Origin of the sequence: Lentibacillus saliphilus, assembly GCF_019093865.1 — a bacterium.
Classification (GTDB): Bacteria; Bacillota; Bacilli; order Bacillales; family Amphibacillaceae; genus Lentibacillus_B; species Lentibacillus_B saliphilus.
The window spans coordinates 1-57,671 of record NZ_JABJXD010000005.1 but is presented as its reverse complement, the minus strand read 5'-3'; the positions used below and the strand labels follow the sequence as shown (position 1 = coordinate 57,671).

The following is a 57,671-nucleotide window of genomic DNA, read 5'->3' as shown; positions in this document are numbered from 1 at the left end:
GTTCCATTCGTACACCCCCTTATAGCGTCTTTCACGACTATAATCGAAAGAAGCAGTTGGTTTGGGGCGCTTTCGGTTGAATTTGTTTTAGGAATTTTTGATTTCGACATGAATAGACATCGTTCGGGGCGTGCCAGGCACCGTATCTTCTAAAAAGGACTTTTGATTGAATGTGTTGTATATAATGTTTAGAGTAGAACATAATTAGTGGTTTAAAAAGGTATGGGTGACAGAGGTACGACCTGAGACCCGTGGGCTTTGGCAATTGGGGTATTTAGTTGAATACCGAACTGATTTAGGCATGAGGAATGGCTTAGGAGATCATAATTTGAACGTACGCGGTAAGGATGATGTTATGGGAGCAAAGAAACCCCCGTTTGTTATTGCAATTGCTGGTGTTTCTGGTGGAGGAAAAACAACGGTTACAAAACACTTAATTGAGGAATTAAATCATTCAAAAGCACTTTATTTTGATGACTACAATTTTGATGGACCTGATGACATTATAAATTGGGTAGAGAATGGTTCTGATTATAATTTATGGGATTTAACACCACTCATCATGGATTTAAAAGAGCTATGCAATGAACAACTCAGTTATATTGTCTTGGATTTTCCCTTCGCCTATAAACATTTTAAAATTCGTGAACTGATTGATTGCGCTGTATTTATTGACACCCCATTGGACATTGCACTTGTTCGACGCGTTACAAGAGATTTTAAAGCGGCTTCCGTCAAAGATATCTTGTCAGATATGGAAAATTACATATCCAAAGGTAGAAAAGGTTACATTGAAATGTTAAAAAGCATTAAACCAAACTCGGACATCACCATTGATGGAACACAGCCCGTATCAGAAATTGTAAATCGCATATGTGAACGGCTAGAAGAACGCGATAAACAATAAACACCTTCAATAAACTGGGGCGACTGTGGGCAACGTCCAATCCTGTAAAAATTGTATGACAAAAGCTATGGCTCAGGAAGTGCTAGGCACCTAAAATGCTTAAAAAAAGGGGCTTTGGTCTTATCCATTAGATTCCTTGCCAATATATATAACAATAATGTGGTCCAACCTGATTGAGCATATATATGTAATCAAGGAGGGAACTCAAATGAGGGATTATAACCAGTCAAAAAAACGCAAAACAAGTTTGAAAACATATATCTTGTTAATGGTTGTTTTAGCACTTAACACTTTAAGGTATGGCGGTTATCTTTTGGAAGATTCCACAAGCATTTATAACTGGATATTATTTGTTTTGAATCTTGCTTCGCTGCTAGTGGTGTTATTTTTAAGTACAAAAAAAGACGTAGATGCCCAGAGTGGTTGATCAAATACTTGATTTGGTGGATTATTTTTTCTAAGAATATCTTTAAAAAGTGGCTTTCATTTGGTTTTTTTCACTTGTTTTACATGGTCGGCTTTTCGTGGTCTTAATACCTTTTGTAAATGGGGAAAATTCGTTTTAAGTAAAGTATCACTATATGCATCGTTTTATTCAATACGATGTATAAGGGAGTGTTTTTTTGCTGAAAATTTCACGTTATGGTTTTGCGGCAATAGGTCTGGTATTTGCTCTATTTGGACTCATTACGAAAAACATTGAGTTTTATCCATATGTGATGTTGTTCTTAGGTCTAACGATCTTGGTTATGGGATTAGAAGAATTTCAAAAAGGCCGAAAAGCATATAGCTTGTTATTTGTTGTTGTCTTTTTATTGTCTTTATTTGTATCGATTGAAGGATTTTTATTATGATGGCAGTAAAACAATATCCAAAAATAAATCATCCATCCATGGGATGTCACTTTTTACGGAATTATTGATCAGTCCCTTTATGACTTGGCGTGGAAGGAAGCAAACCATCTTACTGAATTAATAGCTAATAAAAAACTGACATTACTACATTTATCGATTGAACATAAGCAAATCTTAGTAGATCAACTAAAGTAACTGTTGAAAGTGAGTTAGTCCGAGGTTAAAGCGGCTATCCGTACGAGCTTCCACCTCTAAAGAGACTGATCAGAATTGTGAAGAAGAAAAAACATTGAGCACTATATCATAGAGGAGTTTATGTAATGAATATTGGTATTTCGTATGCTGCTGTTGCTTTACTTGCTATATTTTTTTCTTATATTTTGATGAAGGAAGTAAGTTATCTTTTTAAGGTACACAAAAACAAAGAAGTTATTTCGAAACGGTTGTTAGCAGCTAGATATATAGCGACTTTTTCAATTGCAGGGTTCTTGATTTCGTTTATATTAAATATAGCAATATATTTTCAAATATTTAATTCAGATATACTTACAAGCAATATTACCGCTATCGCTTGTTTCTTATTTGTTTTAGTTATTCTCATTTTAGAATATGGGGTTATACCTAAAATAAATAAGACAAATCAAATTTAAAGATGTTTATTAAAAGAAATTCACATATGTGTTGCTTTTTTGATCAAGATAAACTGAATGACAGGGGTTGAAGTGAATCACCCGACATGATTATCGAATTCCTTTCACCTTCATCTGTTAAATTAGACCGCTGGAAGAAATATCAACTTTATGAAGTCGCAGGAGTAAAAGAATACTGGCTTGTTGATCCAGTGAACGAATCTGCATAAATACATCTTTTGAATGGTGAGCACTATGCATTTCAAGGTGTCTTTACAAAAGAAGATACCATTTCTGTTAATACGTTAACAGGAATGGTATTAGGGCTAAATCATATATTTGTGTAGCAGTGGTCAATGGTGACAGTGTATAACTGATTTATACAATGGAGGCTAGATCGTTAGATATCCAGGCTTTAGTTTACGGTACCAGCTTCAAAGGCTCAGTTCATTGTAGAATGCTTACCAGGCTTCACCCTTTTTTGATTGCAATAGAACTCCGCAGTACACCCCGGTTCACCTTACGTGTTATTAGTAAAACAACTTTTATGCTTAGTTTGAAATGTGAGGTAAAACTTTCTGAAAACAAGGTATTACCTCACATTTTAACGTCCCTGTTATGTCCCCTTTTTGTCCCAGCAGTCTTCTTTAACCCAGTTTGAACGATTGCGTTTAACTAAATTATTCAATCCCCCAATTGAACGTACTTACTTTCATTGACCTCAATAGTTGAAATTTGCTTAAGACGCTTCTCTAAATTTCTTGTGATTTTAATCGGGTTTTCTTGTCCATCAAGGCCTGTCCCGTAAACGGTAAAACTCCAACTTCCCTTTTCTAGCTTTACGGACACACGACGATTTGGTGTTAGATAATCTACTCCAATGCATTTACGTATATCTTCATAAGTTAAAAAGGCAATTTCACTGTCTTTCAGTTCTTCCAATCCACATACAAACGCAAAAATATACTCCTCTACTCTTTTACCGTCTTGGAAGCTTAACAATTCATCAGGACTAAACCAAAAATCCCACCTCTTTGTTTCGGCTCTATCCCCGTGTGGTTTAGAAGCGTACTTGGCATAAACTGTATAATCACCAAAATCATTAGCCAATGAATATATACGTCGTTTTTCACCCTCTTCAATTATTGCAGGAGCAAACCCACTTTTCACCAACCTTGATAATAATGCCCCAAAATAAAAGTCTGCTTTTGCTAAAGACATCTCCTATCTTCCCCTTTATCCAATTATACCGATTGTATTAAGAAAATTTCACGCGCCTCAAATACATAGACTCAATTACCGCTAATATAGCAAACTTACATACCCGAAGCAAAAATCTGTCATCTACCCTCAAATCATTTTGCCCTAGACCAATAAAAGTGGGGTTTGCGGCGTGTACGAATTATCTGCATTCAAGGATAATATCCTTGAAAAGAGGGATTAGTGTGGATGAGGTTGTGTTTAAGAAGCAATTAGGAGAACTTCTGCGGAGATATAGAAAACAAAAATTAATGACAATAGAAGAAGTAGCGAATAAAATTAATATTGATGATAAACATCTCGGGAGAATTGAAAGAGGTCAATACAATATATCAGCCTACTCACTTTTCAAATTAATTCATGTTCTTGAGATTCATGATGATGTTTTCCACTTGATAAAACATTAATTCGCAAAACTAATTACCCGCCTCCTATATAAACCCCTTGCTCACTACTAATAACACCCTTGTTTATAACGTCTTTCATCCCTTAGAATTATCCTCTCTTTTAATATTCTATAAAGGAGATCCCAATGACGAATAATTTTTCCTTTCAAGATGTTTACGAGCAAAACAGAAAGCGCTTTCACTTTAACGTCCACGCATTTTACTTTTATGACCCTAACAAAAAATGTTTTCAAGAAGGTCTTGTTACATTATGGAACCCTTATCTCATGCATAAGCCTGACACAGGACCTATGGCTACTTACTTCAACTACACAATTAGATACCGTCTCATCGACTGCATTAGAAAACAACAAAAACAGCTCGTCCTCCAACATCACACTCGATTGAACGTACCACAAACTATTCGGGTTTGTTCCCCACCTTATCATCATGATGCTTTAAAACACCCTTTTGATAAGAGATCCAATCAAACATTGATTCCAAACACAAAAAAGCACCTAGCCATTAAACAATAGACATTTCACACGCAAATAACTAAAAAAACTTCTAGCAACTCTAAATAAATGGTGAAGTTAACTGTATTCTGAGGAGGGGTTTTATGCGTATTCACTGCGGTGTTTGTGAAATTGAACTTAATTATGACGACTATGTTTTCTTAGATGAAATCAACACTTTGACACACCAAAATTGCTACAGCCTAGAGACTAACTTTCCGATTAAGGACTTAGGTACATATGAGCAATTGACGAAGGTCTATTGTTTTATTAAGTGATGAGGTAGTTGAAATAGTTAGTTCTATAAATTATTTCATATCCAATTGTAGTTTAAATAGATATCAGCAAGATATGCGGCCTCACTTAATAAGCACTCCAAAAGTTACTTATAACTTTTGGAGTGCTACACAAAATATAATGGAAAGTACCATAAACCGTTAAGCATTAAGACGACAAAATACTTACCAGTTACTTAAGGATAAATCCAGCAACAGTTTTGTACTTTTTTGATGGAATTTATTATTTGTATAAACACACTCAACTTTGCACTTCCTGTGAATATACTTCCTCTTTCATCTCATTCATAAGTAAGTATGCTATCCCCCGAAAGCTTATCTTTGGTCTAGTTGTATTTGCTTTTTTAAATACTCAACCCTTTAAAAGCCCTTCCAAGTGCAATATCACCAATTTGTCTAATTGTTCCTCTTCCATCATTCATCGTATAGAATTTAACCCCTTTTATTTTTACATCTTCTATTTCATCTTCAAATATAATCTCAGCTTCATGTTCATTAATATAGGTTAATAAATCTTCTTTCCACTGTTCTTCTTCCATATTCCGTCCTTTAGGTTCAATAAATATCTGAATGAAATAATCACTGTTTTGTAAATAAAGAATAAAGTCGGGCTGGAATCCTGCCAAATTCACTTCATCATGTCCACTACCAAACTGATGCAACTTTAATTTATTATTTTTTGTTGATTCACGATGCATATTTTCATCCATACGTAGTAAATACACATCAGAATATTCCTCTTTTAACTCCGCAACTCTTTCTGCAATTCGATCGATTAATTGCTTTTCGGTTAAGTTAATAATAGCGGAATCATAAACAAAGTAATCTTCTTTTATTTCATAACGATCCACTGTCTGCGGAATATCCTGCATAAACGTTTTACCCGTGTCATAATTTGGTACACGTTTTCGGTAGTTTGCAATATACTCTTTAATTGGGTAACCGATAAATTTACCGGTTCCACGTTGTTTACTGTAACCTGATTTTATTTGTTTGGCGACATAGGAAAAGTAACGCTCTAGAATGTTTAACTTTTCAGTAGCCGTTAGCACACTACTATCCATTGTTTGTGGAATTGTAACATAGATCGTTCGATTATAAATATTTAACCATTTCTCTTGTAAAAACTCTTCTCTCGAATTTAGTAGCGGAATATACTTTTTCAAGTTAGAGAAATGATAGAACGACAAACGATTCATAATTTTATTGAGATAACGCTTATCAAAAGTAACCGCAACGTTATAAGCGTTTGTATAGTCTTCTTGAACTTTAGTATCTTTATAACTTACTTCTTTTAATGCAGATATATATGGAATGACAACATCATTTTTTGTATCAACACCATATTTCTCTAATGAATCATAGTAGTCATCCGTTACTTCAATGGTTTCATTGTAATATATTTTTCCATATTTCCATATGTCCGTCCGTTTAAAGGTAGACTTCACCTTAACATCAATTAATGGATTTTTTTTATCTTCACCAGTCGGTAAATTCATTTCGTCTAAAGCACTTACTAAGTTCTTCAAGTATTGAGGCTCATTGATTGTATGATAATGAATCGTCTCTAAAATCAAGCTATCTTCACTATCATCATTAAATCTACGTGTATATGATCGTTCACCATCTAGTAAAAATGGGTAATACCTTGCACCACGTCCAATTAATTGTGCTTCTGACATAGTCGTTGCTTTCGTTCCTTTAACTTTTGGATCATCACTTAATCGCACAATGTCATAAAGGTTTAATACATCCCACCCCTCTGTAAGTCTAGCCACAGCAAAAATCACTCGATATAAATTCATTGGACTTTCTAAGCTATTTAAAGCCTCATAGTGACCTTTTTCTAAGATGCCCGATTGACTCGTGTCATTGGCATTAATAATTCGGCTTGGAGCAAGTTCCCGTTTTATATCTCTGACTATTTCACTTAAATCGTCCTTACGTTCACGATAATAGTTATGTGCCAATGCCAATGTTTCACTATCGTCTTCAGAAGTAATTTGCGCTTGTCTATGAAGAAAAGCTTTCAAAGATTCAACGGTCAATGTATCGATTAACTCGTTAAATTGTTCGTGGGCTTCATTGGAAGCATCAATTCGCTGTGATTTAAACATAATAACAGGCTTTATATATGCACCATTCTCTTCCAGTGCATATCTTCTTCTATATTCACTTAATAAGACTACATTCATCATGTTGTCCACGTCTGTATTACTCGACTGAATTCGCTTTACATTTTTAGAATATTTATCTTGAATGAAGCGGTCGAGTGCATAGCGATACAATACTTTATCTTTGTATTTTTCATAAACATTTTTATTCTCCAAGTCAATTGTAGCGGTAAATTCAAGTAAGCGATTATCTTCATTTGCATTTAAAATAGTGGAAATTGCTTTTTCCCATGATTGTTCCGTTTCTTTTTCCGTCTTGGTAGAAGCAGAGAAATGATGTGCTTCATCTCCTAATATAACGACTTTATTTCTTGCATAATCTTCTTTACCCATTGCATTTTCCTTTTGTGTATAAATATCAGCCGCAACACGTTGGACAGTTGCCAATTTTAAATAGATCGTATTCTTACTTTGAATTTTCGGGAAAGTTTGAACTTGCTTCATTTCTATTCGTTCCCCATCTATTTCAATTTGTTGTTCATATAAATACTTGTCCGATGCCATATTTGTCAGGTTATCAATTGTTTTATTTAATACACCATTTGTATTTACTAGGAATAAAAAGTTTTGATAACCTCGTTCTTGATAGAGGTATAAAATAAGCCCTGCCATTAAGTCTGTTTTTCCACTTCCTGTTGCCATGTTGAATAATACATGCTTCACATTCCTAAAACGAAACTCCCTTGCTGCTTGTGAATAATGAAAAAAGCGTAAAGCTGCATCTTGATAATACCTAAACGTATGTACCATGTTCTGTTTAATGTAATCAGGTGTTTCCCATGCACCCTCTTCGTTAAATAAACTTTCATTTAGTTCTCTTACCTCATCGTATAAAGGTAATGGCAGCTGTTTCTTTTTCTTTGCCACAGTTATTCACCACCTTTATCATAGAAGTTTTTATTAAATGTATAGTCATTATCAGAAATTAAATCACGAACGTTTTCATCATCAATTTCAGAGTAATTATAGTAAAGTTGATTTTTATCGATGATTTTAATAAGTGTTTTCTTTTGCTCCTCAAATGAAAGCTCATATAATGTATCTTTAACCGCTTCTAAATCAACACGGAAATCAATTTCCGCTTCTTTTAACATGAAATCAAATACATCATGAAGTTCTATTTGTGTTTCTGCATTACGTATGGATTTTAAGAATCCACGATTTTTCTCCATTAATTCAATATAAATGAAACTTCCTCCGCCTTGCCATTCGACCTCTTTAGAAATGCCGCCCTGCTCACCTTCGATGACTTTTTGAAGTCGTGGAACAGATACTGTATTAATGTAATCCATCTGTTCAATACCTATATAACGACGGTTCATTTTGTGTGCAACAGCTTGAGTAGTTGAAGAACCCATGAAAAAATCGAGTACAATATCATTTTCTTTAGAGCCTATATGAATTATTCGCTGAAGTAATTTCTCCGGTTTTGGTGTAGTGAAAACAGTATCGCCAAATATCTTATTTAGATTTTGAATAGCATCTTGATTATGTCCAACTTCACTATAATCCCAAATCGTCTGTGGAGTAACTGTTTGCTTTACTTCAGTGAGAAATTTTTTTACGGAGGGAACATTATCCCCTTTTTCACCAAACCAAATTCTATTATCTTCAATATATTTTTCAAAAGTTGTTTTTGATAATCCCCAACTCCGTCCTGATGGTGGGTACACAATTCTTCCGCTAGGGGTAGTTATAGGATATCTATCTTTTTCAGTGACTCTGCGTACTGATAAATCAGCAGATTTCCAAACTCCCCGCGGATCATTATCTCTATTAGTATATCTACTATCCATTTCAGGATTTCTATCAAGCCCATTTATTTCGAATTTTTCCTTATCCCTTGCATAAACAAATATATGATCATGCATATCAGAGAAGTATTTTGCATCATTTTGTGGAGAATATTTCTTTTTCCATATGATGTTACTTAGGAAATTTTCCCTTCCAAATACCTCATCAATTAATACCTTTAGGTAATGTGCCTCATCATCATCTATATTAATCCATAAAGAACCATCATCAGATAACAAATTTCTAGCTATTTCTAAGCGGTTTTTCATAAAAGTAAGCCAAGTAGAATGATTAAATTGATCATTATAGATGAAGCTATCACCTCCTGTATTGTAAGGTGGATCAATATAAATCAATTTCACTTTCCCTGCATATTTTTCTTTTAATGTATGTAACGCTAGTAAGTTATTCCCTTTCATTATCAAGTTGTCATCTTCACTAAAACTGTCTACCTCATGTTCGCCGTTTTCATCATACTTTTTAGCGCTCACTAAGATTTTCTTTTCTAATAAAACATCCATTTCCTCTTTTGCAATTACTTCGTTTAAAAACGGCTCATATGGGCGTAGATCATCTTTATCTGTATCTTCTTTACTCATGCTTGCTTTTAATACCGTATCTTTATAAGGAAAATCTAATACAACATCTGTCAATTCACCGATAAATTTCCCGCCAACTGTTAATCCAATTTTCTTTGAGTATTTTGTATACGAGTCTTGCCAGTATTCGTCGGTTTCAAATAGTTCGATAATTCTATTTATTTGTATGACTATATTCCCTGCAATATCAATTGTAAAGTTACTTTTTAGTGTTTCATTCGAAATAAATGCTTCAAGCAAATCTTTATCATACGTATCTAAATCTTGAATGACTTTATTTTTATTTAATACTTCTCCTATAAAATACTTTTGGTCAAAATGCTGTAAAACCTGTTTAATTGCTTCATTAATTTTAGTTTTCATGTCAAAATCCGTCCTTTTAATAATTTAATCTATCTAATAGATTCTTATTAATCCCTAGTTACATACTATCATATAAAGTATTTGTTCATATATCTTGAAGAATAAAAGGAATGGTTTCTCCCTTTTAAAATATAACCTCTTTCTTTTAAGACAGTAAAGCTGTTATCACTATTTACTACTAGGTGATTAAGAACTTCGTCTCCTAGTAATTTTCCACCTTCACTAATCTCTTTCTAACGTTAATATCTTCCATCGGTTGTTTATGTCACCACTTAGATGCAGATCTGTCACAATGACACCTGATGCATTATTATGTATTACTGATACAATTCGGCATGACCGAAATAGAATCCTTGTCTAAACTAGTAGATCATTTCTATTGCTTGTTAACGAATGCTCCAAAGGAAGAAGTCAACCTTCTTCACATCGCTCAGTCTAGTGTATTTTGGGAGATTACGGTCAAACGCAGCAATGCACTTTTTTGCGTCATCTGTACTGAGAAATTCGCTGTACCATTCCTCGATAGCTGCATACAAAGCGATTGCATTTTCGAGCTGCTCATGCTTGCTTTTTCCCGTGAGTTTCAAGTTTAAGTTCTGGACTACATAGCGATCCCAGATAGGTTTGTTGGGATTTAAGGTTGCCAACATTTTACTTGAAAAAGACGCCTCAATGTTTCCGGTTTTTTCAAACAATGTTTTAATGATTATAGCAAAGGTGGCTCGCTCCGCTTTCATAGTTTCGAATACCTCATAGTATATTTTTCTCCAAGCAGCATTCCTGCGAACTTTGTAAAATCCATTAAACTGCCTTTGGAAATCCTCATCTCTTGAAACATTGATAGAGTTTACTCGGCTCATTATATCTGCGTACCTATCAAGACCCATACTCCCAGCAAGCCGTTCTTCAATAATTTTATTTACATCTATCTTCATATGATTGCTCCTTACAACATATTCGGTCATTTATATTTCACATTGTATGACGTATTGATTTTTCTGAGTAATTCAAGCTCAACTTCAAAGAAGGAAGAAATAACCGCGGTTACTTCTTCCTAGTGAAACTTTATGGCTATCTTTTGGGTACAGTATTGTTTGAGTTAATAGCTTTTCTTTAGGCCAATCATCACAGTATACTAAAGCCTACTCACTCTTCCTCACTAACAATTCCAACAGCCTCTCTCTTATCATGTTTTCACGTTCAGTGAAAAACGCTTCAAAGTTTTCTATGCTTAATTCAACATTTGGAATCATATGGGTCTTCATATATGCATCTTTTTCTTCTGAAGTACGACAAATCAGGTTCATCCAATCTTCAAAGGGTTTATCCGACTTTTCCATGTTAGGAACGCCTTCGATAAGCTGAAGATTGCCAATATAATTATGGTTTTCAAGACAGAAATCAATCGTTTCTTGATCTAACCCTTGCTTTCTAAGTTTTGCACGGGATCGTAACAAGCTTTTTGGAAATATGTGATCTTGGTGGAATGTATTTTTATAATCGATATGCGGGTAAAGTAAAGATAACACTGGAAACGCATATCTGTTTCCATATTGTGTCCACAGTAAATCTTCTACCTCTTCTTGAGAGAATCGTAGTGTCTTATTAGTTATTCTCAGCTTTTCTTTTAGAGTTTCAAACGAAAAGCCATCGCTAACCATGTTATTCTTGATAATTTCTCGCATCGGCTTCAATACGTTATCTGGCTGGCCACCGAATACCCTCTTTAATAAAGAAATGGTAATAAATCTTTTAAGTTCTTTTCTATCATCTATAAATTTATAAGAGTCTACAAAGCTCTGTGGATTTCCTTTTTTATACAGATAGTATGCAATTGGAATGATTGCATAGTTTGCTGTTAATGTTTTATAGTTAAATCCAAAACTTGATACGAGCTCAACCGCCAGACGGATAGATTGGGCAATTCCATCCCATTCTTGTTCAATCTGCTTCATCGTGTCTGCATCAAAATTATCCACTTTAAATGCGATATCGTTAAAATCGCATAAAACCAAGCAGGTTTTCAAAATCATATCTTTGTTAAAATTAAATCCATCACCTATATTATTAATTTCATCAACAAAAGTCGTTATTGTCTTTCGTGCATCTTTGTATTCCCATTGGGCTGTAGCAATTGAGAGTAATAAATCTGAATAGCTTAAAGGCGTACCACCACTGTTTACTCGAATAAATATATTAAGAACCTTATCGAGTTCCTGTGATTTTTCTAAGTAATAATTAATACAGAGTGATTCATGTATCGAATAATGTAATCTAAATAACGTTTTATTGGCAAATTTAGCTTTTTCTTTATCCACCAGATTCAAATCGTTTTCATATAAGTAATCATTAATTTCGTAGGTTTCCTTGAATTTCAGGATATCCCCTACTTTGAACCAATAAGTAGAATCGTCTTTTTGCGTTGCTTCCTCTTCTGTAAGAAATTTAAAATCATAAGTCATATCAGCCTCTGAGGACTCCTGTAGCAAGTTCAAGTACAATTGGCGCTCAGGATAAGCCAGATCATTATCTACTCTCTTCCTTGGTAATTTATAGGCATAAGAACCTTTTAATCCGACATATAATGAAGTTAAACGCTGTTGTCCATCTAGTATAGCTACAATATCCTCTTCTCCACTTATATTAGCTTCAAGGTTATGAGTGTGATCGCGTTCATGATACTCTCGTAGGAACTCATAGAATTTAAATTTGTGGATATTTTCCTTATTCACATGCCAAAACAAAAAAGCTCCTACCGGATAACCTTTAAGAATAGAATCAAACAACGTTTCAATTTGCTCGGTATCCCACACAAATTCTCTTTGTATTGCTGGAAGTAAATACTTCTTTCTATGTACATCATTAATGACTTCGTTAATCGTAAGTGGTCTTTCAAATGCCATTGTTATCCCCCTTAATTAATCCCTTTTATACAGCCTTTACTTACAAGCGCATTTACAACATCCATCTGATGGTTATGAAAAAGTCCACTATTGTTTGTAACACGCTCCCAAAGCTCAGTAATATCATCAAGAAGTTCTGGCTATTCTTTTAGTCTAAATAGGCAAGCTTCTCTACCATATACACGATCATATATAACTAATCTAGCGATACATTTTCTGATATATATTATTATATCAGAGAATACACTTAAAAATATGAAGAAGTAAAGCCACCGATCATCACACCCCAGCTATCACCCTTAACTCCCGAAGCAAACCCTTAAATTCCTCATTATATTTAAGAATGTATTCATTGAAGTCCTTTTTAAAATCATTAGAATATAGATCCTCCACATCATAATCATTTATTAACATATTGAGGTCTTTGCTGGCCTCTGCAAGTTGATCACTTACTTTATCGAAAGATTCTTTGCTCCAATTTTCTTCCCGATGCATTACCTCCAAAACTCGCGAGAAATGCGGCAATCTAAACCCGTAATTGGTTGGCCTAACCTCTTTGTGATACTTCCAAATGTTAGTCCTAACATGATTGAAAGAGTTGAAATGAAGACCTAACGATTTTTTGAGCAGTTCACGTTCGACATCTGAAAGTTGATCAGGATTTACATCAAGTGTTTCTCCAAACTTCTTCATCGAGTAGTAAAGCTGCCCTAGTTCACCCGCATAATCATCGGCTTTGATTTTTCTTCTTTATATTTGTTAATCACTGACGTTACAATTGACGATACAAGCAGCAATGCTAAGATCACAACTAAATATTTCATTTTTCTGTTATCTAACATTAGAGTAACCCCTTTATTTTTACTAAACACTAAGAAAACCGTTCCTCCAACAACCCTACGCCTTCTTCACACTAGACATTCATTCAAAATGACATTCTTGGATATGGGACAAGAGCGACTAACGTTCATGCTTAATTGGGAAAATAGCTTCAGAATATGTGATGCACATAAGTTGTTTCTGTTCAACTTCTAATTTCGGCTTGAATATCGGAATATCCTTAATACGTCTATAGTGTCTTCTGATGTTAGATATAGGTGATGTTCTATATGTGAATAGTCTGGGGCTGTATGTTTCAAACGGGGAAACACGATCATAATCAAATATTTGTTATCCCATACCCTACCATTGCTTGCGTGATACTGCAATGATGGATTGCTGTCATGTGCTGATTTTGTTTAGAACGTTATTTTTTTACATTTTTGGTCCAACAACCTACACATAAAAATCCTTATTTCAACGGTATAACCCGCTCCTCGACTAGAATATTTTCTATCATTGAAACCAACACACAAACTAAACGTCTAATTCACAAAGGGGTGAGCACATGAAGCAGCTTACGATCGGTGTTGTGTTATTGGTGGTCGGAATATTAACAGGGTGTCAGCTCATCGGAGGTGGGGATTCGCCATTGTCCGGTAATCAGCCACCTGAAGTCTATGTTAAGATTAGTAATGAAAAGCATCCAACAATGCTTGGTACATACTGCTGGAGTGGTGAGTGTGTGGATACGGTTGGACCAGTTGAATTATTGAAAGGACAGGCGCCTTTGCCCGTTCAGCCTGGAGAGCCGATTACATTAGGGATGAACTTTTCGCCAAAGCCCAATGAGCTACATCTGCTGCAGATAAAAGATGGCAAGGAAACTGAAGTCGATATAGCTAATAACCGTTTTACCGCACCGACCGAACCTGGTGTTTATTATTACTCGTACGGCGTGTGGTGGATGGATGCAGAAGAGGAAAATGTGGCGCACGGCGACGCGTTTTATGCGTTTGCCGTCGAGGTCGAGTGATCAGGTAAATCGCTGTTCGGTCATTTTGACTTACAATTCCATGCTCTATGTGCTAAACTATTCCTTGTCCCTAAATCGGGCACATCTCCCTCTAAGGTGATATGTCGTGATTGAGAACCCAACTGTCTCTCTCTAAAGCGAGGCTTTTTTGTCCTAGATAAAAGTGATCTGGAGTGTCCTGGCATAGTCAGCCATTTTCCAAAACCCATAAATACAGGTGCTTGTCCCCCGATGTGCTACAACACTACCGTAACGGGGAACAGGCACCTTTTTAGCACTGAACAAATAGGCATTAGACACTCGCTCGAAACATATTCACTGTGACCCAACACATACTAAGACAACACACGTTGACATCAGGATCATCAACAGAAAGAAGTGAACACTCATCAAGGTGAACAAACAATTAATTAAATCCAACACAATCTTATTCGTTTTGATTGTCGCTTTTATAATGGCATTTACCTTTGTTTTTGGTAATGACAATATATTAATCGGCGTGACAACCATTACAGCGATGCTCATGCTGATGGAAAGAGACTTAACGATACATCCGATCGGCAACACCGCACGATTGATCGTGTTGAACCTATTAATAGGCGTAGCTGGTTTTCTAGCAGATTTCAATATGTGGCTCGCGATTCCGATTAATTTCATCACGATGTTTGGATTAAGCTATTCTCTTTTGTATAACTTAAAAAATCCGTTATATTTGCCGTTCTCGCTGCAATATTTATTCATTCTCGCTGCACCTGTCGCACTTGACCAAATGCCGCTCCGACTCGCTTCTCTCGTGTTTGGTGCTTTAGCGATTATGGGTCTGCAAATGCTCTTTAACAGAAATAGAATATCGAAAAGCGGCGACAAGAAGATAGAAGCGATTTGTACGGCATTAATCGCAAGAGTGAAGCAGATTAAAGAGAAATCTGAAACGGAAAACTTAAATGAGACGATAACAGCCGATATAAACAGCCTTCGAAATATGATTTATGACAAAAGAGAACGAGATTACTACTTGACCGAGGAAGGGCAAGTAAAATTAAATATTTCTGCTTCTCTTGAAAAAATAAACATGCTGCTGAACACAGCAACAGAAGAAGACTTAACGTCAGATATACTGGATGATCTCATTCGGTGCTTGGAATTGGTGCCCGCTCATTTAAAACCGAGCGGGACAGGAGATGATTTTCAGAAGGCGTTCGCTCATATTTTAGATAAATATACGAATGAAGAGACGCACGATCTATTTGTGCTAAGTATGTTAAACCATATTGATTTCCTCAAAGACAACTTAGCCGAATTAAGCACGTTAGAGAAAGAACACTATCACCGTTCTAAGAAAAAAGAACACATACCAGCGTCTTTTCAAAAACCAAAGGAGATACCTAAGCATACAAAAGCCATCAAGCTTTCGTACGCTATTCGAATGGCTGTCGGGATTACCATTGGTGGCTTCATTGTCGACTTTTTTGACATTAGTGAAGGACGCTGGATGATGTTCACGATTCTGTCAGTCGTTATTCCGATCTATGAACACGCCCAGCAAAAATCAAGGGACCGAATTTTTGCGACGATTGCAGGAGCTATTTTAGTCACCATTCTCTTTTCCATCTTTCAAGGAAATACAGCTAGAACGGTACTCATCATGCTCTCTGGCTACGTGATGAACTATATAAAAGCCTATCGCTACAGCACCATTCTCGTCACATTTACAGGGATCGGTTCAGCTGCCCTGATCACAGGCGCGACTGGACTTTTAACACTCAACCGCATCGCACTTGTAGTGGCCGGCGTTGGGATTGCGATCATCGTTAATAAATTCGTCATGCCTTATACTCGGAAGGATGCGAACACAGATCTGAACCACATGTATCTCGATACGATCTATGAAATGCTGAAGGAGCTCGCAGAAAAGGTAAAAGGCGCCGGTAGCCATCACGGCATCAAAAATTTGTTACTCGTTACAAACTTGATTGAAGACCGCAAAAAGCTCCTCAACCAAGAGTCAAAGGTGTCACGGGAGGAATGGCTCAAGCATCAGCGATTAGCCGCATCGACCATCTATGAATTATTCGTGTGGATCGACAAGCTTGGTGTTCGTCAGGAGGTTGCTGCAACAGCATCGAATTACCTTCAAGTCATCCTAAACAGCTTCGAAACAGAAGCTTCACTAGAAGGACCGATTTCAACGATCAAAGACCAAATTGCGGTTATGCATAATATCGAAAACCGCATGGTATTAAATATGATTTTACAGACGATGGAAGAATTAGAGGCTGCAAAACCTGCTTATAAAGGCATGATTGCTTAAGTATTTGTCTTATAGTAAACGAAGCCCCTGAAATATAACTAAAAGTTTAACTTAAAAGACGAACAATGCTCTACATTAGCTCCGGAAATACACGCAGACTCCAGCGGGAGGAGAGGCCTAGGCGAGACCCCGCAGTGCGAGGGGAAGGAAGACTAAGACCGCGACGTCATGTCGCAACGCTTTCATGACCTACGTCCTGTTGGCCTAAGGCTCACCGAGGGGATGGTCGACTAAATTCGGCGCGTCCTGCGCCAACGCCGACACTAAACCATCCTGGTTGTCGGTCGCGAAGTGTATTTCGGGAGCGGTCGTATTATTCCGTAATGATTCCTCTTCATTTTTTATAATGTATTCCCCACTTCAATCATGGAAACAATGATCGTGCCGGTATATCTACATAACTAAACGATTCGTATATAGAAAGTGGGGCGGTCATGATTGAATTTATGAAGGAAACTTTCCTAATCCTCGGGAGAATCGTTACGATTTTGCCTTTGCTATTATTCATCACGCTCTCTATGGGCAAGCGTGCTATTGGCGAATTACCTGTGTTTGATTTTTTAATTATCATCACATTGGGAGCTGTTGCTGGTGCTGATATTGCAGACCCTAGCATTCACCACCTGCCTACAGCCGTAGCAATCGTTGGGATCGGCATCCTCCAAAAGATTGTTGCAAAATGGAAGATTTCTAACCGGAAAGTCGGTCGATTATTGACATTTGAACCAACTGTTATTATTCAAAATGGAAAGTTCCTCAATAAAAATCTGAAAGAAATCCGCTATTCCATTGATAATATACTTCAAATGCTCAGAGAGAAGGATGTTTTTGATATAAGTGAGGTTGAAACAGCAATTGTCGAAGCGAATGGCGCGTTAAGCGTGTTAAAAAAGCCACAAAACAATGCCGTGACGTTAGAAGATATGAAGATTGTAACGACAGCCTCTAAGATTACCTTTCCAGTCATTATAGAAGGATCGATTTATTCAAATGTCCTAAAGGATTTAGGTGTTCATGAAGCATGGATCAAACAGCAATTATCCAATCAAGGAATCGCTACAAAAGATGTGTTTTTTGCTTCAATCAATCAAAAGCTCGAGCTGCAAGTGTCATTAAATGACGATGAAACAATCGCCATTCCACCTATTCAACACTAACTCCCTTTTAACATGAACGTTAGAAAATCGGTCACTCACAAGTTAATCCATCCCCCTAATGCGCGCACTAAAAAAGGCTTCACCTATGACCAGGGAAGCCTCTCTCTTACTCTTTGATTGTATTCTTCGTCATCGTCTCCAATACGTGCTTAAACGTTTGCAGATCTTCCTCAGAAATGCCTTGAACCGTGTGTTTTTTAAAATTCTCAGCAATGGGAAGTAGTTCGTGATAAACATTTACACCTTTAGAGCTCAACTGTAATTGTTTAATCCGCTTATCCTCAAGTGTTTCTGAGCGGTGTAAAAGGCCACTTAACTCTAACTTTTGAATAAGCCGCACGACACTCGGTTCTTTGATCCCCATTTTATCGGCCAGCTCTTTCTGAGTCAAAGCGTCATAATTGAAAATAAAAAACATCGCAATCCACTGGCTTCTCGTTATTTGATAAGGCCTAAATTCATTCTCTAGGGCTTCTGCCAATAGCTTTGAGCGTTTGTTTGTAATAAAAGCAAGACAGTCATCCAAATTAAACAATTAAAGCACCAACCATTCTTAACTCATGCGTCCGGAGTTATTTTCCATTTTACTATTATAGCAAATTATTGGGGTAGATGGTGCGTTATGATTAATTTTGAATCAGCAGCTTGATGACTTTAACGACTCTTGTCCCTTAGCTCGGGATAGGATATCGCGCTCTGCAGATCGAACGATATCTCACGCTTCGTGCAGTGCGCCGATACTTAACCCTAATGCCGCTTCGTGAATCACTTCAGCAGTCGTTGGATGTGCAAAAATCGTTTGTGTGATCTGTTGTTCGGTCAGCTTGTTTGAAATCGCGATTGTCAGGCTACTAATCAAAGAAGACGCATCTGGGCCGATGATTGCCCCTCCGATAATCTGACCGGATTGATTGTCTTTAATGAGTTTAATAAAACCAGCTGGCTCATTCATTGTGAGTGCCTTACCGTTACTGGCAAATGAGACCTTACTCACTTGATAATCGATGCCCTGCGCCTCACACTCATATTCCTGCAAGCCTACGTTAGCAATCTCCGGAGACGTGAAGATCACATTCGGTACAGCTGTATAATCCATTTCCGACTGTGCGCCAAGTATTGCATCAACAGCGTGAATGCCTTGGTGTGATGCGACATGGGCAAGCTGCATAATGTTCGTGACGTCACCAATTGCATAGATATGCTCAACATTCGTTCGCATCTGTTTGTCAACGGCAATCCCTTTTCCATCCTCAACGAGCTGAACGCCTGCCTGATCAAGGCCCAATCCATCAATATTCGGTTCACGCCCAATTGCAACAAGAACCTTTTCACTTACCAAAAGCTCTTCGCCACTCGCTGTTTCATAGGTCACGATCGCTTCTCCGTTATGAGCCTTTTGAATTTTAGACACTTTGGCTCCGGTATGAACGTGGATACCTGCCTGCTCTGCTTCCTGTTCAAGCTCATCCGTTAGGTCGCTATCCAACATGCTCAAGAGACGATCCATAAATTCCACAACATGCACGTCAACGCCTAGATTACGGTAAATGAAGGCAAACTCCATACCGATAACGCCACCACCGATGATCGTGATACTCTTTGGCAATTCTGTGCAAGACAAAGCATCTGTGCTATTCATGACAAACGGGAGATCAATACCTGGGATATTCACCTTAGAAATTTTTGATCCTGTTGCGATGATGATATCCTTGGCCGTAATGTCGTATCTATTTTTCCCCGTCACAAGGACCTTATTTTCGGAAAGGAAGGATGCATCCCCATGGATGACTGGAATGTCGTTTTTCTCCATCAAGAAGGATATACCAGACACGAGCTGATCGACGACGTCTTCCTTACGACGTATCATTTGCTTCATATTAACCTGAAGACTTGAGTCTGTTTCAATTCCAAACAACCCGCTATTTTTAACGCTGTGGCAAACCTCTGACGATTTAACAAGCGACTTTGTCGGTATGCAGCCGACATTTAAGCATGTGCCACCTAATGTCTTCTCTTTTTCGACTAGGGTAACACGAAGCCCTTTTTTCGCTGCATATATCGCAGCAACATATCCACCTGGGCCAGCACCAATAATGAGTAAGTCCGTGTCTATGTCTTCAGTTGGCATTTCCTCATTCAATGCGTGCTGATCGCCTTTAGCTTCGATACCATTCGATTGCATCGGCTCCATCTCAACAAGCACGTCATTAGAAGACACTTCACTGCCTTCTTCAACGAGTATACGACTGATGATGCCACTTTCTTCAGCCGTAATTTCGAGATTTCCTTTACTAATCTCAACTTCCATTAATGTATCACCAGCGGACACCTGACTACCAAGAGAAACATGGATTTCTCCAACTATCCCTGTGTTGCCGCCAGGAATGATTGACATTTTAATTTGCATCTTTATTCTCCTCATATTTATGAAAAGGGGCTCTAGGCCCCTTTTCATAAATGAATTAATATCTAACTACCCCTGATTGTACTAATTTCACACCGTTTGCTAGACAGTCACCTACTGGGCATGTCTTCTCAATAAATTCTGCAAAGGCTTCTGCTTTTTCTTGGGATTCATCTGTTTTGAAATGCATTGTAAAGCGAATTTCTTGAAAACCAGTTCTGACATCAGCAAGTCCCATAAAGCCATCTGGATCTAAATCACCTTCAAGCTCAACATGAAATTCTTCATATGAGAAATTATGAGCCTGAGCAAATGCACTCGCAACAATCGATTGGCAAGCACCTAGCGCACATAATACGATTTCAACAGGATTCATGGCCTTATCTGTGCCACCCAATTCCTTTGGTTCATCTGCAAGAATTTTAAAGCCTCTAGAATTACATTCGACTTGAAGACCCTCTGGTAATTTTTTAGTAACTGCCTTAAATGTCGTCAACATAATTTTTGCCTCCCAAAAAGTTTGTGAAATGTTTAACATACTTAAATTCTAGCACAGCGCTTTTGCAATATCAATAGTTAGCTAAGTAAGTTTTTTAGTCTTATAGGATCTTGTTGAAAATATGTCAATAATAGGCGAAGGCTGATAAAAGAAAAAAGAGCTAACCACAGCACAAAGACTTGGTATTCCAGATGTTTGAACTAAATATGATCTATTTTCGGTCAACCCTTTTTAATAATGTAAACTATGGTAAAATATCACAAACAAAGGGGTGAATTACGATGATCATTAGACCAATTGCAGTAAGTGACGCAAAACAATTTTTAGAGTTAAGTAAGAAAATAGATGCGTCTGGATTTATGTTGTATGAGCCGGGGGAACGAGAAACGACTGTTGAACAGCAAAGAAAATCGATAGAAAGAATTCTATCTGAAAAGAAATCTATCTTCTTTGTAGCTGAGGTTGAAGGGGAGATTGTGGGTTTTATTGCAGCGCTAGGTGGCACTCTAAAACGAAACCAACATTCTGCATATCTTGTCTTAGGTATCCTTGAAGCATATCAAGGCCGAGGCATAGCAACTCAACTATTCCACCAGGTATTCGAATGGGCAAAGGAAATTGATATTTCAAGATTAGAGCTTACCGTTATCAAAGATAATATAAAAGCACTCAACTTATATCGAAAAATGGGTTTTATAATAGAAGGCGAAAAAGTGCATTCATTAATCATAAACGGAAAGCCCGTTAATGAATATTATTTATATAAGTTGTTATAAATCAATGGAGGCTTGGTTCCTTAAATCCAAGCCCCTATTTGACAACGCACTATTTAGCCAGAGGCGTACACAAATCTTTACTGTCCAATTTTAAGGGGCTTGACCACTGGCGAAATTGTGTACTTCTATTAGTACGAATACGATATTTTTCCATCTTTCGCAGTTGTCAAGCAAAACTTGACAACTAAACTCTCATTGAATTCCTCTTCTTCAAAGATATTTTTTACACGAAGGCTAATGTTCTGCTTAGTTGTCTGATAAAATTCAGCAATTGCCTTTTTGTGTTTATGGCACACTAGAAATGTAGGAAACGGCAGTTAATTTATGTACCTATAAAAAAAAGCCACTTGCCAACACCCAAAAAATTACATGCACTCCTGTTTGGGCAATTACTTTACAGGAGGTAGTATAAGAGATGTTAGCATGGGCTGAGGGAGTGTAATATTAACTGTGTAAGTGAAAGAACGTACAACTCGTAGTTAATATTACACTCCCCGTCCATTGGTTAATTAACAATTTCTACTTTATCATCCACACGTAAATACCTGATAAAACTCTCATTATCAGGAGATACTCCAGAAGCTTTGAAGATCCCAACAAATCTATATCTATTAAAACCAAGGTTATCTTTGTACTTTGCAAATACTGCTCTTTCACGGGCAGATTCAACTTCTTCCTTATAGTTTCCGCTTCTTTCTTTGACAATCCCCCCATCTTGGTGAGATTCATCAATGTATGACCAATCTTCTGCTAATAAATTCAGCCAACCTCCAGCTACTGATTTAGTATCACCGTTTTCTGTAATTGAGAGTTTTGGACACCACAACCACATTTTATCTTTCACCCTAAAATAACTACGTTGATACCGTTTAGCATTTTTCCCGAATACAGTATTTGCAATATCTTTTATATCCACGAATGACATATCATCGTAAATGGTTAGATATTCTTGTTGTTTCAATTGCTTTAATTCTTCTTCATATGTATTCCACTTTAGATCTGTTTTTGAAGCCCTGTCCTTAATAACTGATACGATCTCATTGATGCTATCATTTATTTCGTCTAATGATCTGGTAGCATCAATTCTAAACCATTGAAAATCCGTGATAGAGTCCTCATTAACAGCAGAGATAATATCATCCATGCGAAGTTTGTCTTCTTTTTGATTATCTTGATGGTACGCTTCATCCACTTCTATCCCAATGTGTAGCTGCGGGAAATACAGATCCATCAACGCATGCGTACCATTTTGACGTTTAACATACTGTTGGCTCACAGGTTTGATGTCCATGTTGTCTAATTTATGCCAGATAGCCGTTAAAATATAATTCTCGTAATCCTTCCTTTTGGTTCGCGAAAAGGTCTTTACTAAGTAATCACGTTTATTCATTTCTACACACCCTGTATAACATATTAAGGCATTGCCTTTAGGCCTATTTAGTGTGAAAACTATTTAAGCATGAAAAGGATTCCGCCTGAAGAAATATATTTTTTTATCTGCTCTATTACTTGTAGTAATTACACATGATCTGCTTCAACATAAACTTCCTCAAAATCAACATCTATAATGTCAGGGAAGTTCTGTTTCATCACTTTAATTCAATAAAAAAACTATATGCTTAAAGCGCCTTACATGATTGTTCCATTCTATTAGTAATGGCTTCTTTGAATGCATTCACTTTATTTGATCAATCAGCTTCATGTATTGTATATCCCCATAGCCTATTGTTGGGAAAACCTTGAATAAACGCTTAAGCAACTCCGATGTGGGAAGATGTTTATGTTTTAAAATGTATTTTATGACCCTATTGTTGTCTGTCTGCATTTCTAAAAATAAATCTATAGCGTGATTCATCACTGAAGGTACTTCATGTGATGGTTTCCTATGATTGACTAATACTTCCTCATAGACGGAATAATAGTCACCTAAAGTAAGCTCCGTTTGACTGACTTTAAATTCATCTTCTCTAAAACAATTTAAGAAAACGTTACCTTTATACTGTGACTGTTCAAGATAGGCAAGGATCGTTAGAAGATTCATCTGACAAAACATATCTTCCCCAAACCATAAAACAATGGCAGCATAGCTTTGCTCGAACAGACTTTTTAAGGGGGCTATAACTTTGGTTCTATAATTATCTTCAGAGTCACCATGTCCTGCCGCTCTTGTTTGGATGAACGTATGATCGAATATTGATGTCGTCGTCGCATTGACACACATCGCTTCATTGAAAGGTACATAATCAGAATCTCCCATAAGCTTTTTACTTTTAAATTCCTCGTACATGACCTGACCGTTTAATACGTGTAGTACATTTTGATCAAATAATTCTCTTTTCCTATTCTTTAATCGTTCAACCTCAATTTCTCTAGCTACCGTCATTCTCCAACCATCCTCCCTCTGATTAATTCCATTTAATCATAAATAAGTCATTTATATAAAGACAAGCCTGTTCAATATAAATCGTTTCATAAATCATTGTCACATACACTCACCCTTCATCGTCTTGAGTTATGAAAAAAACAAATGGAGGTTATCGTATGGGACAAAAATGGGATGTTGTTATTATCGGTGGTGGCTTAGCTGGTTTGGTGGCAGCTAATTATTTGGCGAAAAACGATTTATCCATATTAGTACTCGAAAAGGGAAAAACGGTTGGTGGAAGGGCTAGAACGAATCAGATATATCAACAATACTTTAATTTAGGGCCACATGCGCTATCTAAAAAAGGAAAAGCTAAGTCGATTCTCGAAGAATTAAATATACACATTATTGGAAAGTCACCTAAATTAGGAGGCACTTTAGTTAAAGATAATCTGGAATATACGGCACCATTTACGCCTTTAAACCTTTTTACTACAAATCTTTTAAATTTGAAGGAACGTATGGAATGGGCTAAAGTTTTGATGAAGTTAACTTCAATTAATACGGAAAAGCTCGCACAACACACATTTGAACAGTGGGTTCAGCAAACGACTGATTCCGCAAATGTTCAGTCACTACTCTTTTTACTAGGCAGACTTGCGACGTATTGCCATACTCCTAATAAGGCCAGTGCAAAAGTGATTGTCTCACATATGAAAACGGTCTTAAGTGGGGTACTTTATCTAGATAACGGCTGGCAAACAATCATAGACCAACTCAACAATAGGGCGGTGATCTCTGGCGTACAGATTCAAACCGATCAGGTCGTCAAACACCTTGATCCCATTGATCACGACCATTTTAAGTTAGTTCTATCGAATGGTGAGGAACTTTTGTCTAAGTATGTAGTATGTACAACAGGTCCTCATGAGCTCCATCACATGTTAGGAGAACAGTCTAGCTTCTCCAAGATTAGACCTGTAAAGGGCGCCACACTCGATGTTGCTTTAACCGAGCTGCCGAATCCGAAAAAATTGTTCGCTATGGGCATAACGGATCCGCTCTATTTTTCCGTACATTCAAACTATGCCCGACTCTCTGTAGATGGAAAAAGCACCGTTCTACATGTGTTTAAATATCACACTCCCGATGAACATATAGATGGGAAAAAAGTAAAAAAAGAGCTTGAGCAATTCCTAGAAAAGCTACAGCCAGGATCGAAAGACTATGAAATTACAAGTCGTTTTCTCCCGCAAATTACAGTTAACCAGCGTTTGCCGCAAATAGGGGATAAGGTAAGCAGTGGATATCACACTGCTTTTTCTTTGTCTTAACTCTACTCTTATTTTTAACATTAACCTTTATCAATATTAAGTTCATACCTTAATAATCCTATAATTCTTTCACCTTTTGCAAGAAGCGGGTCAAATGTAATAATTGTAATAGAATTTAGTCTACTATTTAAAACATATAATGCTCTGTGTTTTCTTTATCCTAATTATTAGCATCTAATTACAATAGTTGCTTTAGGGTGATCCCTTATACCTCTAGCTACTTCTTGGATTACATCTAAACACCTATGACTTTGCCCTATAACTTTAGATCTCTGAAGAGTTACCATCACCATGCCTATATATTTTTGAAGTTTGATAACCTGTTTATAAACCCCTTTGATTTTTCATTTCTTCTATAATCTCACCTCTTATACTTCGTAACGTTGAATATCGTAAACATCTTTTATAAATGTTAATCCTACTTGTGATAATGATCGACTCCTTTTCACCCTGCTTAAAAGTATCGCACAGAAGAATAGTTGCAATTTCGAACGAGCAGGAGAGGAGTGTCAGACTATATGCTGAAAACTAGTTGGCGCTATAATTTCTAACTATTATTAATTTTTTAATTAATAATAACTTATATTATTAAAACTAAACTGAATAAATAATTATTATAATTGTAAAAATTTATCAACATTTGATGATGAAACACTATGTGAATAAATAATTAGTTCTTTTCCTTTTCCCGAATTAGCAAGACTATAATTAAGGTAATAAGTATAGTATTCATAATCTAAATAAAGAGCCTTTATATCTTCAGACATATCATACGTTAAAATCCACTTTTTATTTTTCATGGTATTACTAATACTATCCCTTAAATCCACATGATCAACATGTTCATAGAAATTTGTATATAGTTCTCTCCCTTTTAAATAATACGGTGGATCAAAAAACGTTAGTGAGTTTTTAGTTTTAGAAATATTTTCACTGATAAAATCAAGAGCATCTTTGTTATATAGATTTATCTTAGAAGTCAAACTTGAAATAAGGTCTATCTTTCTAATCAAAATTTCTTTATTAAATCTACAATCCATTTTGTAATTGCCATCTTGCTTTTTACCACCAATAGGTCCTGCATTAATTATACCCGACCTATTAGTTCTATTTAAAAATAAAGTAGAGTAGCCAAGTTCTATTAAAGACGCATTGTGTTTATTTTTCTGAATGTTCTTTTGGGCAATCCACTCATCCATATTAAATTTAGCATTGTATACTCTTTGTTTCATTTCATCTGGATTATTCAATATCGAATGCCACAAAGAGTATATTGATTTATCATAATCATTTATCATAATTTTTTTTACATCTTGATTAATTAATAGCTTTAGCGCTATTGCTGCTCCACCACAATAAGGTTCTATATAAGTACTAACATCATTTTCTGCTATAATGTACTTTAAGTATGAATATAATTTATTCTTTCCTCCCGGATACCTTAGAGGACTATAATTATCAATTTTTTTGTTCATAGTATTTATTCCTTTAACTAGCTGATATTAAAGCGATTTTATAATGGATTCCACAAAAGGTTTATACTTCTTAAATATTCTAATGAAATCCTGATTTGTAAGTACTGTCTTATAATCATGTACTATGCCATTAATTAGTTCCAGGTCATCTTGGTTTTTTATTGACTTTTTTTGTTCCAAGTTAAACGATAATTGATTTTTATTATACATATCCTCACTTACCATCTTAATCTTACTCCCTAAATTATCTGAACTATTGTTCTTTTTATTTACCTCTGGGTGTCTATCAATGTAAGCTTTAGAGAGATATTCCAAAAGTGCTCGTATTAAGAAAGAAACTATTAATACATCGTGTGTTTTAATCTTTGAAAGATTTTTGTATAAAGATAATGAGTAAATTACATCCCTTATTTTATGATAATCTATCTGTTCGTCCAATTTTGATACCATCCTAATACGCCATTCATCATCAAATAGTAAATCCTGGCTAGGTCGTGCATTAGACTGTTCTTGTTCTATTATCAAATTGAAGCTAACACTTTGATTTTCGTAGCTTGCAGTGACTTTGTATAGTTTAGGTTTTGAATTCTCTAGAACATAATTATCTTTAATTAATATGTCATCATTTGCTTGCGTAGTAAAGCTTACATTGTTGTATATGGAGCTCTTTTTTGTGATTTCGTTTGAAGTGTCGTCATATAAACACACGGCATCTATAAGATTGAATAAGACACCATTTATAGGTTTTCTAACAACGTTATGCTTACTTATTACAAACAACCTATATTTTCTTTCTTGACTCATTACAGGTTTATTTGACCTTTTCTCTTGATTAGAATTGTCATCAGAGCTTTTTACTGGATTTTCATTTTCAAGTTTGGATTCGTTATTTCCACCTTTATCAGTCGGCACTATTTTGGGAGATTGGTCATCATATAAATATTTATTAATTAATAACTTTAGACCTGGTATAATTTGATCTTCATTTATTATTTTATCCCAATCCTTTTGCACACTAAATGTTCTAGTATTTAACCTGATTTCTTTATCTTCATCCCAAGCCGCAGAACCTATAGCTAGAAGAATACACTTATATACTTCCTCTTTTCCTTCTTTGGGTATTAATTCAAAATCAGTGTTCTCTTTTAGGTTAAGTGTTTTCTTAAGAGAAGAATATACTCTGCTTATTAATACATCATTATTCAACAGACTCAAAGGTTTAAGTTTAGGTTTTTTAATCTTTACTTGTGCATGAATAGATAAAAGATACTTATAGAATCGGATTGACTTTTTAATCTCGCTTTCTTTATCTGGGGTAGTTTCTTTAATATAAGCAATTGCGTTTGAGGTATTCATTTGCTCTCGAAGTCTATTGAACATATTTTCATAGTAAACATGTTTATCAATTGATCTCCACTTTTGAATACTTGCTATATGCTTAGCAGCTATCTTAAAATCTGCTTCTTCTCTACTCTTTATTACATCGCCATTAATCCAAAAGTCTTCAAGTTTAAGATTAGATACTTTTGTTCTGTAGCTCGCTTTCAGTAAGTTCTGGTATATAAACATACTTTTTAAGGCCGCGATTCTTCGATTTCCTTCTAAAACTGTATAAGTTTTATTATCATTTAATAAAATTAGTCTTTCACCTAAAGTGTTGTAACCATGAATGATAAAAGAATCAATTAAGTAGTATAGATTCTCGTATTGGATTAAGTGTCGTATAACCTCCTCTTCATTGTTAAAATTAAATAATGAAAGTCTTGGGTTAAATAAATCTAATCGAATCTCTAAAGGATTTAATTTCATTTGTCTGTTTAAACACTCCTATAGGGAATTATAGTTATCTATATTGTATCAGAAATTGATTAATTGTTAACTATTCTAGTAATTTTATCCATAATTGAACTAGGGGACAAAATAGCATTTACTTATGATACGGTTCTCCCCTATTAATCCGAAACGCCCGATAAACCTGCTCCAACAAGACCAACCTCATTAACTGATGCGGAAATGTCATTTTTGAAAATGACAGGGCGTAGTCGCTGCGTTGCTGTATGGCTTCACTTAATCCTAGGGACCCGCCGATTACAAAGGCGATTTTACTTTTGCCGTAGGTGGCGAGGGTGTCGAGCTTTTGGGCGAGCTGTTCGGATGTTGGCATCGCGCCCTTGATTTCTAGGGTGATGACGTATGTGTCGGGCTGGATGTGGCCCATGATGCGTGTGCCTTCTTTGTCCTTGATGGCTGTTGCCTGGGCGTCTGATAGGTTTTCGGGTGCTTTCTCGTCGGGGACTTCGATGATGTCGACTTTGGCATAGGTGCTGAGCCGCTTCATGTATTCTTGGATGCCTTGCTTTAAATATTTTTCCTTCAGTTTTCCGACGGTGATGAGTTGTATTTTCATGAATGATCGTCCTTTATGCTGGATTGGCTATTATTGCTCTGTGCCGTATTGTCTTTTTGCTATGTGTCTTTTTCTTATGTCTTTGGCTTGTGTGTTTCGCTTGTGTATTTGACTTACGTCTATCGGTTATGTCTTTTTCTAATATGTCTTCTGAGTATGTATCGTTTGGTTCTGTATCCTTAAATTCTGTGTCCTGTGATGATGTTTGTTTTAGTTATGTGATTCGGTTTGCCCGATGGTGATAAGCAGTGATTGCAATGGTCCCTTTTTAACACTCAACCCACTCATACACCGCTCTGCTCCCACATAACATCTACACCCAAATCAAGCCCCTCTCCCCTACGCCCGCGTCCGCCATTTCCACTTCAGCGCTTCTCGTTCAATCTCTTTAACAAAGTCGTTTTTCCCGGCGATATAGGCCTCTCTGTCGTTTGAATGCTGGGCGACGAGCTGGGCTTTTAATGTGCCGTATTCGATGCGTTTGTCCGGGTGCTGGCGTAAAAAGTCTCTAAAGGCGACGTGGCGTTCGATGTCGGTAACGTTGTCATATTGAAAGGCGTGCACATGGTGTGTTCGGTCGGTGGCGCCTTTGCGGAAAAACCGTCTGCCCGCGATACCAAATTCGCCCATAACCTCGTAGCCAAGCGCCTCGAATGACGCTGTCCATGCATCGAGCCGATCAATCTGTTCGACGACGAGTAGGATGTCGATGATCGGTTTGGCGTTTAATCCGGGGACTGAGGTGCTGCCGATATGGAAGCTGGCGACGAGCTCGTCCTGGAGGATCGCTGCGATGGCGTCTCTTTCTCGTTCGTATTGTTCGGGCCATGTTGGGTCGTAGTTAACGATTTGTACCTTCATATGTCACATCCTATTGTTTGGCGTGGTGTTTTACGGTATGCCTATCGTTGTTTTCTGCTTGAGCAGGCTATTTTCGATCAGTCACCAAATCGGCCGCTTACACGCTCTTCTTTATTCTTCTTTTCATATCCATTATAACGGTTTGAATGCGTTTCCTCAAAAAACGGTGCTACCTTGAAATGATATGGGTAAATCATGGTACGGTTGACTTTGTTTGGCGGGCGAATACGGGGTTCGCTCAATTGTGCAGGCGCTTGTATTATGTTATATTTAGGAGAAGGCACAAACAGGAATTCGGGTATTTTTAAATGCTATGACACATGATAAAAGGTGAAGCCAATGGACGTTGATCAGCAAATTATTGAAGAAGGAAAAAAGCTAATTGAGCTTAAAGGATTCCGTAAATTCACGATGGATGAATTGGCGCGGAATTTGCGAATTAGCAAAAAAACGATTTACATACATTTCTCGAGTAAAGATGAATTAATTGGTGCGATTATTGACTCGATTATTGCGACAGATCTTTTAGAAATGAAAAAGTTAATTGATGAAAAAGAAGATTATGTTGAAAAGATGCAGGCTGTGTTCTTTTTATACAATATTAAGATGCTCCGAAAGCAGTATATGAATGAGTTAAGGCAGTACTTGCCGCATGAATGGGAGAAGTTTAAGACGTTCAGTGAGAATCGGCAGGAGTATGTACGGCGGATTTATGATGAAGGTGTGGCACAGGGTGTCTTTATTAAGAAGATCCCGAACATCCCGAATACGCCGATGCAGCTGCGTGAGGCGCATACGGTCGATTTATTAATTTTCCTACTGAGGGCGATTATCGACCAGGCGATTGAAACGGACTTGACCGATTATGAATTCGATATTAACACTGTCCTGATTCATTCGTATAAATTAATCATTCAAATGTTTCTTGTTGATCAGGAGAGGACGGTTGATTTTCCGAACCTCCTTCATCTGTTTGAAACGGATTGAGTGCGTCATTTAAAATCAAACAATAAAAGCGGCTACAGTCTCATGATGAGGCGGTAGCCGCTTTTATCGTTTTGGGTATTTGCAAGTGCCGATTAGGCGTCTTCTTCAACAGCATGTGGATCCATGTGTAGCAGTGCTGCACTGATCCCAGCGAGCAACAAGCATACGGCCATTGTAATAAAGGCGAGCTTGAAGGAACCGCCGGAAACGGTAATGAGATTGCCGATGATGAGTGGTGAGACAATCCCGCCGATAAATGCGCCGATGTTGATGGCGGCATAAGACGATCCGATAATCGCGGATGGGACAATTTTATATGGAACCGTTAAAAAAGCTGTAAAGACGAACATCGAAAAGATCGTAATGACAAATAACAATGCAATGGCGGCGATGATATGGGTTGAATATATAAATGCAACCAAGCCTATTGCGCCGACTGTGCTAAATATCGTGATAAACTGTTTTTCCCGGTTGGCAAAAAATTTCATAATGACAAAGCCAGCGGTCATCGTTGCGGCAGCCATAACGATTGCATTAATCGTTAAATATTGTCCGAGCTCTGTATCCCCTACAGCGAAGTTTGCTTTCAGGACTGCTGGGAGCCACGACATCATGCCGACGGTGACCAAATTAGTGAAAAACATGCCCATTGAGATGATTAGGACGCTTTTATTTTTCCAGGCGATAAATATCGACGTGCGGCCTAATTCGATGTCTCGTTTTTCTGGTTTTTTATCAGGAACAAAGATGATCAGACAAATTAAAGCGATCACTGCCAATATCGCTAACAGCCAATATGCCGAGCGCCAGTTGAAGCCGACGATTTGGATGCCAACTGTATAAGCGATGAGTCCGCCAATTCCTGAGGTGGCGAGAATTTTTGATTGCAAGGCTGTTCGTTGCTTGCCTCCATAATTTTCGCTTATGACTTTAGGGCTTCCGTTCGTATATCCAGCATGGCCGACACCAATCCCAATTCGGATGATGGCGAGCAGCCATAAGGAACTGGCGAAGCTGAATAGTAAGGATGATATGGCGACAACCGATAACGCAAAGATGATGAACCGCTTATAGCCGAAGCGGTCAACAAACCAGCCGCCTGGCAAGGTAATTAAAATAAAGCCAAAATAGTATAAGCTAAGAATGATGCCTGTTTGGCTCGCGTTCCAGCCAAATTCTTCTCCTAAAGCGAGTATCGTGAGTGATATCAGGTTTTTATCGATGTAAACAATGGTACCGATGAGAAATAGGGTTAGAGCAATTTTCCATTGTTGTTTTGTATAGTTCATGGTCATGATCTCCCTCGGTCGAAGGACCAAGTCATTTAAAAAGGACAACTTCAATGGCAAATTTAAGCTGAAGTTGTCCTTTTATGCTGCATTAATATTTTGGTTTTGTTTTAACAGCTAACGTATAAAGGATGAAGCTTACCGCTGCTAATACCATAAGTGTGTATAGCACTAGAGTGTATGAGTTGTTTATGCTGTACAAAATACCTGATACAACGGCTGCAAGAGCTGTACCTAGAGATGAAAAGATGGATACAACGCCAAAGATGGAGCTGAAGTCTTTTTCACCGAAGATCTTAGCTGTTACATATGATGGTGCGATGGTTAATGCTGTTGCACCGAATCCGGTAAATGTAGCATAAAGTAAGCCTGGGATTAATTTGTCTGCTCCTAATAAAGAAACGAAGCTGAGTACGTTACAGACACTTAGGATCACTAAGGCTGTGACCAGGTTGACTTTATCGAACAAACGACCGACGACTAATTTACCAACTAATACGGTTGCTGAACCGAATGCAAGCAAGAAGGCTGCACGCTGTGTTGTCGCACCGATATCTGTCAAGTAAGGGGTCAAGTTGATGATCATTGTGTTCGCAACGATACCTGTAACGATAATTGCCAATGCCATGAGCCAGAATGATGGTGTTTTAAGTGCTTGTGACTGGGTTAAGCCTTTAAGTTCTTTTGCTTCTTTAGGATCTTTAACTGGTGCTTCTCCTAATGGGGTTAAGCCCATATCTGCAGGTCTGAAACGAACGACAAAGATGGTGAATGGAAGAATCGTTACTAAGATGATACCTGCGATAATTAAATACGTTGTTCTCCAGCCGAATTGTGTGAGCAGCGAGTTGACGATCGGGCTTAGGAAGATCCCACCGAAACCACTACCAGATAAAGCAATCCCTAAGCTGAGGCCGCGTTTTTCGTTAAACCAGTTTGTAATTAAAACTGAAGCTGGAATGATTGAGCCAGCGATTAACGCGATTCCTTGTAGGGCTGCAAAGACGTAGAACATAATGATGTTCGTCGAGAATGAAAAGCCGACATAAGATGCTGCTCCAAGGATCGTAAAGAACGTTAGATAAAGTCTAATATCGAATTTTTTCATGAGACGTCCAGCAAACGGGCTGGCAATCATTGATGCAACGGTTACGATTGTAAAGTATAGGTTAAACTCAGCTCTTGTAACGCCGAGGTCTTGAGATACAGGGTCTGTAAATAATGATATTAAGTTTACAATTGGTGTGAATAACGTCGTCATTGAAACGAAGCATGCGATAACGATCCACCAACCGTAGAAGAACTTTTTATTTTGTGCCATTGGTTATTTCACCGTCCCTAAACGATTTTTTTCGTGATGGTTATAATTTAAGATGATGCAAGGCTCCATTATTACGTCGTCAAGCGTGCTTGAACTTGATCTGCGTGAATATGGCTTCATGCTTGATGTTCTGTACACATCGTTTTTATTCGGAATGGGGAAAACTCATACATATACTTGGCCAAGTAAAAAATGTTCTTCTCCATGAATAAAGAATAACAGGAAACCATAAAACTAACAATAGTTTTTTAGTGTTAAATGTGTATATATTTTGAAGGATATAATGTTGTTTCCTTTTTGTGGTCTTCGTCTCATGATGTGGTGTTTAGTCCGTTTTATTGTACGACCATAAGGCCGTTATATACGACTGATGGCTTTGGCAATTAATGCAATCGTTGTGTTGTAAACGTGCTTGCATAAAAAAGGGGCAACCAACTGCTTTTTACATTAAAACGAGCTGGTTGCCGATCACATGATTGTGTGAATGGTGCTTATTTATTTTTTGCCGAGTAAGTCGAGGATCACTTGGACTTCGACTTTTGTGCCGTTAAACATCGATTCTTCAACAACGTCGAATTTCGGATTGTGGTTAAAGTATTTGATGCCATCCTCTTCTGTGCCTGCGCCTAAAAACATAAAGCAGCCAGGGACGACTTTTGTATAAGCAGAGAAGTCTTCACTTGCCATTAATGTGTTTGCGTCATACACCAAGTCTTCTCCGAGCGCATTAATTGCCGCTTGCTTCGCTTTGACAGCTAAGTCGTGATCATTAATGACTGGTGAATAGCCGCGAATATAATCGAGCTCATAGGATGCACCATGGGCTTTTGTTACGTGCTCAATAATGTCTTTGACGCGTGTTTCAATTAAATCACGTGTTTCCTCACTGAACGAACGAATCGAGCAGCTAAGCTTTGCCGTATCTGGGATGATATTTGGGGCTTGTCCACTAATAAATTCCCCGACACTTAAGATTGCATTTTCACTTGACTTCACGCTACGAGAGCGCACGGTTTGTAATGCTTGGACGAGCTCACTTCCAACGATAATCGGATCGATTGCGAGCTCTGGTGTTGAAGCGTGTGAGCCTTTACCTTGGATTTTAAGGTAGAAGCCGTCTGCTGCGATTGTAGCAGGACCGTCAACAATGCCCATTGAGCCTTTTTTAAAGGTTGGTAAAATGTGAATGCCATATATTTCGTCTACATCTTTAAGGACGCCGGCATCGACGATTTCTTGTGCGCCACCAGGGACTTGTTCTTCAGCATGCTGGAAGATGAATTTCACTGTTCCGGCGAGGTCCTCTTTCATGCCTGAGAGCACTTGGGCTGCACCGAGCAGCATCGCGACATGTGTGTCATGACCGCACGCATGCATAACACCTTGGTTTTTTGACTTGAATGCAACATCTGTTTCTTCTTCAATTGGTAAGGCGTCCATATCGGCGCGGAGTGCGATTGTTTTCCCTTCTCCGGCGCCCCCTTTTAGAATGGCAACGACACTTGTTTCAGTTGGACGTGTTAATTCTAAGTTAGGAAATTCTGCGAGTGTGTCATAGATGAATTGAGATGTGTTGTACTCTTTGAATGACAGCTCAGGATTTTGGTGCAAATGTCTTCTCCACTCGATAATGTTGTCTTCTGGAATTAAATCGTGCCAGTTGGTTGTCATGTTGGTCCCTCCAGATTGTGATTGGGCTGTTATTGTTAAAGCTTCTATTTATGGTCAGTCATGTCACCGAGTTCGGCTCGGCGACGAAGTTAGGAGATGTTACAGGCTGACGATCATATATTAGTGTTTACGGTTAATGGCTCAATTATTTTCCGAGCAGGTCAAGAATGAGCTGAACCTCTACTTTTGTACCATTGAACATAGAGTCCTCAACGATATTGAATTTTGGATGGTGGTTAAAATAGCCACAGCCATCTTCTTCTGTTCCAGCGCCTAAAAACATAAAGCAGCCTGGAACGACTTTTGTATAAGCAGAGAAGTCTTCGCTGCCCATTAATGTTTCTGCATCGTACACAAGTGCATCGCCCAGAACTTTTGTCGCTGATTCTTTTGCTTGGACAGCTTGGTCATGACTGTTAATGACCGGTGAATAGCCACGAATATAATTGAGCTCATACGTTGCGCCATGTGCTTTGGTCACATGCTCAATGATGGTTTTCACACGTTGCTCGATTAAGTCACGTGTTTCCTCACTAAAGGAACGAATTGAACAGCTTAGCTTCGCTGTATCTGCAATAATATTAGGCGCTTGTCCACTAATGAACTCCCCAACACTAATGACCGCATTTTCACTTGATTTCACGCTCCGTGATCGAACGGTTTGAAGTGCTTGAACAAGCTCACTACCAACAATAATGGGATCAATCGCAAGCTCTGGTGTTGACGCGTGTGAGCCTTTACCTTGGATTTTGAGATAGAAGCCGTCCGCTGCAATTGTAGCGGCACCATCAACAATGCCGATCGTCCCTTTTTTGAATGTCGGGAAAATATGAATGCCGTAAATCTCATCGACACCTTCTAAAACGCCGGCATCAACGATTTCCTGTGCACCACCAGGAACGAGCTCTTCAGCATGCTGGAAAATAAACTTCACAGTTCCAGCAAGGTCATCCTTCATACCTGACAGCACTTGCGCAGCACCGAGAAGCATAGATACGTGAGCATCGTGACCACACGCATGCATAACGCCTTCGTTAAGTGATGGGAAATCAACATCCGCTTCTTCTTGGATCGGTAAAGCATCCATATCAGCGCGGAGTGCGATCGTCTTCCCTTCTCCTGCGCCGCCTTTCAAGATTGCAACAACACTCGTTTCCGTCGGACGTGTTAACTCAAGCCCCGGAAATGTTGCCAATGTATCGTAAATAAATTGTGACGTATTATATTCTTTAAATGATAGTTCTGGATTTTGATGTAAGTGTCTTCTCCACTCAACAATCTTTTCTTTAGGAATTAAATCTTGCCAATTTACGTTTGTCATGCGCTTCCCTCCAAATTAAGATGTAGTTTGTGAAATAATGATTTGTGATTGATCTCGGAACGTTGGACATGAATCATGAATTGTGAAATATCGATCATGAACCATGATATAAAACAATAAAACTAGAACCGAAAAAAACATGGATCGGAAACATTTAAAATGAAACATAACAAAAACATGTTACATAAATCAGGGGAAGCGAACTCTTTTACTTGGCCAGTTTTATAAGTTTCTTCTCCATGTATTCATCATAACAGGAAACTTAAAAACTTTAAATAGTTTTTAAGTGTTAAATATGAACATATTTTGAAAGGCATAGTATATGGCATGTGTAAAATGTCCATGTATAGTTGTTTAAGATTTTAAAAGGAATTTTTCACTATGCGATTTTTGGAGGGGTGTGGCTTTGACCGTGATTTATAGAATGGTTGTTTAAGGGGAGATATCATTAATGAGATACAAAAAAGCTGCCCTTGTATTAAAAAGGCAGCTGTAAACGAGCACTTATAATGGGTTTTATAACTAGCCCATTGTATTAACAATTAAGCCGATGTGTGTAAAGTAGTTCATGGCACCAAATAACACGAAGATAATACCGGCCACTTTCCAGCAGAGTGTGATTGTCTTTACTACGTTTGGATTCGGATTGTCTTTAAGCATAAATGGGAATAGCGTGGCTCCGATGCCTGTAATCGCAATAAGACCAGACATAAAGACCGCTTCTACCATTGGATATTCATGAAACCAACCGGAAATAGGTTCTTCAGGTGGCGCTACGAATAGTTGATACCCGACACCAGCAAAAGAAATAGATATAAGTCCAAGCCCCATCGCAGCTGCAAAATATGATAATGGTTTTAATAAAATCGGCAGCTCTTCTTTTAACAGTCCTGAAACAACCTTTGTATTCTTCATATTAATATCTTGTTTCATGTATAGATTTGCTTTTCTCCAAAGGAGCACGGCGGCAGCAAGTAGCATCACACCAAATGCAAGTGATGGCTCTCCGAAAATAATGTCATCAAACGCGAAGCCCATTTTTGACAATGGCCATGTCAGCGTCATATGAGCACCGGTTAGTGTGAGGATAAAGCCAGGAATCGCAAATCCAATGGCCCACCCTTCTAGCTGCCCTACTTTTTCGTTCATGAGATGTTTGCCGAAGCGTAAGATTAACAACAAACCAACACCAGTCGCTACGGCCATAATCGTGTTGTAGACCTGTGTAACGGACCAATCAATAATCATATAAAATGCCTCCCCCTAATATATTTCTACAATTTGAATATATCACAACAGTGTCTTTGTCTTAGGTCAGTCTGCTCATAGATATGAAAAATTTGTCAAAAATGCGTGTCTATTGTCGAATGTGAACAAACTTTGACATGTTTCTAGTACCCAGTAGATTATAGAAAATGGCTTTGTTTGGCGCATAAAAAAAGATACAACACCGAATAGGCATTGTATCTTCCTTTACTGCTTTCTTATTATCCGTTCATGGCATTAAGCTGTACAGCAAGCTGGGCGCCGACGATGGCATTGTTTTTGACGAGGGCGATGTTTGCTTCAAGGCTTTTGCCGTCAGTTAGTTCTTTCACTTTTGCCAATAGGAATGGTGTGACGTCCTTGCCTGTCACGTTGTTCGCTTGGGCTTCCTGTAAGGCGGTATGAATGACCGCTGTAATGTCGGCTTCAGGCATGGCGTGTGCTTCTGGGATCGGGTTAGCGATCACGGCGCCGCCTGTCATATTGAGATCGGCTTTTGCTTTTAGCGTGCCAGCGATCGTAGCGATGTCGTCAGCTTGGAAGTTGACTGGGAATGGGCTCGTTCTCGTGTAAAAGGCTGGAAGTACGTCTGTTTGATAGCCGATGACGGGAACGCCTTTTGTTTCCAAGTATTCCAATGTCAGTCCGAGATCGAGAATCGACTTGGCGCCGGCACATACGACAGCCACATTTGTCTGAGCGAGTTCTTCAAGGTCAGCGGAAATATCCATCGTCGTTTCTGCGCCGCGATGGACACCACCGATGCCGCCAGTGGCGAATACTTTAATGTCGGCGAGGCTGGCACAGATCATCGTCGCTGCGACGGTTGTTGCACCAGTCTTTTTAGTAGCTAAAAGGTATGGCAGATCACGGCGAGATGCTTTAGCGACGTCCGTGCTGTTGCCAAGGGCCTCCAGCTCTTCGTCGGAAAGGCCGATTTTAATTTTGCCATCCATAAGTGCGATTGTCGCAGGAACGGCACCTTCATCACGGATGAGCTGTTCAACGGCGCGAGCGGTCTCGACGTTTTGCGGATAAGGCATGCCGTGTGAGATGATGGTTGATTCGAGTGCTACGATTGGTTTGCCAGCGGCCTGTGAGTCTTTCACTTCTTGGGATAATGAGAGATATTGATTCATTTAAAATGCCTCCATGTCTTTTTGTAATTGCGTTTCTGTTAAATCTTGTCTAACGGTATGTGGTGACTGCAATGTTTTTGTGGCGTTGATGATGCCGGCCCTGCCGATCTGCTGCAGGGGTAGGCCTTTGAGCCATGCATGAATCAACGCTGCGGAAAAGGCGTCACCTGATCCGGTGACATCAACGATTGTTTCGGGATTGGCTGCCGGGATGTGCTGGATGCCCTCTTTTTGACTGGCAAACATTGCACCCTTTGATCCGTTTGTGACGACAACATGCTCGATGCCGGTGGCGAGCCATTTGTTGACGACCCGCTCCCATGATTCATGGGACGTGATCGTTTCATTAAAATACGCTTCAGATTCGTCGCGATTTGTAATGAGCCATGTGACACCTGTGAGGTCCGACGGTAATCGGTCCATTTTCGGTGCGGATACGGTCACGAGCACGAGCGGCACATGATGCGTGCGGGCTGTCTGTGTTAACAGTTCAAGTGTATCCTTTGGACAGTTCAAATCCGCCATGATGCATGATGCGTGGGTGATGAGCATCATGTGATTATGAAGCCATTCCGGTGTCAATTGCTCGTAAACGTCCATATCGGCAAATGCGATTGCCATTTCGCCATCGTCGTCGAGAACGGCTGTGTAAGCACCTGTCGACACGTCGGGCAGCTGAGCGACATGGGCCAGGCTCATGTATGGTGCCGACGCTTCTTCGATCAACGTCCAATCGGAATCCTGTCCACTCGCGGTTAAGAGTGATACGTCCAAACCAAGTCGGCCGAGGTTTTCAGCAATATTTCGGGCCACCCCACCAGCATTTTGCGTTGAACGAATCGGATTTGATGTGCCTTGTTGCAGCGCTGCTTTGCTGTAAAATTTGCGATCGATATTGGCACCACCAATACAAATCATTTGTTGTGGTTCATTTAGGACGTACGCTTTCCCTTTAATATAGCCTTTTTTCACCATACCTGAAATCAGGTTGGCGACGGCTGGGCGTGAGCGGCCGAGCTTATCGGCAAGCGTCTGCTGGGAAATGTACGGGTCCTCTTTGATCAGTTCATAAATATGTTGTTCATTCGCGTTCATCGCGTGCCATTGTTTATGATACATGTCATCACGACCCTTTTGTAAACTTTTGTTTAGTTTTTTAACTTATGTTTAAATTGTACAAGGTGATTCATACGGCGTCAAGTGTTATCTGTGTGTCTGGTAGAGAGAATATGATGACGACGGAAATTGAGAAAATGTGGGCTGTGCTCGGGACGCGCAAAACGATGGTACGTGTTAAGCGCAGTCAATACGGACGATGAAATCTTACAAAAATTAGAATGTGTTGGACGCGGCACAAAACTTTTTTTCAAATTCATGTTTATATATGTTTTGCAGAGGTAATACTATTATTACAAATCTCCCCCATATGATATATAAGCTCAAGCAGTCGATGCATGTTCGGCTGCTTGAGCTTTTTTTGTGGGGGTTGCGCCTTTGCTGGGTCGTTATTCAAATGAGATTGAGTGGGAAGTGGTCAATGGTTGGTGACTTACCTTTTGCTCTGTGAAGTGGTGTGACGGATATGTAGCTCTTGGAATCGTGGGGGGCGAGGGTGCAGATATGCGGCCCGATCGATGTTTATGCGTGTGGATTGACCGATATGCGGCTGAAATTTTATATATACGGCTCGATTGTGGTATATGCGGCGCATTGACTAGATATGCGGTTGATTCTTAATTTATACGGCGCAATTACAATATATGCGGCTCAGCTGGAGATTCCTAGTTATGCAAGAGGCGTTGCGCTTATGCGGCCGGGTCACCGGATATGCGTGCGTTTTAGTCGTTATGCGGCTGAATTTTTATATATACGGCGCAATTGGGCTTTATGCGGCGTTTTCAATAGATATGCGGTTGATTCTTAATTTATACGGCGCAATTACAATATATGCGGCTCAGCTGGGGATTCTTAGTTACGCAAGAGGCGTTGCGCTTATCCTACTTAGCTGGGGACGATTGTGGTTGCGACGCCTGGTTGATTGCTTTATAATATGTTTATTTATACATATGGTTTGGAGGGATCGGGTTGTTCAATGTGCGTGTCGATGATGATATTGTCGTACGAATGTTTCAAATGTCAGAGGCTGAGGCGATATACAATCTTGTTGATCAGTCACGGGATTATTTGCGTGAATGGTTGCCGTGGGTTGATTATATTACCGGGCCTGAGCAGTATGATGCATTTATTCAACAGAGCTTCGAGCAATATAACAATCAAAAGGGACTTACGGCAGGGATTTTTTACCGAGGTGAGCTTGCAGGTGTGACTGGATTTAACGAACTTGATGCGCAACATCGGATTGCTAAAATTGGTTATTGGATTGGCGTCCAGTATCAAGGGCAGGGTATTATGACGAGGGTTGTGGAAAAGCTAATTGATTATGCTTTTAATGATCTGGACTTTAATCGGGTTGAAATTCGAGCAGCCGTGGCCAACCACAAGAGTCGTGCTATTCCAGAGCGGCTCGGTTTTACAGAAGAAGGAACGATTCGTGATGCTGAATGGCTCTATGATCATTACGTCGACCATGTCATTTACGGCATTCTAGCGTCTGAATGGCGACAAGATGTGACAAACTTCGGGGAGTGACAGGCACGCGAAAACTGTGCAGATTCCGCCAAAACACCGCTGCGCACGTCCTGTATTAGGACGTGCGCAGCTTTGATTAGTCTATGATACCGTTATAGAGCTCTCCGCCATCTAGTTCGATGAGCTTTAGGCGATTTGTATCTTTAATATAAATGGTTTTGTATGTGTCTGCCCCTGCCTCATTTTGGAAAATAATGATGCGTTTTGACGGGTTGTCCTCTACTGTTTTTGCCTTGAGTCCAGTAAGGTCGATATGAGCCGTAATCGTTTCATATTCAGGCATTTCTTCAATTGCTAACCCCTCTGCTTCACCGTCATTCGTCTCTTGATCGGCTTCATCGTCAGCATCATCAACCGCCTCATTTGTTTCGCCTAGGGTATCGTTATTGTTGGTCGATTCTCCTTCAGTTTCTCCTGATTGACAAGCGGTCAGCGTCATAACAATAAGCAATAGTACTGCAATGATCAATTGTTTCATCTCAAATGTCTCCTTCTCTTGATGTCTATTTCTAGTATAGACGATTGTTCTGAGAATTTGCTGAGAATCACCTTTTAGTTATACAAAAAATACTCATCCACAGGTTATGCACAAAAATCTGTGGATAGTCTGTGGATGACGCATTTATTTTTGTATAGGTGATTCTTGTCCACTTGGTGATAACACTACTGGCTTAACATGAATTAGCTTACAACTCAAACGCCCACCGCCACTACTGCATCTGAATACGATGCAGCTGGGCGAAGATGCCATTGCGTGTTAGGAGCTGTTCGTGGCTGCCTTCTTCCTCGATGCCATCCTTTGTGACGACCATAATTCGGTCGGCGTTTTTGATCGTCGCCAGTCTGTGAGCGATGATGAGTGTTGTCCGGTCTTTGGCGAGTTCGTTTAGCGCCTTCTGAATAATCATTTCTGTTTCTGTATCTAAAGCCGATGTTGCTTCATCAAGAATGAGGATCGGTGGGTTTTTCAAAAACATCCGGGCAATCGCGATCCGCTGCTTTTGACCACCTGAGAGCTTAAGGCCGCGCTCCCCGACTTGTGTCTCATATCCATCAGGTAGCTCGTTAATAAAGGCTTCCATATGGGCTTGACGTGCGGCATGTTCGATTTCTGCGTCGGTCGCGTCAAGCTTGCCATAGGCGATATTTTCCCGTAACGTTCCGGTAAACAAAAATACATCCTGTTGGACGATACCAATTTGACTGCGCAACGAGTGCTTCGTCATATCGCGGACATCCATGCCGTCAATCGAGATGCTGCCGTCCATTACGTCATAAAAGCGTGGAATGAGTGCGCTAATCGTCGTTTTACCAGCACCGGATGGTCCGACAAATGCAATCGTTTCGCCTGCTTTAACGTTAAAACTAATATCGTTTAAAACAGGCTTTTGTGTTTTTTCATAGCCAAAGGTCACATTCTGGAACTGGATATCGCCGCTTAAATGAGCAACAGCCTTTGCATCCGGGCGGTCGTTGACATCTGGCGCTTGATCAATCATTTCCGTAAAGCGCTTGAATCCAGCCATCCCTTTCGGATACAGCTCTAACAGCGCACTGATTTTTTCAATAGGCTTAAATAGAACGTTCACAAACAACACGAACAACACAAATTCACCATAGCTCAATTCACCTTGGAAGCTCAAATAAGCACCAACGACAAGGACAAGAAGTGTCACGAGTCGCATAAGCATGTAAATATTTGAGTTTACGAACGCCATGACGCGGTATGCGCCGAGCTTAGCGCTACGGAAGCGATAGTTATTTTCTGTGAAACGATTGATTTCAAATGCTTCGTTCGTGAATGATTGTACGACGCGCACACCTGAAACTGCATCTTCCACACGGGCATTCACATCAGCAATGTCCCGATACATATTGCGCCACGCCTTACTCATTTTAATATTGCTGTACGTAATAAGAAAAATTAGCACGGGTGCGGCGATTAAAATGATGACTGCGAGCTTGAAATTGATCGTAAACATAATGGCAAACGCCCCGAAAAAAGTCATCGCTGCGATAAATAAATCCTCTGGTCCATGGTGGGCGAGCTCGCCAATCTCAAATAAATCATTCGTAAAGCGGCTCATAACATGACCGGTCTTCGTATTATCAAAATACCGATACGACTGCTTCTGCACGTGCTGAAATAGCTCTTCACGCATGTCCGTCTCGATATTGGTTCCGAGCTTATGCCCCCAATACGTCACGACATATTGTAGGCCCGTACTAAGCAAGTAAACGAGCAAGAGCAAGACGCTAACCGTGATGATCACATTCCATTCTCCGCCCGGTATAAGGTCGTCGATGAAATACTGCACCGCAAGCGGGAAAAACAGTTCAAAAATTGCCACGATTACTGCACTCGTAAAATCAATGATAAATAAACGGCGATGTGGCCGGTAATAAGAGAAAAAGCGTTTGAGCATATGTAAAGCACGTCCTTCTTTGATAGTGGTCATGATTGGCATCATTGACTATGATTATAGTTTTAATCGGCTTGTGTGGCAATGTTCATGCCTTTTATTCGAAACGGGTGTTCAAGTCCCTCTATCAGTCGCTCGTCACGCTGATTAGCAATTCTATTCTTTTAGCAGTTATTCATCCGCTCAATAGCCATTCTACCCGTTACCAGCAACCCCCTCTTTGAAGGAAGCGCTTTTTCCTAATCCATACGACGTCTTCTCACCTAAAAAAAACCACCTCGAGCTCATAAACAGGGCAAGTTTGTCCATCTCCCTGCATATGATGAGTCATACCTATTTTTTAAAATCACCATAGCCATTGGGGGTGATGATTTGAAGCTGTACATGCCTGTTATGCGCTGGAACCGTTATGCTGTGGCCATTGTGTTTATTACGTCTGGCATGATGAAGCTGGTCGTCGAAGAATTTCAAGGAATTTTTATGAGTCTGAACGTGCCTTATGCCGTACAAACATTATTCATTGTTGCGCTGATCGAAATTGCATGTGGTGCGCTTATTGCGGCCCATCTTTATGTTAAACAAGCAGCTGCACCACTCATCTTCATTATGATTGCAGCCTTATATTTCACGAAACTTCCTGTTTTACTGACACAAGGCCTTCTTCCATTTCTGTTTGAATCGCGACTAGATATTGTCATGATGATACTCCTGTTAGTGTTGTTTCAGCATCACCGGAAGTGACGCGAACATTTCCAATTATCCATAAGATCATATGTTGCCCCTACGTTTTCCACAAAGTTATCAACATATGCACAAACGTTCGCAGATATTTTGTGTTTCATTGAACATGTGAACACAATATATTGGGTTATCCAGTATATCCACAGGAGGCTGTGTATAACTAAAGTGTTTCCTGATCCTTTTACCATCCACATATGTATATACAAAAAAGGCGATTGTAACAAAATCATTTGTCACATCGCCTTTTTAATTTAATCATTATTGGACACCTAGCTTCATCGTCTTTTCCTGCCGCTCTCCGTCACGATAATACGTCACCTTGACATCATCACCAATTTCTTTTTCCTGATAAAGAATTTTACGTAACTCAATGATGTTCGTCACAGGTTTATCATCGAGGGCAACGATGACATCAAGCTGCTGCAGGCCGGCTTGGTCAGCTGGCGATAAGCGTTCGACAGACCAGATGTAAACACCGCCTTCCACATCTGTTGGCAGTCTTAACGTTGTTTGCCATTCGGCTTGGGGCACTTCTTCAAGTGAATAAAGCTCGACACCCATGTAAGGCCGTGTCACGTCGCCTTTTTCCTCAAGCTCCTTTATGATTGGCAAGGCACTGTCAATCGGAATGGCGAAACCAATTCCTTCAACATTGGATTGGCTAATTTTCATTGAATTGATGCCAATGAGCTGACCTTCAATGTTAATAAGCGCACCACCGCTATTCCCTGGGTTAATCGCTGCATCCGTTTGAATAACCTCAGCTTGCCAATCGGGACGCCCGTCCATATTAAAGTCCTGTGGAATCGTCCGCTGCTTGCCACTAATCACGCCTTGTGTCACCGAGCCGGAAAAAGCCATACCGAGCGGGTTACCGATCGCAATGGCTGGCTCTCCAACCTTTACACTTTCCGATGAACCGATTGCAATGGCTTGTTCAATCAGGTCGCTGTCCATTTTCAGCACCGCTAAATCAGAAAACAAATCACTGCCCACAATGGCGGCCTCCAGATGTGTTTCGTCCGACAGCACGATTTCGACCGTGTCAGCCCCTTCAATCACATGATGGTTCGTCACAATATATGCGGTACCGCCTTCAAGCTTGTAAATAACACCTGAGCCTGTACCCGCCTCACTGCCTTCCATCTGCTGATTCCAAAAACCATCCTGCTGTTGGATGTTAATGACGCCAACAACTGTCGGTGACACGTGCTTCACAACCTCAGTAATTTTCGTGTTTACGTCATACGTGATTTCGCGATTGATGTTCTCAGGCACATGCTCTGAATCAGACTGATCTGCCACCTGCTCATTCGAACGATCATCAGATACACCCTGATTAAACATGTTGTTGCCAATAGATGGCGAAATTAAGATCACGAGTAAGACACCAATTACGATGCCAAATAAAAATAAATAACGCCCACGACCTGGTCGTCTTCGATCGTGATGTGATCCATCATCATTATAATAGCCCATTTCCTACTCACCCTCTCAAACATCTCAACAGACATGACACCCGTTACTTACATCATATGATCGGTTTGAGCAATAACAACTACAGATCGTCTTTCGCGCGGAATCATTTTGCGGGTAAAAGGCGTGCTTACAGGCCTATTAGCGAGTGGGATACGCGGTCCTGCCGATTTCCGACGCAGTTCCGCCGATTCCTAGCGCGATCTCGCCGATTTCCTGCGCAACTCCGCCGATTTCTCACGCACTCCTGCCGATTCCTCACACGGTCCCGCCGATGACCAGCGCAATCTCGCCGATTCCTCGCGCAGTCCCGCCGATTTCACGCCCCTCACGCCACAGCCTGGCCGCGCCCGACTCACCTATCAGCTCACATCATAGATCGGTGTTGGGCTGTTTGGGTCTGTTACGATGAGGTCAGTTGTAATGCCCCGTTCTTGTAGTATAGATTGTACAGACATCTGTGCGAGATCCTTCATGTTATTATCTTGACTTAAATGGGCTAAATAAATACGTTCTGTTTCATTTCCGATAATATCACAGAGGGCGAGGCCACAGTCTTCATTAGATACGTGACCGGAATCGCCGAGAATACGGCGTTTTACACTCCACGGGTAACGACCCATTCGGAGCATCGATACGTCGTGATTGGCTTCGAATACATAGGCGTCAGCGTGTTCGACCGTTTTTTTAATGCGATCAGATACATAGCCGAGGTCTGTCACGAGAGCGACTTTTTTTCCATCCTTATGAAAGGTGAAGAACATTGGATCAGCAGCATCATGTGACACACCGAATGATTCTACATCAATGTCGCCAAATGTCTTCACTTCTTCTACCCCAAAATGGAACTTCTGATCAGGGGTCAGCTTGCCAATCATGCCATCCATTGCGTTCCATGTCCGTTCATTGGCGTAAATCGGTAAATTATATTTACGGGCGATGATACCGAGCCCTTTAATGTGATCACTATGCTCATGGGTAACGAGAATGCCTGAAAGCTCTGATGGATTCACGTGAATCTCGCTGAACAGCCTGTCCATTTTCTTGCCGCTTAAACCGGCGTCAACGAGTAGTTTGGTTTGGTCTGATTCTATATAAAAGGCATTGCCCGTACTTCCCGAGGCCAATACACTAAATCGTAACGTCATAACGATCACTCCGCTGTTTCTAAATTTTGTTCAACTAAAGGTAAAATCTGCTCTTTTTCCTCTTCATCAAGACCAGACGCTTGAATTTTACTTCGAATCGCCATCAGCGTGTCCTCAATAAACTTATATTCATTACTGAAAAAGATTCGGCCTTCAATGGCGTTCACGAAAAAATGCTTATCGTCATTGACCGTGATTTTCCATGACGGGGCAAATGACTGAATACCATTTGGCAAAGGAACCATCGTATGAAAACCGATATCGACCTTTGTAATTTCATCATTCGGATACAGTTCATTTCCTTTATATAACTCATCAATCGCGTTCAGTGGGCTAATGAGCTGTTTCTGTGAGCCCGTTTTTTCTGCCTCACCGAGAATCGTCTGGATAAAGTACGTCACTTCATTATCATCGTTTAAAAAAATCATGACGAGACCGCTTTGATTGTAATAAACAGGTCGACCACTTTTTTCTTGGAAAAACAGCAAAATATTTTTGTCTTTATTCCAGTTCCAGTACGTGTACTGTTCAGGGTACAAAAAATATTGTCCAGCAATCGCTTTGATGTCTTCTGCTGTGCTATCCTTTGGAATTGAAACAGGTTTATCTAATTGAGACAAAAGCAAATTGTTATCAATGATGACATGTGACTGATCTGCTAACGCTTTTAACAACGTTTTTTCTGCATCGCCAAAGTTTTTTTGGTCAACGGCAATATAATTTTCTTCCAGCTGTTCTTGGCTAAGAGAGGCTTTAATGTCAATGTTCTCATCCTCGAGCTGTTGCTCAATCGTCGTGTCCTCACTTTCCATAATGCCAAGATCACTGTTTTTCTGTTTATCTATGAGCTGCATGAGTAAAAAAAGGTCGAGGATGAGGAAGCTGAAGATAAACAGCGTTTTAATTTGTCTCCACAGCATCTCAATCCCCTCCTTTCAGAGATAACAAGCCTTCATTGCTCATTTTTATCTCAACCCACTCGCCGGCATATTCCATATACCAGGTCGGCTCCAATGTCATAATATACATGGAGGAATCTTTATAAACCAGCTTGTAGCCTGGTCGAATGTCACGGATATTGTTCATATCGTAATTGGCATATTGTTGATTTTCGATGGCAGCAATGACGTCTTTTCCAGATGGTAATGTCATACTCGTCGCACCGATCTGATTGTTAATGTTAAATAACGGACGTTTATACTGATACAACTCATTCTGCCGCCACGTTTGTTGAATAATTGAATAGCCTTGCTGACTAAAGACTGGATAACCGTCATAGAACATACGGTAGGTCAGCTCATTATCATGTCGTGAAAATGACCAGAAGCGATAATCACCGGTCCAACCGCGATGCTCATTCACACTATTAATACTTCTTTCCAGCAAATCAACCGGATCCATCAGCTCATAATTGTTAACGTCATAGGCAATATAATAGTCCATACTCCGTTTATTTTGATCCACACGCATGCCTTGCTGTCCGTCCGTATAAATAATTTCATCATCGGAAACGTTATGTTTAACGACCGAAGGATTATTAAACAGTGCGTTAACGAGCTGATTCGGATTAATCGCATTCGTCGTTAACGACCAGTTGTACATCGTAATCGGATCTTTAGGCACGTAAATAGGATCTGATATGCCGTCGACCTTTAAATAGGGCTGCATATCTCGGTCTGTCATGACATATTCCCACAACAGATTAAATTTTCGCGAATTGTTAACGACCGCTAAGGCGTATTGTCCACTCGTTGTAGACTCAAAGCGTATATTCATATGTGATGTGTTTTCATCAAAAGTAATATAAATACGCTCAAACGACCATTCTGGTAAATAAGGCTCTTCATTAAATTTAAACAAACTATTTAAGAGGCGCATCGGAATCGGTTCACGAAAGATCATTTCTACCATCTGATCATCCTGAACATTGCTCGCTGTATTGCGTAGGTTAAAATCATACAGCACCCATGTCTGCATGTCCCTGTATATACGCTGGCGATCATTAGGATCCTTAAACCCATGAAGGGCACCGTTGTTATGAAAAATCATTTCAATTGGTTCAACCATATCCCGCTTCGTTTCTTGTGTTCCCTTTATATCCATATCTTCTTCGCTAACAAGTGGCTTATTAATGAGCAATTCATCTTTAGGCTGGTAGCTCCATAAGCTAAACGTCAGCAATAAACTAATCCCAACGAGCATTACTAAAATAATAGATTTAATCGTTTCTAGGTTCATCCGCCACCCCTCCGCTTCGGACTAATGAGCGGAAGTGTAAAGAGAATCGTTGTCCCTTTACCTTCTTTACTTTCTACCCATATCTTACCGTGATGGGCGTCAACGAGCTCTTTAGCAATCGCAAGCCCAAGACCCGTACCACCAAGCTTCCGTGATCTCGCGCGATCTGCACGGTAAAAACGGTCAAATATTTTATCCTGCTTCTCAGGTGGAATGCCGATTCCCTCATCCTTAATGCTCACAGTGACAGAACGTTTCTGTTTCTTAAGAACGAGATGGATTACCCCACCCTCTGGCGAATACTTAATCGCATTAGAAATGATATTATCAAGAACCTGTGTCATCTTATCCTTATCAATCCATACGTATAATGGTGACGGTGGCAGCTGACGTTTTAAAGTGAAATGATCTGCGGCATTCAAAGCAAACCGGTCAATCACATCATGGAAATAACTAATGAAGTCTACTTTTTCTTTATGAAGCGTATTCTCCTTGCTATCCATACGTGACAGCTGTAGTAAATCCGTAACCATACGAATCATCCGCTCAGTTTCATTTTGCGTAACATGAAGGAACTTAGGTGCAATTTGCTTGTCTTCCCAAGCACCATCAGTAAGGGCCTCTATATAGCTCTTCATCGTCGTGAGCGGTGTCCGCAGCTCATGAGAAACATTAGATACAAACTCACGCCGCTCTTGTTCAATTTTTTCCTGCTCGGTCACGTCACTCAATACGGTAATAAAGCCTGTCACGTCTTCATCTTCGTCTAACACAATCGAAAAATTCGCCCGCATCATAAACGGCTCATCATCTTCACTATAATCAATGACCATAGAGCCGCTTTCATGGAGCTCTGATATATCGTGGTGCTGGTCTTCTATTTTCAGAACGTCTAGTAAAAACGCGCCGATAACCTCATCAGGATCTCGCTCTATTAAATGACCGGCTGCATCATTCATTAATGTAACTGCACCCGTTTCATCGGTCGCAATGACCCCTTCAGACATATTGGACAAGACAGAGCTTAACTTACGTCGTTCTTCTTCAGTGGTTGCCCTCGAATCACGCAATCGATCATTTAAATCGTTAAATGTATCTGCCAGCTGGCCGATTTCATCGTGTCCATAGACATTAACCTTTTGAGAAAAATCGCCTTGGGCCATCGTAAGTGCTTGACTGCGCATTTCTTTAATCGGTTTCGTTATCGCGCGTGCAACAATAATACCGAGGACAGCCGAAATTGTGATCGCCAAAAGAGAGGCTTTCGTGAAGATGTCATTAATCCGCTGCAGCTGTGCATAAACACCCTCCATATTAGCCTTCAAATAAATGACGCCTGCGACCGTATCATCATCGTTCCAGATCGGCATCGCTTTAATAAATACCCTGTTGCCATTTTCACCATCCAGTTGAACCGTATGCGTCTCTTTCTCATCTCGCAATACGTTATGGACAATATCCTCTGTCGTTTTTTTATTAATAATATCCTGTTCAAGGTAGTTGTTCGTACCGAGAATCCGTCTTTGGTTATTAATGACCTGCAAGCTCGTTATTTCAACAGTATCAACTTCACTCACGATACTTTGAATCTCTTCTTGAAGGCTCGGACCACTCTGATCCTCAGGACGTTCCTTTTCAAAGGCTTGTTCTAAATAAATGCTTACGACGTCTACACGATCATCTATCGAGCCTCTGAAATTGTTCACAAGCTCGCGTTCTAATTGTCCAACAAAATACGTGCTAATCACCTGGACGGCAATTAACAGTAACAATATATAGACGATGATGAATTTAAGCTGGACAGATCGAAAAAAACCGACTTTATTCATGAGCTTTACTCCTATTCAGGATTGCGTAAATAATATCCAACACCTCTACGGGTTATGATCCAAGCTGGATTGCTTGGGTTTTCTTCAATTTTTTCGCGAAGACGTCGAACGGTCACATCGACAGTTCTCACATCACCGAAATAATCATAGCCCCATACAGTTTCAAGCAAATGCTCCCGTGTCATAACTTGTCCGATATGACGTGCTAAGTAATGAATGAGCTCAAATTCACGATGTGTCAGTTCAATTTGCTCACCATTTCTTGTCACGATATAAGCATCAGGGTGAACAATTAATTTACCAACAACGATATCTTTGGACTCCGTCGTTTCTTCTGCAGGTGCAGCTTGCTGACGACGTAAATTCGCTTTTACGCGCGCAATTAATTCTCGATTACTGAACGGTTTCGTCACATAATCATCCGCACCGAGCTCAAGGCCGAGCACTTTGTCAATCTCTGAATCTTTCGCTGTCAGCATAATAATTGGCATCGATTGCGTCTTGCGAACCTCACGACACACTTCATTGCCATCTTTGTTTGGTAGCATAATATCAAGCAACATTAAATCGGGTTTCTCTGATTCAGCTAATGCAATCGCCTCATCACCGTCATAAGCGCAAATAACGTCATAACCCTCTTTTTCCAAATTAAATTGCAGAATATCTGCAATCGGCTGTTCATCATCGACAACTAATATTTTATAAGCCATTCTCTCACGTCCTTATAATTTTATAAGCGATAGGATGTCTTTAAATAGAGTATTTGCTTTACGTTCACAACATATATCTCTAGTTCATTCTATCGTACTTTACACAAAATGTCTTTACCTGTATATGGGTTACCATGAATTCCAATCCAGTTCATCGGATGGGGCTTTCTCATTTCATTTATAAAAAAAGCGGCTCACAGGATATGCCTGAATGAGCCGACTTTAATTGTTTTTATCTCAAATATTTCATTGGATTTTGCAGTACACCATTTTTATAAACTTCGAAATGTAGGTGAACACCGGTTGATTGTCCTGTTGATCCCATCACACCGATGCTTTGGCCTTTTTGAACGACCTGTCCTACACGAACCTTTAATGATGACATATGGGCATAAATGGTTTTCATACCGTTATTATGATCGATGACGATTTTGTTCCCGAAGCCGCCTTGATATCCGGCTGAAGTGACAACACCATTGTCCGCAGCTTTAATGGTACGGTTGCTTGGGCGAGCGATATCAATGCCCTTATGCATGCGTCCCCATCTCATTCCCATATAGCTGGATATGTAACCACCAACTGTTGGCCAAGATAATTCTCCTGAACCTCGGGATGGAATCACTTTCGTTCCTTCAACAATAATTTCTTTAACTGACTCTTCGATAACCGTTTCTTTTACGATCGTTTTATTGACGACCTGACCATTTTGTTTTTCAATGTCATAATGAATTTCTTTTTTACCGTCTTTACCGTTTTGTTTGACTTCTGTTTCACCTTTGAACAGCTCATCAGACTGAACATATTCTGTTTCATGGGCAATGTCTTTTTCAACGAGCTCTTCTTCGTTGACGATAACAGTCATCAATGGTGCATATGCTGTAACATTAAGCTCTTGACCAATTTGTAAAACAGAATCCTCGTTAAGATCTTCATTTAATTCTAAAAGACCTTTTGTCGTTAAATCATATTGTCCAGCAATGCTGCCAAGAACATCACCTTCTTGAACGGTATGTACTTGATCTTCAAGTGTGCCTTTGTTTAACTTTTTCAAGCCTTGTTTGAGTGTTAACAATTCTTTCGGATGAACATTTTTGCTTTCATATGAAACGTCTTTTGATAGAATTACGTCTGTTATAATAGTGTCACCTAGGTTTAAGGAAATGTCCTCAACCTCGATTTTATTGAACTTTGGAACTGTTGGCCGATGGATGCTGACATCGTCACTGTCTTTCTGCTCAGCTTTTTTCAGTGCTTTAATGTCATCTAGCACAGATTCATCTACATATTGTATCTGGTAGTTGTGAATGAGCTGACGAGCTGTCTCTTCGTCCTTGAAGTAACCAACAATTTCATCTCCGACCTTGACGCCAACCGCTTCTGCTTCAACTGTTACATCTGTTTTGATAAAATCTGCAACAGTCTCATTAACATAGTGCGGATCAAATGTTTTCTCCTCAACATATGTGACAGGTTCACTTAAAATTAGGGTGATATCTTCTTCTGCTTGCTTTTCTGCTGCTCTTAGCTTGTCATCGAGAATGGTTTCGACCACACCCTTGTCATCAACCGCTCCAATATGTTGATCGCCAACATATACGTGGTAAACGGTTTTCAAATCTGAATTGCTGTCAGCATGGACGATTGTCGACGACATGCTCCATAACAAGACAAAACAGGTTAGAAACATACTAGCAATGGCTAATGAACGCTGCCAAGCACTCATGCCGTTATATTGTGAGGCCACGATAGCTCCTCCCCCTAACTATATAATGTTGTATATGATGTATTCTATGTCTCTCTATTTCTCTCTATTTTTTCTCTAGCTTACCCAAATACTAATCTATCACACGAAATAGAATGAAGGAAGAGTTTACAGGCCAATGTAAACAAACTGTATAATAGTTTACATTTTTTACCAATAGATTACAAAATTAAAAGGCCACCCTTTAAAAGAGCGGCCTTTTCGACATAAAACAAGCATATAACCTCGATTAACTTTACAAATATATTACAGTATATTACATAATATGCAATTTGCGTGTGTTAGCTATAAACACTGCGGACGACATTCGTCTGTGTACGGTCAGGGCCAACAGAGAAAATCGACAGCGGAATTTCTGATAACTGTGATACCCGTTCCAAATAATGACGCGCGTTCGGAGGCAGATCATCAAGTGATTGAGCACCCGTAATGTCCTCTGTCCAGCCTGGCATATCCTCGTAAACTGGCTCACATTGTGCAAGCACGTTAAGACTTGCTGGGAAGTCCTTAAGGATCTCACCGTTGTAACGATAGGCAACACAAATTTTCAACGTGTCGATGCCGGTTAGAACATCTAACGAGTTAAGTGACAAATCGGTAATGCCGCTAACGCGACGCGCATGACGAACGACAACACTGTCAAACCAACCAACACGACGCGCACGTCCTGTCGTTGTGCCGTATTCACGGCCAACTTCTCGAATGCGTTGTCCTATTTCATCGGTTAATTCTGTTGGGAATGGACCGTCACCAACACGTGTCGTATACGCTTTTGTAACGCCAACAACATGATCTATTTTCGTTGGACCAACACCAGAACCAATCGTTACCCCACCCGCAATTGGGTTGGAGGACGTTACGAACGGATACGTCCCTTGATCGATGTCGAGCATGACGCCTTGTGCGCCTTCAAATAAAACGCGACGTCCTTCATCAAGGGCATCGTTCAAAACAACAGATGTATCGCACACATAGTGCTTCAGCTGCTGCCCATATTCATAATACGTTTCAAAGATATCTTCAATGTCCATCGTCGGTGCATTATAAACTTTTTCAAACAGTCGGTTTTTCTCTTGTAGGTTTTGTTCCAGTTTTGCATGAAAAGCGTCACGATCTAGCAAATCGGCAATGCGAATCCCCATACGAGCAGCTTTATCCATATAAGCCGGGCCGATTCCTTTTTTCGTTGTACCGATTTTATTAACGCCTTTTTCTTCTTCTTGCAAAATATCGAGCTGTATATGATATGGCAAAATCACATGAGCACGGTTGCTAATATGAAGCTGATCAGTTGTTACGCCGTGTCCGTGTAAATAGGCAAGTTCTTCTAAAAATGCTTTCGGATCAATGACCATGCCGTTTCCAAGTACGCATCTTTTTTCCTTAAAAAAGATCCCTGATGGAATCAAATGTAGCTTATATGTTTGATCGGCAAATTTAATCGTATGACCTGCGTTATTGCCGCCTTGATATCGTGCAACAACTTCCGCCTGATTTGAAAGAAAGTCTGTAATCTTTCCTTTTCCTTCATCGCCCCACTGTGTTCCTACTACTACTACTGAGGACATGATGCACCTCCAAAAATCATTTATTGTATGCTTTTATCTCAATCCACTACTTAGTTTATCAATTTTACGGGTGTTCGTCAATGTCATTACGAACTTTGTAGTTGTTTTTGAGTTTAATGTTCGGTTTTTGCTGTTGTATGTTGAAATGTCTTTGTGTATAGGGTCATTATTCCCGAATGCACAAATCGTATTAAAGACATTTGGGTTTGGGGAAATTAGAAGGTTTTTTATCGGAAACAGAAAAAAACAGCCCTCTATGTAAGGACTGTTTCACAATGTGCACAATCGAGCCGCCGGAGCACCTTCGACAAAAAGGACTTGATAGCAGACAGGCAATTTTTCATACGATGGGCAAGGTTTCAGAAATTATGGCGAGAGGCGGAGGCAATGGCCTATCTCTTTCTGTATTACGTCCCAAAGATGCTCCGTTGAGTAAAACTAAAGGTCGCAGATCAGGAGCAGTTCATACAGGGAATATGTTCAGCTCTCTTACGAACTGGGTCGAACAGGCTAATCGCAGAGGGGCACAGATGCTTACGATGTTTGACTGGCACCCGGATATGTTTTACACCAATGATAAAGAACACCTGGCATCAGAAGATGAACTTGGAGGCATTTACGATTTTGATTGGCAAAAGATAAAGAATACGGTTGAGATTGGTGTCAGGTTTCTTGATAAAGTAATTGACGCCACTGATTACTTTGATGACAAAATGAAAAAATGGCAGCAAGCATTTTTAGATGAACACCCTGATAAAGAACTTCCACCTTATCATATTGGATTAATGGACCTCAGCCCGGAGTAACACGTTAGCATGCAAGCAGTCTGTCAAAAACATGTTTGTTCTTCCATAAGCAAAACCATTAATGCTCCTAAAGACTACACCGTAGGAGAAATCAAACAAGCTTATGAACTGGGATATAAAATGGGGCTAAAAGGCATGACTGTTTATAGAGATGGTTCCAGAGATGTGCAAATTCCTTATCTCTCAGATGAAGAAGTCGAAGAAGACAAGGATGAGAATAAGGAATGGAAATGCTCAGAATGTGGCCACGTTGAGCATGTAATTGTTGAGAATTGTCCGCAGTGCTTAAAATGCGGTTCGCAATCCTGTTCGCTTTAATATATTTTAATCCAAAAAGATACGAAGAGACATTCTTCGTATCTTTTTCATTTATTCAAGTTTTTTTCTTTTGTTTTTTGTTCTTTCATACACTCGAGCGACAAACTTTATGACCAAATAAACAATAAATACATTTATAATGAAAGTAAGGGGATTGATAGAAATACCCTCGTTTCCATTTAAAAGATTACTGCCCAACCACATACTTTTAGTTTCTAGTTGCAACGCAAAGATATATGGAAAAGGGAAGCCGAATTTATAAGTAACCAATCCATCAGTAAAAGCTTTACTTGGTATGAGAAATGGCAACACAAAGCATAGTGAGAAACTATAAAACAAGTGTTTTTTGTTCAAAGCTTCCTCCTCCTAACCCGATGTTGACTCTTTGGTGTCGTTACCTCATTAGCATTTTTTAATAAGGAACAAAACAGAATTAGTTTTTTACTTAAGTCGTAAGCTTCCTGTCCAAGTTTCATCAGGTGTACTAATTCCAATTATTGTACCACCAACGCTAATTCCATAGTAGTAGTGTCCTCTAACAGTAAATTTAACAGTATCTCTGTAGTTTTTCGTAGTCCTGAAGTTATAATGACCAGCCCTATGCTTCCATTGTATTGTATTTAGTCCTTTTATATACGATTTTAAATTAGAAATTGATGTGAATCTCCGTTTGCCCCCTACATACTTGTAGGAATAACTAAATGAAACTTTTTTAAAAGTCCAGGCTGTTCCAATCGGGCCAAGTAAGTCCGAATATCCAAGCGGGCTCCACCGACTCCATACGTAGGAGCTATTGTAAGTTTTAAATGGGGTTAAGTTTCCAGAGGTGTCGTATTCATTGGGTATTAATTCGGGTTCTAAGTCAAATGACGTTGGTATTGAATT

51 protein-coding genes and 3 pseudogenes (1 of these 54 running past the window's edge) are annotated in these 57,671 nt (G+C 39.5%); 16 read left to right on the top strand and 38 right to left on the bottom strand.

Translation table 11 applies throughout. The features are described from left to right. On the bottom strand, nucleotides 1–7 hold the 5' end (the start) of the coding sequence (locus HPC67_RS09885; protein ID WP_217587485.1) for a helix-turn-helix domain-containing protein. The gene continues 167 nt to the left of window position 1, outside the view; 7 of the gene's 174 nt are visible here — the first part of the coding sequence; its start codon is at nucleotides 5–7; its stop codon lies off the left edge, out of view. Nucleotides 8–355: 348 nt separating this feature from the next. Here HPC67_RS09885 and HPC67_RS09880 point away from each other — a divergent pair, with 348 nt between their 5' ends. The 5 genes from HPC67_RS09880 to HPC67_RS15750 all read left to right on the top strand — a co-directional run bounded on the left by HPC67_RS09880 (nucleotide 356) and on the right by HPC67_RS15750 (nucleotide 2,620). Further along, entirely contained in the window at nucleotides 356–907 is a 552-nt protein-coding gene (locus HPC67_RS09880; RefSeq protein ID WP_217587704.1) for a nucleoside/nucleotide kinase family protein, read from the top strand. 208 nt (nucleotides 908–1,115) lie between these two features. Next, nucleotides 1,116–1,334: a hypothetical protein gene (locus HPC67_RS09875; protein ID WP_217587483.1), complete on the top strand. Its 219-nt coding sequence runs from the start codon at nucleotides 1,116–1,118 to the stop codon at nucleotides 1,332–1,334. Nucleotides 1,335–1,530: 196 nt separating this feature from the next. Next, nucleotides 1,531–1,761 (top strand): DUF3953 domain-containing protein, encoded by a 231-nt coding sequence (locus tag HPC67_RS15755; RefSeq protein ID WP_246569944.1) that lies wholly within the window; start codon nucleotides 1,531–1,533, stop codon nucleotides 1,759–1,761. A 320-nt stretch (nucleotides 1,762–2,081) separates the two neighbouring features. After that, nucleotides 2,082–2,411, top strand: coding sequence for a hypothetical protein (locus tag HPC67_RS09865; RefSeq protein WP_217587481.1), 330 nt, complete (start codon nucleotides 2,082–2,084; stop codon nucleotides 2,409–2,411). Between the two features lie 86 nt (nucleotides 2,412–2,497). Next, complete coding sequence (locus tag HPC67_RS15750; RefSeq protein WP_246569943.1) at nucleotides 2,498–2,620, top strand: Uma2 family endonuclease; 123 nt, start codon at nucleotides 2,498–2,500, stop codon at nucleotides 2,618–2,620. 454 nt (nucleotides 2,621–3,074) lie between these two features. Here the strand turns inward: HPC67_RS15750 and HPC67_RS09855 are convergent, their stop codons facing one another. Next, nucleotides 3,075–3,611 (bottom strand): hypothetical protein, encoded by a 537-nt coding sequence (locus tag HPC67_RS09855; RefSeq protein WP_217587479.1) that lies wholly within the window; start codon nucleotides 3,609–3,611, stop codon nucleotides 3,075–3,077. A gap of 224 nt (nucleotides 3,612–3,835) precedes the next feature. On the opposite strand from HPC67_RS09855, the gene HPC67_RS09850 reads away from it, so the two are divergent. Next, nucleotides 3,836–4,057, top strand: a complete 222-nt coding sequence (locus HPC67_RS09850; RefSeq protein ID WP_217587477.1) for a helix-turn-helix domain-containing protein — start codon at nucleotides 3,836–3,838, stop codon at nucleotides 4,055–4,057. Nucleotides 4,058–5,191: 1,134 nt separating this feature from the next. On the opposite strand, the gene HPC67_RS09845 is transcribed toward HPC67_RS09850, so the two are convergent. The 7 genes and pseudogenes from HPC67_RS09845 to HPC67_RS15880 form a co-directional block, all read right to left on the bottom strand. Next, nucleotides 5,192–7,888, bottom strand: a complete 2,697-nt coding sequence (locus HPC67_RS09845) for a DEAD/DEAH box helicase family protein (protein ID WP_343327829.1) — start codon at nucleotides 7,886–7,888, stop codon at nucleotides 5,192–5,194. Between the two features lie 2 nt (nucleotides 7,889–7,890). Further along, nucleotides 7,891–9,777, bottom strand: coding sequence for a site-specific DNA-methyltransferase (locus tag HPC67_RS09840; RefSeq protein ID WP_217587476.1), 1,887 nt, complete (start codon nucleotides 9,775–9,777; stop codon nucleotides 7,891–7,893). Between the two features lie 386 nt (nucleotides 9,778–10,163). Then, entirely contained in the window at nucleotides 10,164–10,712 is a 549-nt protein-coding gene (locus HPC67_RS09835) for a hypothetical protein (protein WP_217587475.1), read from the bottom strand. 207 nt (nucleotides 10,713–10,919) lie between these two features. After that, on the bottom strand, nucleotides 10,920–12,680 hold the full coding sequence (locus HPC67_RS09830) for a DUF262 domain-containing protein (protein WP_217587474.1): 1,761 nt from the start codon (nucleotides 12,678–12,680) through the stop codon (nucleotides 10,920–10,922). An 11-nt stretch (nucleotides 12,681–12,691) separates the two neighbouring features. Further along, nucleotides 12,692–12,805 (bottom strand): annotated as a pseudogene (locus HPC67_RS15985) (DUF6979 family protein); the annotation flags it as partial. A 154-nt stretch (nucleotides 12,806–12,959) separates the two neighbouring features. Continuing rightward, nucleotides 12,960–13,373, bottom strand: a complete 414-nt coding sequence (locus HPC67_RS09825; protein ID WP_217587473.1) for a hypothetical protein — start codon at nucleotides 13,371–13,373, stop codon at nucleotides 12,960–12,962. A gap of 17 nt (nucleotides 13,374–13,390) precedes the next feature. After that, entirely contained in the window at nucleotides 13,391–13,522 is a 132-nt protein-coding gene (locus tag HPC67_RS15880; protein ID WP_281417512.1) for a hypothetical protein, read from the bottom strand. A 545-nt stretch (nucleotides 13,523–14,067) separates the two neighbouring features. On the opposite strand from HPC67_RS15880, the gene HPC67_RS09820 reads away from it, so the two are divergent. From HPC67_RS09820 to HPC67_RS09810, 3 genes are all read left to right on the top strand, one after another. Next, a complete protein-coding gene (locus HPC67_RS09820; RefSeq protein WP_217587472.1) occupies nucleotides 14,068–14,535 on the top strand; it encodes a hypothetical protein in 468 nt (155 codons plus the stop codon). 394 nt (nucleotides 14,536–14,929) lie between these two features. After that, the gene (locus tag HPC67_RS15945) at nucleotides 14,930–16,846 is read left to right on the top strand and encodes an FUSC family protein (protein WP_217587471.1); all 1,917 of its coding nucleotides are present in this window, start codon (nucleotides 14,930–14,932) and stop codon (nucleotides 16,844–16,846) included. Nucleotides 16,847–17,280: 434 nt separating this feature from the next. Next, the gene (locus HPC67_RS09810) at nucleotides 17,281–18,003 is read left to right on the top strand and encodes a DUF421 domain-containing protein (protein ID WP_217587469.1); all 723 of its coding nucleotides are present in this window, start codon (nucleotides 17,281–17,283) and stop codon (nucleotides 18,001–18,003) included. A 106-nt stretch (nucleotides 18,004–18,109) separates the two neighbouring features. Here the strand turns inward: HPC67_RS09810 and HPC67_RS09805 are convergent, their stop codons facing one another. The 3 genes from HPC67_RS09805 to HPC67_RS09795 form a co-directional block, all read right to left on the bottom strand. Then, nucleotides 18,110–18,538, bottom strand: a complete 429-nt coding sequence (locus HPC67_RS09805) for a MarR family winged helix-turn-helix transcriptional regulator (protein WP_217587467.1) — start codon at nucleotides 18,536–18,538, stop codon at nucleotides 18,110–18,112. Between the two features lie 180 nt (nucleotides 18,539–18,718). Next, a complete protein-coding gene (gene lpdA, locus HPC67_RS09800; RefSeq protein WP_217587465.1) occupies nucleotides 18,719–20,410 on the bottom strand; it encodes a dihydrolipoyl dehydrogenase in 1,692 nt (563 codons plus the stop codon). 55 nt (nucleotides 20,411–20,465) lie between these two features. Further along, nucleotides 20,466–20,906, bottom strand: coding sequence for an OsmC family protein (locus HPC67_RS09795; RefSeq protein ID WP_217587463.1), 441 nt, complete (start codon nucleotides 20,904–20,906; stop codon nucleotides 20,466–20,468). A 281-nt stretch (nucleotides 20,907–21,187) separates the two neighbouring features. Here HPC67_RS09795 and HPC67_RS09790 point away from each other — a divergent pair, with 281 nt between their 5' ends. Continuing rightward, complete coding sequence (locus HPC67_RS09790; RefSeq protein ID WP_217587461.1) at nucleotides 21,188–21,682, top strand: GNAT family N-acetyltransferase; 495 nt, start codon at nucleotides 21,188–21,190, stop codon at nucleotides 21,680–21,682. A gap of 505 nt (nucleotides 21,683–22,187) precedes the next feature. Here the strand turns inward: HPC67_RS09790 and HPC67_RS09785 are convergent. Continuing rightward, complete coding sequence (locus HPC67_RS09785) at nucleotides 22,188–23,072, bottom strand: AbaSI family restriction endonuclease (RefSeq protein WP_217587459.1); 885 nt, start codon at nucleotides 23,070–23,072, stop codon at nucleotides 22,188–22,190. A 285-nt stretch (nucleotides 23,073–23,357) separates the two neighbouring features. Further along, nucleotides 23,358–24,083 (bottom strand): annotated as a pseudogene (locus HPC67_RS09780) (AraC family transcriptional regulator); the annotation flags it as partial. Nucleotides 24,084–24,223: 140 nt separating this feature from the next. On the opposite strand from HPC67_RS09780, the gene HPC67_RS09775 reads away from it, so the two are divergent. After that, on the top strand, nucleotides 24,224–25,381 hold the full coding sequence (locus HPC67_RS09775) for a phytoene desaturase family protein (RefSeq protein WP_217587457.1): 1,158 nt from the start codon (nucleotides 24,224–24,226) through the stop codon (nucleotides 25,379–25,381). Between the two features lie 368 nt (nucleotides 25,382–25,749). Here the strand turns inward: HPC67_RS09775 and HPC67_RS15980 are convergent, their stop codons facing one another. From HPC67_RS15980 to HPC67_RS09750, 5 genes are all read right to left on the bottom strand, one after another. Continuing rightward, nucleotides 25,750–25,830, bottom strand: coding sequence for an NUDIX hydrolase N-terminal domain-containing protein (locus HPC67_RS15980; protein ID WP_425514314.1), 81 nt, complete (start codon nucleotides 25,828–25,830; stop codon nucleotides 25,750–25,752). Between the two features lie 165 nt (nucleotides 25,831–25,995). Then, nucleotides 25,996–26,856: a DNA adenine methylase gene (locus HPC67_RS09765; protein WP_217587453.1), complete on the bottom strand. Its 861-nt coding sequence runs from the start codon at nucleotides 26,854–26,856 to the stop codon at nucleotides 25,996–25,998. Between the two features lie 27 nt (nucleotides 26,857–26,883). After that, nucleotides 26,884–28,665 (bottom strand): hypothetical protein, encoded by a 1,782-nt coding sequence (locus HPC67_RS09760; RefSeq protein ID WP_217587451.1) that lies wholly within the window; start codon nucleotides 28,663–28,665, stop codon nucleotides 26,884–26,886. Between the two features lie 118 nt (nucleotides 28,666–28,783). Next, the gene (gene rlmH, locus HPC67_RS09755; RefSeq protein WP_217587449.1) at nucleotides 28,784–29,263 is read right to left on the bottom strand and encodes a 23S rRNA (pseudouridine(1915)-N(3))-methyltransferase RlmH; all 480 of its coding nucleotides are present in this window, start codon (nucleotides 29,261–29,263) and stop codon (nucleotides 28,784–28,786) included. Nucleotides 29,264–29,602: 339 nt separating this feature from the next. Beyond that, the gene (locus tag HPC67_RS09750) at nucleotides 29,603–30,124 is read right to left on the bottom strand and encodes a GrpB family protein (RefSeq protein ID WP_217587448.1); all 522 of its coding nucleotides are present in this window, start codon (nucleotides 30,122–30,124) and stop codon (nucleotides 29,603–29,605) included. A gap of 339 nt (nucleotides 30,125–30,463) precedes the next feature. Here HPC67_RS09750 and HPC67_RS09745 point away from each other — a divergent pair, with 339 nt between their 5' ends. Continuing rightward, nucleotides 30,464–31,111 carry a TetR/AcrR family transcriptional regulator gene (locus HPC67_RS09745; RefSeq protein ID WP_217587447.1) on the top strand — a complete coding sequence of 216 codons (648 nt, stop codon included), beginning with the start codon at nucleotides 30,464–30,466 and terminating at the stop codon, nucleotides 31,109–31,111. A gap of 92 nt (nucleotides 31,112–31,203) precedes the next feature. Here HPC67_RS09745 and HPC67_RS09740 read toward each other — a convergent pair whose 3' ends face one another. The 7 genes from HPC67_RS09740 to HPC67_RS09710 all read right to left on the bottom strand — a co-directional run bounded on the left by HPC67_RS09740 (nucleotide 31,204) and on the right by HPC67_RS09710 (nucleotide 40,237). Beyond that, a complete protein-coding gene (locus tag HPC67_RS09740; RefSeq protein WP_217587446.1) occupies nucleotides 31,204–32,400 on the bottom strand; it encodes an MFS transporter in 1,197 nt (398 codons plus the stop codon). A gap of 91 nt (nucleotides 32,401–32,491) precedes the next feature. Then, nucleotides 32,492–33,721 carry an MFS transporter gene (locus HPC67_RS09735; protein ID WP_217587445.1) on the bottom strand — a complete coding sequence of 410 codons (1,230 nt, stop codon included), beginning with the start codon at nucleotides 33,719–33,721 and terminating at the stop codon, nucleotides 32,492–32,494. Between the two features lie 495 nt (nucleotides 33,722–34,216). Further along, on the bottom strand, nucleotides 34,217–35,392 hold the full coding sequence (locus HPC67_RS09730) for a M20 metallopeptidase family protein (RefSeq protein ID WP_217587444.1): 1,176 nt from the start codon (nucleotides 35,390–35,392) through the stop codon (nucleotides 34,217–34,219). A 145-nt stretch (nucleotides 35,393–35,537) separates the two neighbouring features. Continuing rightward, complete coding sequence (locus tag HPC67_RS09725; protein WP_217587443.1) at nucleotides 35,538–36,713, bottom strand: M20 metallopeptidase family protein; 1,176 nt, start codon at nucleotides 36,711–36,713, stop codon at nucleotides 35,538–35,540. 522 nt (nucleotides 36,714–37,235) lie between these two features. Next, nucleotides 37,236–37,961, bottom strand: coding sequence for a DUF981 family protein (locus HPC67_RS09720; RefSeq protein WP_217587442.1), 726 nt, complete (start codon nucleotides 37,959–37,961; stop codon nucleotides 37,236–37,238). Nucleotides 37,962–38,200: 239 nt separating this feature from the next. Continuing rightward, entirely contained in the window at nucleotides 38,201–39,118 is a 918-nt protein-coding gene (locus HPC67_RS09715) for a pseudouridine-5'-phosphate glycosidase (RefSeq protein WP_217587440.1), read from the bottom strand. Beyond that, nucleotides 39,119–40,237: a carbohydrate kinase gene (locus HPC67_RS09710; RefSeq protein WP_246569942.1), complete on the bottom strand. Its 1,119-nt coding sequence runs from the start codon at nucleotides 40,235–40,237 to the stop codon at nucleotides 39,119–39,121. Between the two features lie 966 nt (nucleotides 40,238–41,203). Between HPC67_RS09710 and HPC67_RS09705 the strand changes: the two genes are divergently transcribed. After that, nucleotides 41,204–41,767, top strand: a complete 564-nt coding sequence (locus HPC67_RS09705) for a GNAT family N-acetyltransferase (RefSeq protein ID WP_217587438.1) — start codon at nucleotides 41,204–41,206, stop codon at nucleotides 41,765–41,767. 76 nt (nucleotides 41,768–41,843) lie between these two features. On the opposite strand, the gene HPC67_RS09700 is transcribed toward HPC67_RS09705, so the two are convergent. Together HPC67_RS09700 and HPC67_RS09695 are read right to left on the bottom strand one after the other, a co-directional pair. Next, the gene (locus HPC67_RS09700; protein ID WP_217587436.1) at nucleotides 41,844–42,245 is read right to left on the bottom strand and encodes a hypothetical protein; all 402 of its coding nucleotides are present in this window, start codon (nucleotides 42,243–42,245) and stop codon (nucleotides 41,844–41,846) included. 232 nt (nucleotides 42,246–42,477) lie between these two features. Next, entirely contained in the window at nucleotides 42,478–44,193 is a 1,716-nt protein-coding gene (locus tag HPC67_RS09695; RefSeq protein WP_217587691.1) for an ABC transporter ATP-binding protein, read from the bottom strand. A 369-nt stretch (nucleotides 44,194–44,562) separates the two neighbouring features. Between HPC67_RS09695 and HPC67_RS09690 the strand changes: the two genes are divergently transcribed. Continuing rightward, nucleotides 44,563–44,931: a DoxX family protein gene (locus tag HPC67_RS09690; RefSeq protein ID WP_246569941.1), complete on the top strand. Its 369-nt coding sequence runs from the start codon at nucleotides 44,563–44,565 to the stop codon at nucleotides 44,929–44,931. A 258-nt stretch (nucleotides 44,932–45,189) separates the two neighbouring features. Here the strand turns inward: HPC67_RS09690 and HPC67_RS09685 are convergent, their stop codons facing one another. The 8 genes from HPC67_RS09685 to HPC67_RS09650 all read right to left on the bottom strand — a co-directional run bounded on the left by HPC67_RS09685 (nucleotide 45,190) and on the right by HPC67_RS09650 (nucleotide 55,662). Then, the gene (locus tag HPC67_RS09685; protein ID WP_217587435.1) at nucleotides 45,190–46,410 is read right to left on the bottom strand and encodes a S1C family serine protease; all 1,221 of its coding nucleotides are present in this window, start codon (nucleotides 46,408–46,410) and stop codon (nucleotides 45,190–45,192) included. Between the two features lie 359 nt (nucleotides 46,411–46,769). Continuing rightward, the gene (locus HPC67_RS09680) at nucleotides 46,770–47,555 is read right to left on the bottom strand and encodes an MBL fold metallo-hydrolase (protein ID WP_217587434.1); all 786 of its coding nucleotides are present in this window, start codon (nucleotides 47,553–47,555) and stop codon (nucleotides 46,770–46,772) included. A 5-nt stretch (nucleotides 47,556–47,560) separates the two neighbouring features. After that, nucleotides 47,561–48,475, bottom strand: a complete 915-nt coding sequence (locus HPC67_RS09675; protein WP_217587433.1) for a two-component system regulatory protein YycI — start codon at nucleotides 48,473–48,475, stop codon at nucleotides 47,561–47,563. Nucleotide 48,476: 1 nt separating this feature from the next. Next, complete coding sequence (locus tag HPC67_RS09670) at nucleotides 48,477–49,793, bottom strand: YycH family regulatory protein (RefSeq protein ID WP_217587432.1); 1,317 nt, start codon at nucleotides 49,791–49,793, stop codon at nucleotides 48,477–48,479. After that, complete coding sequence (walK, locus tag HPC67_RS09665; RefSeq protein ID WP_217587431.1) at nucleotides 49,790–51,622, bottom strand: cell wall metabolism sensor histidine kinase WalK; 1,833 nt, start codon at nucleotides 51,620–51,622, stop codon at nucleotides 49,790–49,792. Before walK ends, HPC67_RS09670 begins: the two co-directional genes overlap by 4 nt. Nucleotides 51,623–51,633: 11 nt before the next feature. Continuing rightward, nucleotides 51,634–52,332, bottom strand: a complete 699-nt coding sequence (yycF, locus tag HPC67_RS09660; RefSeq protein ID WP_217587430.1) for a response regulator YycF — start codon at nucleotides 52,330–52,332, stop codon at nucleotides 51,634–51,636. A 232-nt stretch (nucleotides 52,333–52,564) separates the two neighbouring features. Next, nucleotides 52,565–54,076 (bottom strand): peptidoglycan DD-metalloendopeptidase family protein, encoded by a 1,512-nt coding sequence (locus tag HPC67_RS09655; protein WP_217587428.1) that lies wholly within the window; start codon nucleotides 54,074–54,076, stop codon nucleotides 52,565–52,567. 299 nt (nucleotides 54,077–54,375) lie between these two features. After that, a complete protein-coding gene (locus HPC67_RS09650) occupies nucleotides 54,376–55,662 on the bottom strand; it encodes an adenylosuccinate synthase (protein ID WP_217587426.1) in 1,287 nt (428 codons plus the stop codon). Between the two features lie 275 nt (nucleotides 55,663–55,937). Here HPC67_RS09650 and HPC67_RS09645 point away from each other — a divergent pair, with 275 nt between their 5' ends. Together HPC67_RS09645 and HPC67_RS09640 are read left to right on the top strand one after the other, a co-directional pair. Then, nucleotides 55,938–56,468: a hypothetical protein gene (locus tag HPC67_RS09645; protein WP_217587425.1), complete on the top strand. Its 531-nt coding sequence runs from the start codon at nucleotides 55,938–55,940 to the stop codon at nucleotides 56,466–56,468. Nucleotides 56,469–56,477: 9 nt separating this feature from the next. Beyond that, the gene (locus HPC67_RS09640) at nucleotides 56,478–56,786 is read left to right on the top strand and encodes a hypothetical protein (protein ID WP_217587424.1); all 309 of its coding nucleotides are present in this window, start codon (nucleotides 56,478–56,480) and stop codon (nucleotides 56,784–56,786) included. Between the two features lie 51 nt (nucleotides 56,787–56,837). Here HPC67_RS09640 and HPC67_RS09635 read toward each other — a convergent pair whose 3' ends face one another. Continuing rightward, nucleotides 56,838–57,140, bottom strand: coding sequence for a hypothetical protein (locus HPC67_RS09635; RefSeq protein WP_217587423.1), 303 nt, complete (start codon nucleotides 57,138–57,140; stop codon nucleotides 56,838–56,840). Nucleotides 57,141–57,227: 87 nt separating this feature from the next. Then, nucleotides 57,228–57,671 (bottom strand): annotated as a pseudogene (locus tag HPC67_RS09630) (hypothetical protein); the annotation flags it as partial.

Bases quoted from the DNA above. Each gene is read 5' to 3' on its own strand.
- HPC67_RS09880 (WP_217587704.1), top strand. From the start codon at position 356: ATGGGAGCAAAGAAACCCCCGTTTGTTATTGCAATTGCTGGTGTTTCT.
- HPC67_RS09875 (WP_217587483.1), top strand. From the start codon at position 1,116: ATGAGGGATTATAACCAGTCAAAAAAACGCAAAACAAGTTTGAAAACA.
- HPC67_RS09865 (WP_217587481.1), top strand. From the start codon at position 2,082: ATGAATATTGGTATTTCGTATGCTGCTGTTGCTTTACTTGCTATATTT.
- HPC67_RS15750 (WP_246569943.1), top strand. From the start codon at position 2,498: ATGATTATCGAATTCCTTTCACCTTCATCTGTTAAATTAGACCGCTGG.
- HPC67_RS09855 (WP_217587479.1), bottom strand. From the start codon at position 3,611: ATGTCTTTAGCAAAAGCAGACTTTTATTTTGGGGCATTATTATCAAGG.
- HPC67_RS09840 (WP_217587476.1), bottom strand. From the start codon at position 9,777: ATGAAAACTAAAATTAATGAAGCAATTAAACAGGTTTTACAGCATTTT.
- HPC67_RS09835 (WP_217587475.1), bottom strand. From the start codon at position 10,712: ATGAAGATAGATGTAAATAAAATTATTGAAGAACGGCTTGCTGGGAGT.
- HPC67_RS09830 (WP_217587474.1), bottom strand. From the start codon at position 12,680: ATGGCATTTGAAAGACCACTTACGATTAACGAAGTCATTAATGATGTA.
- HPC67_RS09825 (WP_217587473.1), bottom strand. From the start codon at position 13,373: ATGAAGAAGTTTGGAGAAACACTTGATGTAAATCCTGATCAACTTTCA.
- HPC67_RS15880 (WP_281417512.1), bottom strand. From the start codon at position 13,522: ATGTTAGATAACAGAAAAATGAAATATTTAGTTGTGATCTTAGCATTG.
- HPC67_RS09820 (WP_217587472.1), top strand. From the start codon at position 14,068: ATGAAGCAGCTTACGATCGGTGTTGTGTTATTGGTGGTCGGAATATTA.
- HPC67_RS09810 (WP_217587469.1), top strand. From the start codon at position 17,281: ATGATTGAATTTATGAAGGAAACTTTCCTAATCCTCGGGAGAATCGTT.
- lpdA (WP_217587465.1), bottom strand. From the start codon at position 20,410: ATGCAAATTAAAATGTCAATCATTCCTGGCGGCAACACAGGGATAGTT.
- HPC67_RS09795 (WP_217587463.1), bottom strand. From the start codon at position 20,906: ATGTTGACGACATTTAAGGCAGTTACTAAAAAATTACCAGAGGGTCTT.
- HPC67_RS09790 (WP_217587461.1), top strand. From the start codon at position 21,188: ATGATCATTAGACCAATTGCAGTAAGTGACGCAAAACAATTTTTAGAG.
- HPC67_RS09785 (WP_217587459.1), bottom strand. From the start codon at position 23,072: ATGAATAAACGTGATTACTTAGTAAAGACCTTTTCGCGAACCAAAAGG.
- HPC67_RS09775 (WP_217587457.1), top strand. From the start codon at position 24,224: ATGGGACAAAAATGGGATGTTGTTATTATCGGTGGTGGCTTAGCTGGT.
- HPC67_RS09765 (WP_217587453.1), bottom strand. From the start codon at position 26,856: ATGAACAAAAAAATTGATAATTATAGTCCTCTAAGGTATCCGGGAGGA.
- HPC67_RS09760 (WP_217587451.1), bottom strand. From the start codon at position 28,665: ATGAAATTAAATCCTTTAGAGATTCGATTAGATTTATTTAACCCAAGA.
- rlmH (WP_217587449.1), bottom strand. From the start codon at position 29,263: ATGAAAATACAACTCATCACCGTCGGAAAACTGAAGGAAAAATATTTA.
- HPC67_RS09750 (WP_217587448.1), bottom strand. From the start codon at position 30,124: ATGAAGGTACAAATCGTTAACTACGACCCAACATGGCCCGAACAATAC.
- HPC67_RS09745 (WP_217587447.1), top strand. From the start codon at position 30,464: ATGGACGTTGATCAGCAAATTATTGAAGAAGGAAAAAAGCTAATTGAG.
- HPC67_RS09740 (WP_217587446.1), bottom strand. From the start codon at position 32,400: ATGAACTATACAAAACAACAATGGAAAATTGCTCTAACCCTATTTCTC.
- HPC67_RS09735 (WP_217587445.1), bottom strand. From the start codon at position 33,721: ATGGCACAAAATAAAAAGTTCTTCTACGGTTGGTGGATCGTTATCGCA.
- HPC67_RS09730 (WP_217587444.1), bottom strand. From the start codon at position 35,392: ATGACAACCAACTGGCACGATTTAATTCCAGAAGACAACATTATCGAG.
- HPC67_RS09725 (WP_217587443.1), bottom strand. From the start codon at position 36,713: ATGACAAACGTAAATTGGCAAGATTTAATTCCTAAAGAAAAGATTGTT.
- HPC67_RS09720 (WP_217587442.1), bottom strand. From the start codon at position 37,961: ATGATTATTGATTGGTCCGTTACACAGGTCTACAACACGATTATGGCC.
- HPC67_RS09715 (WP_217587440.1), bottom strand. From the start codon at position 39,118: ATGAATCAATATCTCTCATTATCCCAAGAAGTGAAAGACTCACAGGCC.
- HPC67_RS09710 (WP_246569942.1), bottom strand. From the start codon at position 40,237: ATGTATCATAAACAATGGCACGCGATGAACGCGAATGAACAACATATT.
- HPC67_RS09700 (WP_217587436.1), bottom strand. From the start codon at position 42,245: ATGAAACAATTGATCATTGCAGTACTATTGCTTATTGTTATGACGCTG.
- HPC67_RS09695 (WP_217587691.1), bottom strand. From the start codon at position 44,193: ATGCTCAAACGCTTTTTCTCTTATTACCGGCCACATCGCCGTTTATTT.
- HPC67_RS09685 (WP_217587435.1), bottom strand. From the start codon at position 46,410: ATGGGCTATTATAATGATGATGGATCACATCACGATCGAAGACGACCA.
- HPC67_RS09680 (WP_217587434.1), bottom strand. From the start codon at position 47,555: ATGACGTTACGATTTAGTGTATTGGCCTCGGGAAGTACGGGCAATGCC.
- HPC67_RS09675 (WP_217587433.1), bottom strand. From the start codon at position 48,475: ATGCTGTGGAGACAAATTAAAACGCTGTTTATCTTCAGCTTCCTCATC.
- HPC67_RS09670 (WP_217587432.1), bottom strand. From the start codon at position 49,793: ATGAACCTAGAAACGATTAAATCTATTATTTTAGTAATGCTCGTTGGG.
- walK (WP_217587431.1), bottom strand. From the start codon at position 51,622: ATGAATAAAGTCGGTTTTTTTCGATCTGTCCAGCTTAAATTCATCATC.
- yycF (WP_217587430.1), bottom strand. From the start codon at position 52,332: ATGGCTTATAAAATATTAGTTGTCGATGATGAACAGCCGATTGCAGAT.
- HPC67_RS09650 (WP_217587426.1), bottom strand. From the start codon at position 55,662: ATGTCCTCAGTAGTAGTAGTAGGAACACAGTGGGGCGATGAAGGAAAA.
- HPC67_RS09645 (WP_217587425.1), top strand. From the start codon at position 55,938: ATGTGCACAATCGAGCCGCCGGAGCACCTTCGACAAAAAGGACTTGAT.
- HPC67_RS09640 (WP_217587424.1), top strand. From the start codon at position 56,478: ATGCAAGCAGTCTGTCAAAAACATGTTTGTTCTTCCATAAGCAAAACC.